Genomic DNA, 57,671 nt, shown 5'->3' with positions numbered 1-57,671 from the left:
AAGACTGGCTCTTCCCGACATACCGCGATCACGGGGCCGCGATGACGTTCGGTCATTCCCTGTTGAACATCCTCCTCTTCTGGAAAGGGAGGAATGAAGGATGCGTCCCTCCGGAAGGGAAGAACATTTTCACACCGGGCATCCCGATTGCCACACAGCTCCCGCATGCGGTGGGTGCGGCTTATGCCGAGAAAAGGAAAGGGACGAGGAATGCTGCGATTGCATACTTCGGCGACGGTGCGACGTCTGAAGGGGATTTTCATGAAGGCTTGAATATCGCAAGCGTATGGGAGGCTCCGGTTGTCTTTTTTAACCAGAACAATCATTATGCGATATCAGTCCCGATGCATAAACAAATGAAAACGAAAACCATTGCCCAGAAAGCACTGGCTTATGATATTCCGGGAGTCAGGATAGACGGCAATGATATTTTTGCTGTGTATTTTGAAACGAAAAAAGCCCTGGAACGGGCACGAAGCGGAGAGGGACCGACCCTGATCGAATCGGTCACCTGGAGATACGGTGCGCATACGACTGCCGATGACCCGACAAAATACCGCGACCAGCAAGAGAGCGATGCGAGAAGGCATGACAACGACCCGGTAGACAGGCTCGTGAAGTTCATGGAGAAAAAGGGCTGGATCGACGAGGATTGGATGGAATCAGTCGGGAATGAATGTACGAAGGAAGTGGACCTCGCAGTTGATGAATTGGAAGCCTATCCTGCTGCAGATCCAAGTGTCATATTCGATTATGTTTTTGAAAAACCGACATGGACGATCCAGGAACAAAAAGAAAAGCTCCTGAAAAGTATGGGAGGAGTGAGCCGATGAGCACATTAACCAAGACAAAGATGCTGACGATGGTCGGGGCGGTCACGGATGGAATGAGAGTGATGCTGGCTGAACACGATGACGTGCTGCTTATGGGGGAAGATATCGGCACCAACGGAGGCGTTTTCAGGGCGACCGACGGACTGCAGGCAGAGTTCGGTGAAGACAGGGTCATGGATACCCCGCTCAGTGAAGCCGGGTTCATCGGTGCTGCGATCGGTATGGCCGTGAACGGCTTCAGACCGGTGGCAGAGGTTCAGTTCATGGGATTCATCTATCCTGCCTATGAGCAGATCATGACACATGCTTCCCGTCTGCGCTCAAGGACCCTTGGGCATTTCACATGTCCGCTCGTGATCAGGGCTCCTTACGGGGCGGGGGTCAGGGCGCCTGAAATCCATTCCGACAGCACTGAAGCGATCTTTACTCATATGCCGGGCATCAAGGTGGTCTGCCCTTCAAGCCCTTATGATGCGAAAGGGCTCATGATTGCGGCCATCGAAGACCCAGATCCGGTCCTTTTCCTCGAACCGATGAGATGCTACCGTTCCTCACGCGAAGAAGTGCCGGAAGAGAAGTACACGGTTGAAATCGGGAAAGGGAAGGTAGTGAAAGAAGGGGAGGACGTCACAGTCATCGCCTGGGGGGCCATGGTCAAGGTGGCGGAAGAAGCCGCAGAAGAAGCTGCGAAGAAAGGGATTTCATGTGAAGTGCTGGATCTGCGCACCCTTTATCCGCTGGATAAGGACTTGATATCTGACTCCGTCCAGAAAACGGGAAGGACAGTCGTGGTGCACGAGGCACACGCGACTGGCGGAGTGGGGAATGACGTACTCGCCATCATCAATGATACGTCCTTTTTATATCAAAAAGCACCGGTGGAGCGTGTGACGGGCTTTGACACACCCGTTCCGTATTTCGGTTTTGAAGATTTTTATCTGCCTGACAAGAAACGCGTACTGGAGGCAGTCAAGAAAGTGGCAGAATACTAGATTGATAAGAGGGGGGAGAGTATGGAGGTCAAGCTTCACGATATCGGGGAAGGCATGACGGAAGCGAACGTGAATCATTTCCTTGTCAAGGCAGGGGACACGGTCAAAGCGGATCAGCCGCTGGTGGAAGTACAGACGGACAAGATGACCGCTGAAATACCTGCGCCTTTTTCAGGCAGGATAAAAGAATTGAAAGTCGGGGAAGGGGAAACGATCCCGGTCGGTACGACTGTGCTGCTGATGGAAAAGGAAGATGGGATGCCGGAAGCAGTCACACAGCCGAAAAAGCCCCAGGGCATCAGGGCGAGGAGAGTACTGGCTTCACCTTACACAAGGAAAATCGCCAGGGAAAACGGTGTGGACCTGGATGAGGTCACCGGCAGCGGGGCAGGCGGACGGATCCTTGATGAAGACGTGTACACTTTTCTCCAAAAAGACACCGGCTCACAGCCTGAAGAGCCTATACGCGCTGAAGAGGCACTGGAAGTACAGGAAGTCCAGCCGGACGCTGCCGCCAAGGATACAAGCACGATCCCGTTCAGGGGAAGAAGGAAACAAATCGCTTCAAAGATGACACATTCCCTTCGCACGATCGCGCACTGCACCCACTTTGAAGAAATCGACATGACCAATCTGCTGGAATGGAAAGAAACGATGAAGAGCCGGGGGCAGTCCATTTCGATGGGAGCCTATTTTATCAAAGTCATTTCGATCTGTTTAAAAGAGTTCCCTCTATTCAATGCGGAACTTGATGAAAAAAATGAGTGTGTCCATCTTAAACGGGAGCATCATATCGGTTTGGCAACAGACACAGAAGAGGGGCTGATCGTTCCGGTCATCCGCAATGTGGAAGCGAAATCGATGAAAATCATCCATCAGGAAATGAAAGAACTGACGCGCAAAGCGCAGGAAAATAGATTGACGGTCAAAGAAATGACTGGCGGGACATTCACGGTCAGCAATGTCGGTCCGCTGAATGGATCGATCGGAGCCACGCCGATCATCAATGAACCTGAAACCGGACTGCTTGCCTTCCATAAAACGAAGAAGCGGCCGATGGTGAATGAAAACGATGAAATCGTCATCCGTTCGATGATGAATGTGTCGATGTCTTTCGATCACCGGGTAGCAGACGGCGGCACGGCGGTACGATTCACCAACCGTTTGCGTGATCTCATAGAGGAACCCCAAACCTTGCTTCTGGAGTTGATATAAATGGTAGTGGGAGAAATCACGGAAGATAAAGATGTTGTCGTCATCGGCGGCGGACCGGGCGGATATCATGCCGCCATCAGGGCTGCAGGCCTTGGGCGGCGGGTGACCCTCATCGAAAAGGAAGAACTGGGGGGCACATGCCTCAATAAAGGGTGCATACCGTCCAAGATCTTCACCCATTTTGCACAAGAATATAAGAAACTCGGCCATCTAACGGAAATGGGAATGGAATTCATGCAGACAGATCTGAACATGTCCCTCCTTCAACAGTACAGGGAGAAAAAGGTCACCCAGCTCCGCAAAGGGGTGGAAGCACTCTGTAAAGCGAATGAAATCGAAATCGTGAAAGGGACGGCTTCTTTCCTCTCGGATTCGAGGATCGGAGTGGAAAACGGGCACGAGTTCTCACTGTTTAATTTTAAACAGGCGATCATAGCGGCCGGGGGAGAATTCCATTATGAAGCAGGCATTCAGTTTGACTCAGAAAGAATTCTGAAAGAACGCGACATCTTTACGCTGGAAGAAATTCCGAATGAACTGGCTGTCTGCGGATCGGATTATATTTCACTCGAAATCGCCTCGTCCTTTGCGGCGCTCGGGTGCAGTGTCACACTGATCCTGCCGGAGGAACTGCCATTCGATTCCAGTATTACAAAAGAACTCCTGAGACTTTTTAAAAAGCAGAAGATAACCGTGCTGAAAGACTGTGAGCTTCAGGAGGTATCGAGGAACGAATCCGGGGTTCGCACGATTCTGAAGAAAGAAAATGGCGAAACCATCTCGATCGAAAGCAGTCATTTCGCTGTAAGCGGAAGTGTAAGGCCGAATGTAGGAAATCTGGGCCTTGACCGCCTGGGAATCGAATTGACAGGGGACGGGTTCATTAAAACCGACAACCTGGGAAGGACGTCGATTGATAACCTATGGGCTATAGGCGATGTGACGGAAGGCCCGTCCCTTGCAGTAAAAGCGATCAAGCAGGGGAAGGCGGCGGCAGAGGCCATCGCGGGAAGGCACCCTGAAGTTGACCTCCGGCATATACCGACAGTCATCCAGCTTACTCCGCCAGTGGCTTTTACGGGGTTGAGTGAAAGCCAGGCGGAAGAGGAGGGGTATGCGGTTTCCGTGAGCGAATTCCCTGTGAGGGCGAATGGCTATGCGGGTGTGACAGGTGCATCGGACGGCCTGGTGAAGATTGTCTCTGATAAAGAAACCGATCTTATACTCGGAATCCATATGATCGGGGCAGGCGCCGTCGAGTTGATCCAAACCGGGGTCCTCGGACTTGAAATGGCAGCCAGGGATGAAGATTTCAGTTTTCCCCTGTATGCTCATCCGGGGTTCGGAGAGAGCCTTTTGGAAGCAGTGGAAGCAATAAAGGGAGCGTCGGTCCATCTGCCTCCCCGCAAAAAAGAGCCGGCTGGAAGATAGTGCGCTTCATTGCAGAAAAGCGTTCAAGCTTCACCGGCCGCTCTTGAGAAGATGCGTGTAATTATTTACGATATATTCAGAAAATATAAAAAGTTATCTGGAGGGATCAGTATGCAAGAGAATGCGGCGAAGAAAAAAGAAAAAGTGGAAGAACTATTTCCGGTAAGGGATGTTGACTATCTGGAGTATTATGCGGGAAATGCAAAGCAGACCGCCCACTTCTTCTGTACGGCATATGGATTTAAGACTGTGGCTTACTCGGGCCTTGAAACAGGCAACCGGGACACGGTCTCCTATGTTCTGCAGCAGAATAAGGTGCGCCTGGTGATCACAGGCAGTCTGCACGAAGGAAGCCGTGTCTCACAGTTCATCCATAAGCATGGGGATGGAATCAAGGATATCGCTCTTATGGTGGATGATGTTGAAAAGGCTTACACCGGGGCTGTGGAACGCGGGGCGATCGAAATCATGCCGCCGTCCACACTTGAAGATGATGAAGGAACATTGAAAAAAGCCGTGATCGGTACATATGGTGACACGGTCCACACGCTGATCGAGCGCAAGGATTACAAAGGGATCTTCATGCCGGGCTTTGAAAAATATGATTCGGCACTGAACAATGAAGATACCGGCATCATCGCGGTCGACCACGTTGTCGGCAACGTCGAAAGAATGGAAGAATGGGTCGAGTACTATGAGAAAGTGATGGGCTTCAAGGAAATGCGTCACTTCACGAATGAAGATATCACGACCGAGTATTCCGCCCTCATGTCCAAGGTCATGCATAACGGGGGAAGAATCAAGTTCCCAATCAACGAACCGGCGGAAGGGAAACGTAAATCCCAGATTGAGGAATATCTCGAGTTCTACGGCGGACCTGGTGTCCAGCACATTGCGATACTCACAGAAGATATCGTGAAAACAGTCGGTAAATTAAAAGAAAACGGAGTAGAATTCCTGAACACTCCGGACTCTTATTATGAAATGCTTTCAGAGCGTGTAGGCGAAATCGATGAAGAAATTTCAAAGATCAAAGAACTAAATATTCTGGTTGACCGCGATGATGAAGGGTATCTCCTTCAAATCTTCACCAAGCCGATCGTCGACCGTCCGACACTGTTCATCGAAGTCATCCAGCGTAAAGGAGCAAGGGGCTTCGGGGAAGGAAACTTCAAGGCACTTTTCGAATCCATCGAACGCGAGCAGGAACGCCGCGGAAATTTATAAACCATATTAATAGATACAGATAAATAAAGAAAGATAGAGAGATATTGGGGTCAAAGGGACCGGTCAAGGGGGGTTAACCCGTAAAGAGGGGAGCTGATTCCGGCTGAATAGGTGCTTATTCAGTGCGGGGGAAGCTTTTTACTTGAAACGGGTCGGCCCCCTTCATCCATGAGGAAAGCGGGGGACATGCATGGCACTTAAATTTAAAACAAGAGAAGCGGTAACGCATATCGCTCCCTATGTGCTGGGAAAGACATTGGCAGATCTGCAGAAAGAGCATGGATTGAGCAAAATCAGGAAGCTCTCGGAAAATGAGAATATTTATGGCTGCTCACCGAATGTGAAGAAATGGTTCAAGGAACAGGACGGGGATCTTTTTCTCTACCCGGACGGGGCAGCCATTGAACTATCAAATAAAGTTGCAGCGTTCCTTGGTGTGGAGAAAGAAAAGCTGGTGTTCGGGAATGGGTCGGATGAAGTAATCCGGCTGCTGACAAGGGCATATATGTCCTGCGGGGACGAAGCCGTCATGGCCGATGTGACCTTTCCGAGGTATCAGACGAATGTATTCCTTGAAGGAGGCTCACCTGTCATCGTCCCTTTGGTTGATGGCACGCATGACCTGAAAGCCATGGCCCGGGCGGTCACTCCAAAGACAAAGCTCATCTTTGTATGCAATCCCAACAATCCCACAGGAACCATCGTCGGAAAAAAAGAGCTGCTGGCATTTCTCGAAAGCATCCCGTCGCACATTTTGGTGGTCGTGGACGAAGCATACATGGAGTACGTGACGACCGATGACTACCTCGAAACATTACCATTATTGTCTCAGTTTGATAATTTGATTGTCCTGAGGACCTTTTCAAAAATTTACGGCCTTGCCGGGCTGCGGGTCGGGTTCGGCGTGATGAACGAGGAAATTGCCGAACAGCTGAGAAAAGTAAAGGATGTATTCAACGTGAACATGATCGCCCAGAGATCTGCGGTCATCGCGCTCGAGGATCAATCTTTCATACGTGAATGCACCCACAAAAATCAAGTTGGCCGTGAATACTTAGAAAAAGAGTTTCACCGTTTGGGAGTAAGCTATTTTCCATCACAGGCAAACTTCATCATGGTGGACACCGGACTGAACGGTGATCATGTTTCCTCTGAACTTGTGAAAAGAGGGATCGTCGTCCGCTCCGGGACCCTGCTCGGATATCCTACGACCGTGCGCGTCACGATCGGCACCGAGGAAGACAATAGACTGTTTGTTTCTTCACTGGAACAAATTTTAAATGCGAAAGGAGGAGAGTGAATGGATCTCAAACCACACACCCTTCCCTGGCAGGACGCGTATAAATTAATGATCGGCAGTATTTTGCCGCGGCCGATTGCTTTCGTCTCCACCCTCGACGCTGACGGGAGGGCGAATCTTGCTCCTTTCAGTTTCTTCACGGCCATTTCCGCGGAGCCGATGCTCGTCTGCTTTTCCCCGATGAGAAAGGGGAAAGACGGGGCCAAAAAAGATACGCTCTGGAATATCGAAGAGACGAATGAATTTGTCATCAATATCGTAAGTGAAGAGTTCGTCGAGGAAATGAATAACTGTGCGATTGAATTCGACCGCGGAATCGACGAGTTTGAACAAACAGGCTTAACAAAGAAGGAGTCGGTCACCGTGAGGCCGCCAGGAGTTGCAGAAAGCAAGGTGCAGCTTGAATGCACCCTGCATCAGGTCCTTCACTTCGGGGATCAGCCCGGTGCAGGGAGCCTTGTGATCGGCAAGGTGGAATGCGTGAGGATCGACGATGACCTTTATTATGACGGGAAGATCGATTCACAGAAATTAAAGCCTGTCGGCAGGCTTGCCGGCCAATCGTATACGAAACCGCTGGCGGATTCGTTTGAAATGATCAGGAAAAGGTGATCCTCAATGAAACTAGTAAGTTTTCAAAAGGAAAATGAAGTCAGGACCGGCCTTATTCAACATGACCTTGTGATAGATTTGTACGAAGCAACTGACGGGAAGCTGCCGAAGGACATCCTTGCCTTGATGGGACGCGGGGGCGGGGCTCTGGAAACGATCGCTGACCTCGGACCTTTTTCCGAAGGCGGCAAAGGGGTTATTTTATTGGAGGATGCCACGCTGAAAGCTCCGATCCCAATACCGGTCAGCATCCGCGATTTTTATGCATTCGAGGAGCATGTCAGAACCGCCCGCAGGAAAAGGGGGCTCGATGTCGTGCCCGAGTGGTATGACGTCCCAGTATTCTACTTTACGAATCATCTGGCGGTGAAAGGACCGGACGAAGCGGTCGCAGGGCCGGCAGAGAGTGAATGGCTCGATTATGAACTGGAGATCGCATGCGTCATCGGGAAAGAAGGCAGGAATATTGCAAAGGAAGATGCCGAAGACCATATATTCGGCTACTTTATCATGAACGATTGGAGTGCCAGGGACATCCAGAAGCATGAAATGAAAGTCGGACTAGGGCCGGCCAAAGGGAAGGATTTCGCCACATCCTTCGGTCCTTATCTTGTGACAAAGGATGAATTGGAAACCCGCAGGTTGGGGGACCGGTTTGATATGAAAATGACGGCGAAAGTAAACGGGAAGCTCCTTTCCGAGGGGAATTTCAAAGATATTCACTACACGTTTGCCGACATGATCGAAAGGGCGTCAAAAGATGTCACGCTTTATCCAGGTGAAGTCATCGGCTCGGGGACGGTCGGGACCGGCTGCATCCTTGAACTCGGGACGGAAACCCACCGCTGGCTGAGAGCGGGGGATGAAGTCGAATTGGAAATTGAAGGACTCGGCGTGCTGCGAAACACTGTCGCAGGCACGAGAGAGGAGGAAAAAGATGTATTACCGCAAAATGGGGAAAATACCACACAAACGTCACACCATGTTTAAAAAGGACGACGGCATGCTTTTCAGGGAGCAGGTCATGGGGACAAAAGGATTCTCCGGCACGCAGTCGATCCTGTATCATCATCACCTGCCGACTTCCGTCACAAAGACGGAATTTCTCGGCAGCTATAGACCTGAGTTTGAAGAAGACGGTGCAGTGCGCCACCGCCACTTCATGACGGACGGGGTGGAGAAGAAAGGTGATGCGCTAAAAAGCAGGGAATACCTGCTTGGAAATTCGGATCTCCTGATCGGGACGGCGTATGTCACAGAAGGAATGAAGAACTTTTACCGTAATGGAGACGGCGATGAGGTTTTGTATATCCATTTCGGAACAGGGAAAGTCGAAACGATGTTCGGGACAATCACGTACGGAGAAGGAGATTATGTCGTGATCCCGATCGGCACGATTTACCGGGTGGTCCCTGATGAAGACACAAAAATGCTGATTGTCGAATCCTTCAGCCAAATCACCACGCCGCGGCGCTACCGGAATGAATACGGCCAGCTCCTCGAACACAGCCCGTTCTGCGAAAGGGATCTGCGCGGACCGGAGAAACTCGAAACCTTTGAGGAAAAGGGCGAATTCGAAGTCATCCTGAAATCACGCGGCGCCCTTCATTCACACATTCTGGATCACCATCCGTTCGATGTGGTCGGCTGGGACGGCTACTTATATCCGTGGGTCTTCAACATCGGGGACTTCGAACCGATCACCGGGCGCGTCCATCAGCCGCCTCCGGTCCACCAGACATTCGAAGGCCATAATTTCGTCGTGTGCTCCTTTGTGCCGAGATTATATGACTATCATCCGGAAGCGATCCCTGCCCCGTACAACCACAGCAACGTAAATAGCGATGAACTGCTGTACTACGTGGAAGGGAACTTCATGAGCCGTAAAGGAATCAAGAAAGGATCGATCACCCTCCACCCAAGCGGAATCCCGCACGGCCCGCATCCCGGAACAACCGAAGCAAGCATCGGCAAAAAAGAAACACTAGAACTCGCCGTCATGATCGACACCTTCAAACCACTAAAAATCGTCAAAAAAGCAAAAGATGTCGAAGATGAGAAGTATATGTTTACTTGGACATAACCAAAAACCAATTTAAAGTGCCTGACGCACTTTAAATTGGTTTTTTATTTGTAGAAATTTTAATTTAAGTTAGGAGAGTGGTGGGATTTTATTGAAATGTCTCCCCTAATTCAGACTTATTGTGTTCAAGGACAAATATAAGTTTTGGATGAATCCAGCAGTTGATTGGAGTGAAAGACGAAGACTCCTGCGGGAAGAGTAGCTAATAGAAAAGCGGAAGGGCTTTGCTAAGAGGCGGGTGGCATAAGACGAATCGGCCACGAAGGCGTTCTTTGCCTTCTTGGTCGGTTTGGCTTATGACATGTGCCTCTAAGCCCTGCAGCTGTACAAGTGAGACCCCGGAGGCGCAGCCGAGGAGGCTCACGGGCTACCCGCGGAAAGCGAAGTCTTTCACGGAAATCAACTGCGTATTAAAGTCCGATACTCATTCGCTATTATCAATTATTCTTTGAAACTGAGAATCACCTAAATCCTTATTCATAGGCCCATCCTCCTTCTACAAAAAAATGACCATCAAACCTTGTCGAATTCCCCCAAACCCGCGCCAAACAAATGAATCACCACTCATTAAAAAAATTCCAAAAAAATTTAAACCAAACAAACATGATTAGGACAAAGATGTAAGCGGTTACCATAAATCAGATAAATCTAAATAGTCTAAAAATTTATAAAAATACTGTTGACCTTCCCGGGAAACGGGCGTAATATTGTCCTCAATATAAAAATTCGAGCCGCAGCAAACCGGTCATCGGCCGCTCCATGAACGCAGTCGAGACCACTGGAAAATGGCTCATAAGCAGCACCGGATTTAAGCTGCAAAACATACAAATCTATCAACCTATACAAAAACAAATACTCCCGCGAAAGGAATGATGAACATGAACGAACAATGGATCTACTTAGACGGTCAATACGTTAAAAAAGAAGACGCAGTCGTATCAGTTTACGACCATGGTTTTCTTTATGGAGATGGAGTGTTCGAAGGGATTCGGATGTACGATGGTAACGTATTCCGCCTTGAAGAACATGTTGACCGCCTCTATGACTCAGCAAAAGCCATCATGCTCGACATTGAAGTGTCGAAAGAAGAGATGTGCGACATTATCGTAGATACATTGAAGAAAAACCAACTGGAGAATGCATACATCAGAGTAGTCATTTCCCGCGGAGTAGGAAATCTTGGTCTTGATCCATTTTCCTGCAAGCGGCCGCAGCTGATCGTCATCGCAGAACAGCTGGCCCTTTTCCCGAAAGAATTATATGAATCAGGCATCGAAATCGTATCCGTCGCAAGCCGCCGGAATCGTGCCGATGTGCTTTCACCGAAAGTAAAATCACTGAACTACTTAAATAATATCCTGGTTAAGATCGAAGCAAACCTTGCTGGTGTGAGCGAAGCGCTCATGATGAACGACCAGGGGTACGTAGCTGAGGGATCTGCCGACAACATCTTCATCGTGAAAAAAGGAAAGATCCTTACGCCGCCGGGATACGTTGGCGCACTGGAAGGGATCACACGGAACGCGATCATCGAACTCGCTGAAAAATCAGGTTTCGATATCAAGGAAGATGTATTTACCCGTCATGATGTCTATACAGCGGATGAAGTATTCCTGACCGGAACAGCGGCGGAAGTCATCGCAGTAGTGAAAGTGGACGGCCGCGTCATCGGAGACGGTAAACCGGGATCCTATACAAAGCAATTATTGCAGGAATTCAGAAACACTGTCACGCAGGATGGAAGAAAAGTTTACAAACAAAATGCTCAAGTCGGATAAGTTGGAGGTGATGACGTGCGAAGTGACATGATCAAAAAAGGAATCGACCGTGCCCCTCACCGCAGTTTGCTATATGCAACAGGGGTCAAACTTGAAGATATGGAAAAACCATTCATCGGGGTGTGCAACTCCTACATCGATATCATTCCGGGGCATATGCACCTGAACGGTTTTGCCCAGGTGGTGAAAGAAGCCATTCGTGAAGCAGGCGGAATTCCATTCGAGTTCAATACAATCGGAGTAGACGATGGGATCGCGATGGGACATATCGGGATGAGGTATTCACTTCCAAGCCGTGAACTCATCGCGGATTCAGCGGAGACCGTCATCAACGCCCACTGGTTCGACGGAGTCTTCTACATCCCGAACTGTGACAAAATCACTCCCGGGATGCTGATGGCATCAGTCAGGACGAATGTACCTTCCGTGTTTGTATCGGGAGGACCGATGGAAGCGGGAGTATCGAGTGATGGAGATCCTTTATCACTTGTATCTGTCTTTGAAGGCGTCGGTGCCCACCAGTCAGGCAGAATGACAGCCGAACAGCTCCTCGACATCGAACAGAATGCCTGTCCTACATGCGGTTCCTGCTCGGGGATGTTCACAGCGAATTCGATGAACTCCCTGATGGAAATGCTCGGCATGGCGCCTCCAGGGAACGGGACGATCGTCGCCACTTCCGCAGACCGTCACAGGCTGATCAAGGATGCAGCCAAACATCTGGTGGAAATGGTCAAGAAAGACATCAAGCCGCGTGACATCATCACGGAAGAAACGATCGACGATGCATTCGCACTCGATATGGCGATGGGCGGATCAACCAATACCGTCCTTCATACCCTGGCGATCGCAAATGAAGCGGAAATCGATTACGACATCAACCGTATCAATAAGGTGGCCGAACGCGTCCCTTATTTATCTAAAATAAGCCCGGCATCCGACTACTCCATGCAGGATGTCCACAATGCCGGCGGAGTCAGCGCCATCATCAAGGAACTATGCGAAATGGGTGCTGTACATAAAGAGAGGATCACGGTCACAGGAAAATCTCTTTATGAAAATGTAAAAGAAGCGCACATTCAAAACGACGATGTGATCAGGAGCAAGGAAAACGCCCACAGCCCGGTCGGGGGATTATCGGTCCTCTTCGGAAACATCGCCCCTGATGGAGGGGTCATTAAAGTCGGAGCGGTCGATCCTTCGATCAAGACATTCATGGGAGAAGCAATCGTTTATGAATCCCAGGATGAAGCACTCGCTGGAATCGAAAGCGGGGAAGTGAAGGAAGGCCATGTCGTCGTCATCCGGTACGAAGGACCAAAAGGCGGTCCGGGGATGCCTGAGATGCTCGCCCCGACAGCAGCGATTGCCGGCAGGGGACTCGAAAAGAAAGTGGCGCTCATGACAGACGGAAGGTTTTCCGGGGCATCGCGGGGAATTTCCATCGGCCATGTTTCTCCGGAAGCGGCTGAAGGCGGCCCAATCGGCGTCATTGAAAACGGGGACGCCATCCTTATCGACTTAACGAACCGGACCATCTCACTCATGGTCTCCGAAGAAGAACTGAAATTCAGGCAGCAGGAATGGGTCCAGCCGCCTCCGAAAATCAGAAAAGGTTATCTCGCAAGATACGCAAAGCTGGTTACATCCGCAAGCACAGGCGGCATCTTGAAAACCGAATAGATTGAAAGCGTTGAAGAGGTTAAAGGATCGGGACTTGTATTTCCAGAGAGCTGGTGGTGCTGCAAACCAGTAATACATCCGATACCGACATCCCCTCTGAGTATCGTTCTGAAACATCGGAGTAGGAACGATCGAGTAGCTGTTACTCGTTACAAAAACAAAGGCTGATGCCAATAAAGTCAGCCTGCTGAGGGAGACGGCCCCGTGTCGTCTCTGAACTAGGGTGGTACCGTGGAAAGGAACAAAGCCTTTTCACCCCTGCGAAAGATCAAATTCTGACGTAGTGGGTGGAAAGGCTTTTTTATATGGAAAATCAATAAACTATCGGCTGATAGAAATCCATTTTTTGAGGAGGAGATGAAAAAATGAGAGCTAAGCTAGAGGCAGAACCGGTTTCGCACACAGAGACAGAAAAAGCCAACGGTGCTGACATGCTCATGAAGGCGTTAAAAGAGGAACAAGTGAAAATTCTGTTTGGGTACCCGGGTGGAGCGGTCCTGCCAATCTATGATGCTCTATACAAAGCCCCGATTAAACACGTGCTCGCCAGGCACGAGCAGGGAGCCATCCATGCTGCAGAAGGGTATGCGAGGGTTTCGGGAAAACCAGGGGTCGTCATCGCGACTTCAGGTCCCGGTGCAACAAATCTCGTAACCGGGATCGCAGATGCCATGATGGACTCACTGCCGCTCGTCATCTTCACCGGCCAGGTTGCGTCAGGAGTGATCGGGACCGATGCCTTCCAGGAAGCGGATGTTGTCGGGATCACGATGCCGATCACGAAACATAATTACCAGGTCCGGGACATCAAGGATTTACCGAGGGTCGTAAAGGAGGCTTTCCATATTGCCTCGACAGGGCGGCCGGGTCCGGTCCTCGTCGATATTCCAAAGGATCTGACTGTTCAGGATGCCCCGCAGGTGAAAGACGTGGAAATGGATCTGCCCGGTTATCAGCCGAATTTTTATCCGAACCCGCTGCAGATCAGGAAGCTTGTGGATGCAATCAAAGTATCGAAAAGACCGGTGATCCTAGCTGGGGCGGGCGTCCTGCACGGCAAAGCGTCAGAAGAATTAAAAAACTTTGCCGAAAGTTACGACCTTCCGGTTATCCATACCCTTCTCGGGTTGGGCGGCTTTCCGGCAGATCATCCGTTATTTTTAGGGATGGCAGGGATGCACGGCTGTTACACAAGTAATATGGCACTTTATGAATGCGACCTTTTAATTAATATCGGCGCCAGATTCGATGACAGGCTGACCGGGAATCTTGCCACCTTTGCACCGAAAGCAAAAGTGGTCCATATCGATATCGACCCGGCTGAAATCGGCAAGAACGTGACAACGCATATCCCGATTGTGGCCGATTCCAAACAGGCTCTCTTGAAAATACTTGAACATCAGCCGGCAAGGGGAGATACAGAAGACTGGCACCGCCATCTTCAGGCATACAAACTTGAGAATCCTTTCTGGTATACGAAGACGAATGATGTCCTGTCCCCTCAGCTACTGATCGAGCAGGTATACGAAATGACAAACGGGGAAGCGATCGTCACCACAGATGTCGGTCAGCATCAAATGTGGGCAGCTCAGTACTACTCATTCAAAAAGCCGAATAACTGGGTCACTTCCGGAGGACTCGGAACGATGGGGTTCGGTTTCCCGGCGGCAATCGGCGCCCAGCTTGCGAATCCTTCAAGCAAGGTCGTAGCATTCGTCGGGGACGGCGGCTTCCAGATGACACTGCAGGAACTGGTCCTCTTAAAAGAACTCAATCTTCCTGTCAAAGTCGTCCTGCTGAACAACAGTACGCTGGGAATGGTGAGGCAGTGGCAGGAAACCTTCTATGAAGAAAGGTACTCACAATCACTCTTTTCCCTGCAGCCCGATTTTGTAAAACTGGCCGAATCATACGGAATCAAAGGTTATCGCGTGAAAACACAGGAAGAAGCCGAAACGGTTTTAAAAGAGGCACTGACAAGTGACGAACCGGCCCTCATCGACTGCCTGGTGAATCCGAAGGAAAACGTCTATCCGATGGTCGCCCCAGGCAAAGGAATCCACGAAATGTTAGGGGTGAAACCATGAAGCGGATTGTAACTGCGCTCGTTCATAACCGCAGCGGCGTACTGAATCGTGTGACTGGATTATTCACGAAGCGCCAGTTCAACATCGAAAGCATTTCGGTCGGCTACACCGAAGTGGAAGGCATTTCACGGATGACATTCGTCGTCAACGTGGAAGACGACCGCAAAATCGAACAGCTGATGAAACAGCTTCACAAACAAATCGACGTATTAAAGGTGACGGACATCACGGACCAGGGAGTGGTGGCCCGTGAACTCGCACTTATCAAAGTGCTGAGCACAGGCCAGACAAGGTCCGAGATCAACGGGATCGTCGAACCATTCAGGGCATCGATCATCGATGTGGCCAGGGACAGCGTCACCGTCCAGGTTACCGGTGAAACCTCAAAGATCGAAGCCATCATCGACTTATTAAGGCCTTACGGGATCAAGGAAATCGCCCGGACCGGCATCACGGCTTTTGCCAGGGGAAATGGAAAACCGGTGACGGAGCTCAAGCAGTATTCAATCGTGAACTGACGGAAACACCGCTAAACGGCGTGAATTTTATAAAAAAACTGGAGAGGATGAGCGAAATGGTAAAGGTTTATTATAACGGAGATGTGAATGAAGAGGTTTTAAAAGGGAAGAAGGTTGCGGTCGTAGGATACGGTTCCCAAGGTCATGCCCATGCACAGAATTTAAAGGAAAGCGGATTTGATGTAGTTGTCGGGCTGCGTAAAGGAAAGTCATGGGACCAGGCAGTGGAAGACGGATTGGACGTCTATTCTGTACGCGAGGCATGTGAACAGGCGGACGTGATCATGGTCCTTCTCCCGGATGAACATCAGCCTAAGGTGTATGAAGCAGAAATCAAGCCGGCCCTCACAGCCGGAAAAGCACTGGCATTCGCACACGGATTCAACATTCACTTTAGCCAGGTTGTTCCTCCTGAAGACGTCGATGTCTTCCTTGTCGCTCCTAAAGGTCCGGGGCATCTTGTACGGAGAACATTTGAAGAAGGGGCGGGTGTACCTGCACTGTTCGGTGTGTATCAGGATGTATCAGGTCAGGCCCGTGAAGTTGCACTTGCCTACGCAAAAGGAGTCGGGGCAGGACGCGCCGGGATTCTTGAAACCTCATTCCAGGAAGAAACGGAAACGGATCTATTCGGTGAACAGGCGGTACTTTGCGGAGGGCTTACTTCCCTCGTAAAGGCAGGGTTCGAAACGCTCGTCGAAGCAGGCTATCAGAAAGAAGTTGCATACTTTGAATGTCTGCACGAACTGAAATTGATCGTCGACTTAATGTACGAACAAGGACTTGAAGGCATGCGTTACTCCATCTCCGACACAGCCCAATGGGGAGATTTCGTTTCAGGACCGCGTATCGTGAACGAAGAAACGAAAGCCCGCATGAAGGAAGTCCTTTCAGACATCCAAACAGGAAAATTCGCAAAAGGCTGGATCCTCGAGAACCAGGCGAACCGTCCGGAATTCAATGCCATCAATCAGCGTGAAAGCAAACACGAACTCGAAGTGGTAGGGAAGGAGCTCCGTAAGATGATGCCATTTGTTCAGCCGAAATCCTCTAAAAAAGAGAAGGAAGTGGTAGCAAGTGCGAACCATTGATATTTTTGACACAACGCTTAGAGACGGGGAACAATCTGCCGGTGTAAACCTGAACACAGTCGAAAAAATAGAAGTGGCAAAGCAGCTCGAACGCCTCGGGGTCGACGTCATTGAAGCCGGGTTTCCTGCAGCTTCAAAGGGTGATTTCGACGCCGTGAAGAGGATCGGTGAAACGATCAAAAACAGTTCTGTGACCGGATTGGCGAGAGCGAGTATACGTGACATCGATGCTGTTTGGGAATCGTTGAAAACGACTGCCGAACCAAGGCTTCACGTCTTTATCGCGACCTCTCCGATCCATATGACCCACAAGCTGAAGATGACGCCTGATCAAGTCATTGAGAAAGCGGTCGAAACGGTGAAATACGCGAAGAAGTTCTTCCCGGTCGTCCAGTGGTCTGCTGAAGATGCCGGCAGGTCGGATTTGAATTTCCTGGTCAAAATCATGGAGAAGGTGATTGATGCAGGTGCATCGGTCATCAACCTACCTGACACGGTCGGATATATGACACCTCAGAAATACGGTGAAATGTTCCGGTTCGTACGCGAGAATGTCCCGAATATTGACGGCGTGAAATTATCCGCCCACTGCCATGACGATCTAGGGATGGCAACGGCGAATTCGCTGGCAGCCGTCGAAAATGGAGCCGATCAGATCGAAGGAACGATCAACGGAATCGGTGAACGGGCCGGGAATGCAGCTCTTGAAGAGGTGGCAGTCGCCCTCCGGATCCGCGAAGACTTTTACAGCGCGTCCACCCGTTTAAAGCTCGATGAAATCAAGAAAACGAGCGCACTCGTCAGCAAGCTGACCGGAATGAGGGTGCCGGCCAACAAGGCGGTCGTCGGCAACAATGCCTTCGCCCATGAATCCGGGATCCACCAGGACGGCATGCTGAAGGAGAAAACAACGTATGAAATCATTACGCCTGAGCTGATCGGGGTCAATTCCACAAGACTCGTCCTCGGCAAGCACTCAGGGCGTCATGCTTTTAAAAATAAGGCACTTGAACTTGGCTTCGACCTGACGGAAGAGAAGCTGAAAGAAGCATTTGATACCTTTAAAGATTTAGCAGACAAGAAGAAAGAAATCGTCGACGACGACCTGTTCAGCATCCTGACGAACAAGCAAACCGAAATCGGTGAAGACGTTGGCTTCAAGCTTGAAAGGATGCAGGTACAGTACGGTATGGATAATATCCCGACCGCAACCATCGAGCTCCGTGATGAAAATGGCGACCTGAAGCAGCTCGCATCTACCGGGTCGGGAAGCGTGGAAGCCATCTACAACACAATCGAATCGATGCTTCCATCGCCATCCAGGCTCCTTGACTACAAAATCAACTCAGTCGGCGGAGGCCGGGATGCCCTGGCAGAAGTATATGTCCGCCTTGAATATGACGGAGATAACACAAGCGGCCGCGGCACCGCACAAGATGTCCTTGAAGCATCCGCCCGCGCTTACCTTAACGCAGTGAACCGGATGCTGCAGCAGAAAGCGGCGATGAAGGAGAAAGTGGCAGTGAAGGCCGGGGTATAGATTTTTATTAGTTTTTTGATGATACCTGTCTCAAGGCAGGTACTTTATTCAAAGCAATGGTATGGGAAGATCTAGCTGTTGATTGGAGTGCAAGACGAAGGCTCCTGTGGGAGAAGTGGCTAATGTGAGACCCCGCAGGCGAAGCCGAGGAGGCTCACGGGTCACCCGCGGAAAGCGAAGTCTTGCACGGAAATCAACAGCGGTTTTGTAACAGATTTTATAAAAACAGGAGGTAGTTCTAATGAAGAAAAAAATCGCAGTGTTGCCTGGAGACGGTATCGGTCAAGAGATCATGGATGGTGCATTAGAAGTACTGAAAGCGGTGGGTGACTGGTTCGGCCATGAATTCGAGGTAGAAAAAGGCTACATCGGCGGAGCAGCGGTCGACCGTTTCGGTACCCCGTTACCTCCTGAAACAGTCAAGCTTTGCAGGGAAAGTGATGCCGTGCTCTTAGGGGCAGTCGGCGGCCCGAAGTGGGAGCACCTGCCAAAAGAACAGCGCCCTGAAAAAGGACTGCTTGCCATCCGTAAAGAATTCAATCTATTTGCGAATCTGAGACCGGTCAAAGCATTCGAAAGCCTGCTGAATTCGTCTCCTCTGAAAAAAGAAATGGTCGAAGACGTCGATCTGGTAATTGTCCGTGAGTTGACGGGCGGCCTGTATTTCGGTCAGCCATCAGGCCGCCAGGGGAAAAACAATGAGGTAGCAGTCGATACCCTGGTGTACGAACGAAGTGAAATCGAACGAATCGTCCATAAAGCATTTGCTCTTGCTCAGAAACGAAAGAAAAAGTTGACGTCCGTTGACAAGGCGAACGTTTTGGAAACGAGCCGAATGTGGCGGGAAGTCGTGAATGAAGTAGCTGTCGAATACCCGGATGTGGAAGTCGAGCACATGCTGGTGGACGTGGCTGCCATGAAACTGATGTATCAGCCGAAGCAATTCGATGTACTGGTGACGGAGAATATGTTCGGGGATATCCTCAGTGATGAGGCGTCCATGATCACAGGGTCCCTCGGAATGCTGCCTTCTGCAAGTTTAAGAGAAGACTCTTTCGGACTCTATGAACCAGTACACGGCTCCGCACCGGACATCGCCGGTAAAGGAAAAGCCAATCCGCATGCGATGATCCTGTCCGTAGCAATGATGCTCCGTCACTCATTCGGACTGAAAGAAGAAGCAGAAATGATCGAGCTGGCCGTCCAGGAAGTATTGAACGCCGGCTACCGTACCGGCGACCTGTGGACGATGGGCCGCGGCACCGTCGTCGGGACAGGGGCGATGAGCCAGCTCGTCGTGGAACGTCTGGAAGCGGATCATGCATTGAGCTCGATCTTGGCGGCTTATTTGTAAGAAGGAAAGGATAATAGACTCGCTTCAACGTGTGTGGACACTCGATGAAATTCGACATTTAGAGCAAAGATCATAGAATTCGAGCAAAAATATGATGAAAGCGAGCATACTTGCAGGATTTTCGAGCATAAATCGAAAATTCCGAGCATAAAGTAAGATTTTCATAGGGATACGAACCACAATAGAAGCTATAAAGACAAACAAACCAGGAGGGAGATCATGGCAGGGAAAAATATCATTGAAAAGATATGGGAAAAGCATATCGTGCATGAAGAGAAAGGGAAGCCGGATTTGCTGTATATCGATCTGCACCTTGTTCATGAGGTGACATCTCCCCAGGCTTTTGAAGGACTCCGTCTCAAGAGCAGAAAGGTGAGAAGGCCGGATCTGACTTATGCCACGATGGATCATAATGTTCCGACCCGTGAGCGCCATATCGTGCGGGATGAAATCGCCAGGCTGCAGATGGATACGCTGAAGAAAAATTGTGAAGAGTTCAGTGTTGAGCTTTCCGACATCCATCATCCGGATCAAGGGATCGTCCATGTCATCGGTCCCGAGCTCGGGCTTACCCAGCCGGGTAAAACGATTGTCTGCGGTGACAGCCATACTTCGACTCACGGAGCGTTCGGTGCTCTCGCATTCGGGATCGGGACGAGTGAAGTGGAGCACGTACTCGCAACCCAGACCCTCTGGCAGGCGAAACCGAAAACGCTGCAGGTGGAAGTGACCGGCGAACTTGGTTTCGGCGTGTCGGCAAAAGATGTGATCCTTCACATCATCTCCGCATACGGGGTCGGATTCGGAACCGGATATGTCATTGAGTTCACAGGCGATGTCATCCGGAATCTCACGATGGAAGAGCGGATGACGGTCTGTAATATGAGCATCGAAGCAGGTGCAAAGGCAGGATTGATCTCTCCGGATGAGGTGACATTCGAGTATCTTGAAGGCAGGGAGCATCTGCCTAACCACACTTCTTATGACGAACTGAAAAAGGAGTGGCGTTCTCTTCAAAGCGACAGTGATGCCGCATACGACGATCACATCTCGATCAAAGGGGAAGACATCGAGCCGCATGTGACATGGGGTACGAACCCCGGAATGGGTGCCGGCATCTCAAGCAATGTCCCCCATCCGGGAGATTTTCAGGATCCCTCCGATCAGGAAGGCACGGAGCGGGCGCTGCACTACATGGGGCTTGAACCCGGCATGAGGATCGAAGACATTGAGGTCGATTATGTGTTCATCGGTTCCTGTACGAATTCAAGATTGAGCGATTTGAGAGCGGCGGCGGAAGTGGTGAAAGGCCACAAGGTCAAAGAGGACGTGACCGCACTTGTCGTACCCGGTTCATTCAAGGTAAAGCAGGCCGCTGAAGCAGAAGGGCTTCATGACATTTTTAAAGAAGCAGGGTTTGAATGGAGAGAAGCCGGATGCAGCATGTGCCTTGCGATGAATGATGATATCGTTCCCCCTGGGAAACGATGTGCATCGACTTCCAACCGGAACTTTGAAGGGCGCCAGGGGAACGGGTCACGCACCCATCTCCTCAGTCCTGCAATGGCCGCGGCAGCAGCGGTAACCGGCAAACTGACAGACGTAAGAAAACTAAAAGCAGCGACAGTATCCTGAGGAGGTGGACTACTGATGGCATTCAATCATCTGGCGGGGAAGGTATTCCCTCTCAACCGCGATAATGTTGATACCGATCAAATCATACCGAAGCAGTTTTTAAAAAGAATCGAGCGCAAAGGGTTCGGACAGTTCCTGTTTTACCACTGGCGCTTCGAGGATGACGGGAAGACGCTGAAACAAGACTTTCAGCTTGATACCAGGAAGTACAGCGATTCGGAAATCCTTCTTGGCGGGAAAAATTTCGGCTGTGGATCATCGAGGGAGCATGCGCCGTGGTCCCTTCAGGATTTCGGATTCAAAGTGATCATCGCCAAGAGTTATGCAGATATTTTCTATAATAACTGCCTGAAAAACGGTATCCTGCCAATCCGGCTCCCGGAAGATACAGTGGATGCTCTGTTCAAGAATGAAAAGAAAGCCGATCTTTATAAAATTGAAGTGTCGCTGGAATCACAGATGCTGTGTGATTCCGAAGGGCTGATTGCATCGTTCGAGGTCGATCCTTACTGGAAGACGATGCTGATGAAAGGCCTCGATGAAATTGATCTCACATTGAAATACGGCGGGAAAATCGAGCAATACGAAAAACAAAACGAGGTGAGTGTCTTGGGGATTTAATGAAAAGTGCTGATGTTGTAGAAGCGATGGAAAGAATTTGCGGTCAAGTGCATCGAACGCCGTTGAAGCAGTCTTCAACATTGAATACTTTTACCGGCGGAAACATTTTTATGAAAATGGAAAACTTGCAGCGGACCGGGTCTTTTAAAGTAAGAGGGGCAATGAATAAAGTGATGTCCTTATCAGAGGAAGAAGCCGCGAGAGGAATCATCTGCGCTTCTGCAGGGAATCATGCGCAGGGAGTCGCACTTGCCACCACCCAGCGCAACGCGGACTCGAAGATATTCATGCCGAAGCGGACTCCATCTGCGAAGGTGGAGGCGACAAAGCATTACGGGGCGAACATCGTGTTGGAAGGCGAGACCTATCAAGAAGCCTATCGTGCGGCTGTCGATGAAATGAGGACAAAGGGCTCGACATTCGTTCATGCATTTGATGATCCAAAAGTGATGGCGGGGCAGGGAACCGTCGCACTTGAAATGCTTCAGCAGCTCAGCGATCTGGACACGATCCTTGTTCCGGTCGGCGGCGGGGGATTGCTTGCCGGCATGGCGCTGGCAGTGAAAACATTCAACCCCCGGGTAAACATTATTGGCGTGCAGGCACTCGGTGCCCCTGCAACCTATAATTTTTTCACAGGGAAAAATAAAGGCTCCCTGAATCACGTGCACACAATCGCCGACGGAATCCTAGTGAAGAAACCGGGTGAGCTGACCTTCCCGATCATCCGCAAATACGTGGATGACATGGTCACTGTGACCGACGAAGAAATCGCTTATGCGATGATGTTCATGCTGCAGCGTGAAAAAACACTCGTCGAAGGCGCAGGTGCCGCATCCTTAGCTGCCGCCATGTGCCATAAAGTCAAAGTACATGGGAAGAAGGTCGGATGTGTCATCTCCGGGGGCAACGCGGATCCAAGCAAAATCCCCGTCTACCGGGAACTATCAAAAATGGTCCGCCAGCTTCACTATATCGGATAAAGCAGGACGGCTCCCGATCTGAACCGAGATCAGGGGCGGTCCTCTGTTATTAAAATGGGGATTTTTCAGATCGGGTTGTTTCATTGAATGGAGAAGGTCCTTAGTACGAACGGGAATGGTTATGTTTAGATAATCGTTTATAGTAACCTATCCAGCTTTTGATTGGAGTGGAAGACGAAGACTCCTGCGGGAGAAGTGGCAAATGTGAGACCTGTCTAGCTCTGGGGCTTAGAGGCCCATGTCATAAGTCAACTCGTCCAAGAAGGCAAAAAACGCCTTCGTGGCCGATTCGCCTTATGCCACCTGCCTCTGAGCAAATCCCCTCCGCTTTTCTGACCCCACAGGAGCGCAGCGACGAGGAGGCTCACGGGTCACCCGCGGAAAGCGAAGTCTTCTACGGAAATCAAAAGCGGTATTCAACAGTACATTTTTTATTCCCAATCTACCAACAAAGAAAGCTCTTACATTCAGAAAATACGAAAAAAGGTATTGTAATAGGAAATTATTTCTACTATAATGTCCTCTATACAAATACAAATGTACACCAGAAATAAACAATTGGAGGTTTTCGACTTATGGAATCAATTTCAATCGGACTTTTGGGACTCGGAACAGTGGGAGCCGGAGTTGTGAAGATCATCGAGAATCATCAGGATAAACTGGCGCATCAAATCGGCTGTCCTGTGAAAGTGAAAAAAGCCCTTGTTCAGGACTTGGAAAAGGATAGGGGACTTGCCATCGAGGACGGGATTTTGACCTTGGATCCCGAGGACGTCCTGGCCGACCCTGAAATTGATATTGTGGTCGAAGTAATGGGAGGGATCGAAGCTACAAAGGAACATCTCCTCGAGGCTTTGAAAAATAAGAAGCACGTCGTGACGGCAAACAAGGATCTGATGGCCGTACATGGACCGGAGCTCCTGAAAGCCGCTTCCGCCAATGAATGTGATTTGTTTTACGAAGCAAGTGTAGCTGGAGGGATCCCTATTTTAAGAGGGCTCGTAGACGGGCTTGCATCCGACCGCATCACGAAAATGATGGGGATCGTCAATGGGACGACGAATTTCATCCTGACGAAGATGACGAAAGAGGGCAGGACCTTCGATGATGTATTGAAAGAAGCACAGGACCTCGGGTTTGCCGAAGCGGATCCGACTGCGGATGTCGGCGGTCTTGACGCAGCGAGGAAGATGGCGATCATGTCGACGCTTGGCTTTTCCATGAACGTGGATCTATCCGATGTAAAGGTGAAGGGGATCACAGATGTGACGGCAGAAGACATCGAATATGCAGGACAGTTCGGGTATACGATGAAGCTGATCGGATACGCACATCGCGACGGGGAAAAGGTGGAAGTGAGCGTAGAGCCGGCATTGCTGCCGAATGAACACCCGCTGTCATCGGTAAATGATGAATACAATGCCGTATATGTATACGGAGAGGCTGTAGGTGAAACGATGTTTTACGGACCGGGGGCAGGAAGCCTGCCGACGGCGACAGCGGTTGTTTCCGATATGGTCTGCACAATGAAGAACATGAGACTGGGAGTGACGGGAAAGAGCGCCGTGAACCCTCAGTTCGAGAAAAAGTTGAAGGAACGCGAAGAAATTTCCTCTCAATACTTTTTGCGCCTTCATGTTCAGGATGAAATCGGAGTGCTGGCAAAGCTGACGTCCATTTTTTCAAATCATGGTGTCAGTTTCGAGAAGATTCTTCAAAATCCATTGAATGGAGCGGGTTATTCCGAAATCGTCCTCGTTACGCATAAAGCATCACTCGATCATTATGAGGATATTCTGATGGAGCTGAAAGACTATCATGCTATTCATTCAATCGAAAGCTCTTACCGGGTGGAAGGGGGAGAGAAGGGATGAGATGGAAAGGTTTATTGGAACAATACGGTGAGCATCTTCCCCTTACGGAAGAAACTCCGCTTTTAAGCCTGAATGAAGGAAATACACCATTGATTGAATTGAAGACGCTGTCCGAGGAATGGGGAATCGAGCTTTATGCAAAAGTCGAAGGTGCCAATCCGACCGGCTCGTTCAAGGATCGCGGGATGGTCCTTGCAGTAGCAAAAGCGGTTGAAGACGGAAGTTCGACGGTGATTTGCGCGTCAACAGGGAATACATCAGCCTCGGCTGCAGCCTATGCAGCTCGTGCAGGCATCAAATGCATCGTCGTCATTCCTGAAGGGAAGATTGCTCAAGGCAAGCTTGCCCAGGCCGTCATGTACGGAGCAGAGATTGTATCAATCGAAGGAAACTTTGACGATGCGCTGGAAATCGTGAGGGAATTGAGTCATACGGAATCTATGACTCTCGTTAACTCAGTGAACCCCTACCGTCTTGAAGGGCAGAAGACTGCTGCCTTTGAAGTCATTGAAGGTCTGGGCCAGGCGCCAGACGTGCTGGCCATCCCAGTCGGCAACGCAGGGAATATCTCAGCTTACTGGAAAGGGTTCAAGGAATACAGCAGGCGCGAAGAATCAAGCCTGCCGCGAATGTTCGGGTTTGAAGCGTCGGGGGCTGCTGCACTTGTTCACAACAGGGTATTCCCAGAGCCTGAGACGATTGCTACGGCAATCAGGATCGGGAACCCGGCAAGCTGGGATTTTGCAGTGGATGCGTTGAAAGAGTCGAATGGTCATATCGATGAAGTGACTGATGAAGAAATCCTTGATGCATACAGATTGATTGCGAAAAAGGAAGGGATCTTTGCAGAACCTGCCTCCTGTGCCTCGATAGCAGGAGTCAAGAAAAGCCTTGAGAAAGGTTTGTTGAAGGAAGGAAGCAAGGTAGTTGCGGTGCTGACAGGCAACGGATTGAAGGACCCCGTCACAGCCATGGAATATAGTCCCGTTCAGCCGGTAAAGCTTCCGAATGACAAGGAAAAGGTGAAGGATTACATCAAAGGGACAATTGGAGTATGAAGAAGCGGGAGGCTCGTTCCTGGAAAATAACCGTCCCCGCGAGTACGGCCAATTTGGGGGCAGGATTTGATTCGCTCGGCCTGGCACTGGATCTGTATTTGACAGTGGAAGCCGTGGAGTCCGAAACATGGAAAGTGACGGCCCTGTCCCCGGAGCTTGAGGTATTCCCTTCTGATGAATCTCATTTTATTGTCGAGGTGGCTAAAGAAACTGCAGAAGCATGCGGAAAGAATCTCACGCCTTGTGAACTATATATTTCAAGTGATATCCCGCTGACAAGGGGGCTGGGTTCCAGTGCGGCTGCCGTCGTGGCAGGGATAGAACTTGCGGATATTTCAGGAGGATTGAACCTCTCTGCACAGGAGAAGCTCGAAATCGCGACGCAATATGAAGGTCACCCGGATAATGTCGGGGCTTCCCTTTATGGCGGGTTCGTCGTAAGCTGCCGGACGGACACGGGAGTCCAGATGCTGCATGTATCTCAGCTGCCGGTTGAAGTGGTTGCGGTGATTCCGAAGACTGAATTGAAGACCTCAGAATCGCGGAATGTCCTGCCGGATGAGATGAGTTTTCAGGAATCCGTTCAGGGCGGTGCGGTATCAAATGTGCTAGTGGCTGCTTTCATGAACGGAGATTGGGAGCTGGCGGGGAAGATGATGAAAGAGGATCGCTATCATCAGCCGTATCGCAAGAAGCTGCTTCCACACTACGAAGCAGTCGAGGAAACAGCCCGGAAGTTCGGTGCATTCGGCACAGCAATTAGCGGAGCGGGTCCAACCATTGCCTGCTTTGCCGAGAAGGGCGCTGGTCAGTGGCTGCTGAAGCAGCTCCGCCAATCATTCCCTTCCATGGACATCCGTAGACTCTCCATCGATACGACCGGAAGTATAGTTGAATGTAATGAAGCTGAACAGAAGGCCCGTCCCTCAACGCTTTAAAGCGGTGGAGGCGGGCTTTTTCTTATTGTCCAGTTGCTGCGGCTAGAGGAACGGGGGTCATAAGCTAAACGGTCCATGAAGGCAAAGACCTTCCGAATTTCTATTGTGCAGTAACGAAGGCTGGAGGCTCGAGGTCAAAAATGGTTTTTTAAGGAGGAATACTGGGGTTTTAGGCTTGTTTGACGCTGTATACGAATTGGCTGCACCCGCCCTAATAGGGGAAATCAGTGTTTTGGCTCAAAAAGCGCTTTAGTTCAGCCTTCGGAACGGGTGGAATCGGGGTAATCTTTTAATTTTGGCCGAAAATCTTTCGAAAATTGGACTTTATCTTTCAATTCCGGGCAATAATCTTCGAATTCTGCTGGATAATCTTTTAATTCCAGGATTTATTCCACCACTTACCAAAAATATCCAAACTGTACACAGGATGATTTAAGAAGGCAAAGACCGCCTTCCCGTCCGGTTCGTCTTATGCCACACGCCTCTTGGCAAAGCCCCTCCGCTTTTCTTTGTCCAGCTCCGGCGGCTAGAGGCTCGAGACATAAGCCATGCCAGCCAAAAAGGCAAAAAACGCCTTTATGGCCGCCCTGTCTTATGCTTGTCGCCTCTGAACGAGCCGCCTCCGCTTTTCTATTCGCATGTAAGGATAAAACAGCGCTGTTCTTCATTGATGTGTAAGGTGTAGGAGTCTTGAGGTGTGATGCCCATTTCATCTCGGAGTTCCTTCGGGATGTGGACGGTTCCTTTTTCAGATACATATCGTTTGTTATTGGTAGTATGTTTTCGGGCGGGTTTGATATAAATGGAATCGTTTTGATAGATGAGCTCTGCCAATCTCCCCGGGATGAGTCCGAACCGCTGCCTCCACTGTTTGGGTAATGTGATCATACCGCTGTTACTGAAGGTTTTGTTTTCGTAAACCTGGCTCAAAATATCGAAACACCTGCTTTCCTTTTTGACCTGTAAGTCTTTTTCCATATATATCGTTTAACCCTAAATTTGGAAAGGGTAAACACATTCCCGGGAAAATGGTACATATGACTGAGGATGGACGTTTAGGTCAGGAAGTGCGAAGGGAATAAATAGTGAAATGAACATCGTTAGGAGGTGATTATCATTGAACCTTTAAGCATGTTGATCCTGCTTATGATTGGTTATTTGGTGTATACAATTGATAAAAAGAAAAAAGATATCCCTGTGCCGGTGGTGCTGCTGATAATCGGGGCGCTTATTGGATTCTTTCCCGGATTTGAAGGACTTGAACTGACGAAGGACACCATCTTTTATTTGTTTCTTCCTGCGTTATTATTCATCTCGGCCTATCAGTTTCAGGTCAAGGAGCTGAGGAAGCACGGCAGCGAGATTTTCCTTTTAAGTACATTGGGAATACTGGTCACAGCACTTCTCATGAGTATACTGATCTATTATATTCTCCAGCCCGTACTCCCGATTTCATATATAGAAGCCTTGTTGATATCCACTATTTTAACCCCGACGGATCCTGTTTCGGTTGTTTCTATCTTGAAACAGTCATCCAATAAACAAGCGCTTGCGAGCGTGGTCGAAGGTGAATCGATGATTAATGACGGCACCAGCATTGTTCTATTCACACTCGCAGCGGGAATTTATTTCGGAGATGAATCTTTTTCAATTACTTCCTTTTCAATGGAGTTTCTATGGGTATCCATTGGGGGAGCGGTGATCGGGATCGTGTTTGGATGGCTGGTGACCAAAGCCATACATTTCACTTCAGATTCACGCTATCAGATTATGCTATCAGTGATTTTAGCTTATGGAAGCTTCTATATTGGTGAGGAAATAGGTGTTTCGGGAGTGCTTGCAACCGTGGCAAGCGGCATTATGCTTTCCTTTGAATATGAACGGACCATTAAAGAAGATCATTTCAGAAAACAGCTGGATGGTTTCTGGGAAGTCATTGAACCCACCATCCTCACCTTCCTGTTCTTATTGATCGGGATCAAAGCGGTCGATTATATCTCTTTTTCAATGATGGGATGGTTTTTCTTCTTATTTATCATTACCTTATTGGTCCGCTATGTTATTATTATTGGAGTTGTAAAGATAAGAAAAACATGGAGAAGCACCTACGGCTGGAAAGAAGTATTTATCCTGACATTATCAGGGATAAAGGGGACGATGTCGGTTGCCCTGCTTCTTGGTATGGAAGGAAAAGGAGCAGAATCGATTCAATCCATTTCGTTCGGCGTGATCATGTTCTCACTTATTATTCAGAGCTTGTCGATTTATCCTTTTTCCAAAATACTCTTTTCAAAAAGGAGTTAAGCAGGAAAGTGATAAAATTCAGGCATTTGTGAAAGTATAGAGGTAAGACTAAAGTGAATTTAGGTGAATCACTCAATATGAGAAAAGCCAAAGAGATTGCCCTTAAAGTAGCTCTTGCTTATGTGCTGCTCGGCATACTGTGGGTTATTCTGTCAGACTATTTTTCTGTGATCCTTGCGCATGAGAAGCTTAGTCTGTACATTTACTTTCAGCGCTTCAAGGGCTGGTTTTTTATATTTGTCACAGGAGTCATCCTGTATCTGCTGGTCTACCGCAGGACCAGGGATGTACTTCATTCAAATGAACAGCTGCGAAAGAAAGAACGGGAATTATATATTCAGAATGAACAGTATCATTCGCTGTTCAAACATAATCCTGATGGTGTATTGGAACTGGATTTGAAGGGGAAAATCATGGCTGTCAATCCTGAAGCTGAAGCGCTTCTGGAATCTTCCCAGGAAGAGTTGGAAGATATTCAATTGAGAAATTTCCTGAAGGAAGAGGACATAAAGGTCGTAACGGGTCATTTTATTGATACGCTTTCTGGAAAAGGATCGATGTTTGAAACGAATATCCATCTTGCAGGAGAAAAAGCAAAGATCCTGCGCTGTTCCTTCATCCCGATTATTGTAAGCGGTGAAGTGACGGGCGTATTCGCGATTGCCAGGGACATCACTCAATTCAGGAAAAACGAGGAAATGATGATCGTCTCTGAAAAAATGTCCGTCATCGGGCAGCTGGCTGCAGCGGTGGCCCATGAAATCAGGAATCCACTCACATCCCTTAAAGGATTCATCCAGCTGATGCAGACAACCGGCAGCGTCAACCGTGATCATCTGGATATCATGCTCTCAGAGGTCGATCGTATAGATTTGATATCAGGTGAAATGCTGATTTTAGGGAAACAGCAGGATCTGCACTATCAAATTGAAAATGTAGACTCCATCCTGAAGCAAGTGATTGTATTGATGAAAGCACAGGCGAATATTGACAATGTATCGATAGATCATAAACCTTATTCAGTTGAGCCGTTATATGTTGAAGCTGAAGCAAATCAATTGAAACAGGTCTTTATTAATATAATCAAAAATGCGGTGGAGGCGATTCCCTATGATCGAAGAGGAAGGGTGTCCATATCTCTCAACCGGAAAGACAACGAGGCGATTATCATCGTGTCGGACAACGGTACAGGGATGGATCCCGAACGAATCGAGAAGGTCGGCGAACCTTTTTACTCTACAAAAGAAAAAGGTACCGGACTGGGACTCGCAATCTGTAAAAAAATCATCGAAAAACATAAAGGGAAAATTGTCTTTCACAGTGAAAAACAAAAAGGAACGGTCGTGGAAATATGTTTGCCATTGATCCAGGGAAACAGTTTGCGTGAAACGGCCGAGAGGGAAAGGAAATCGTAAAAATGAATACAATATCTGACATGATCCAAGCATCTTTTTTAAAAAACAATTGGGAGGAATCGGGTTTCTCCGCGTTAACACCGGTCCAGGAACGTGTGCTGCCGCTCATCCTTGACGGCAAAGACGTGGTTTGTGAATCTCCGACAGGAACAGGGAAAACCCTGGCCTATTTACTGCCGATCATTCAAGGGATCGACCCGGCGCGCAAACAGGCACAGGCCGTCATTATTGCTCCTTCCCGGGAACTCGTGATGCAGATCCAGCAGGAAATCCAAAAATGGGCCAAGGGCAGTGATGTGACAAGTGCGGCTTTCATCGGAGGCGCCAATATCAAGAAGCAATTGGAGAAATTAAAGAAGAAGCCTCATATCGTGGTCGGGACGACAGGACGCCTTCTGGAACTGATGAAACTGAAAAAATTGAAAATGCATGAAGTCAAAACGATCGTCGTCGATGAGTTTGATTTAATGGTAGGTCATGAGCATAAACGCGAAGTGGAGGATATCATCAAGTCGACGCTTAAAGAGAGGCAGGTCCTCTTCTTCTCGGCGACTCTTTCCGACCGGACGGAGGAAGTGGCGGAAGAACTTCTCCAAAATCATGAAATCGTCAAGATGGATGCCAATCTCGACAACCCGAAAGTCGACCATATCTACGTATATACCGAGCTTCGCGACAAAATCGAAGCGCTCAGGAGCCTGGCCTATTTCAAAGACATCAAGGCGCTTGTATTCTTCAATCAGCTGGATAAACTGTCCGAAGCCGAAGAAAAATTGAAGTATAAAGGCGTTGAGCTCGAAGTTCTCGCAGGGGAATCGAAGAAAACGGAACGAAAACAATCCCTTGACCGCTTCCGGGCAGGGAAGGTGCCGCTTCTTCTTACGACTGATGTAGCGGCGCGGGGCCTCGACATCACCGACGTAACCCACGTCATTCATTTTGACTTTCCGACGGACACCAAGCAGTACATCCACCGTTCTGGAAGGACAGGCCGTATGGGAGCGGAAGGAACCGTCATTTCCCTCGTTTCCAAGCGCGAGCAAAGTTTCCTGGAGAAACTGAGCAGGGAACTGGACCTTCCATTCCAGGAAAAAACCATTCACGGCGGAGGATTGAAAGAACCCCGCAAATAAGTGGAAGGCCCGTCCCCCAATGCTTTAAAGCATTGGGGGACGGGCCTTATTTATGCACTTCGTTCAGCCTTCAAAAATAATCTCCCCATCCATTATCGTCATAACTGTTTTCACCTCAAGGATTTCTTCGGGATGTACTTCAAATAAATTGCGGTCGAGCACAACAAGGTCCGCTTTCTTGCCGGCTTCAATCGTCCCGAGGTCGTTCTCGCGGAAATTCCCGTATGCCGCGCTTTTTGTATAATGGATGAGCGCCTCGCCCAATGTTATTTTTTCCTCAGGGTTCCAGCCTCCCTCAGGTGTGCCATCCTCATGTTTTCTTGTGACCGCCCTGTATATGCCGAGCATCGGGTTTAGGTCGACGATTGGAAAATCCGTCCCGAATGCAATCGGGGCACCATGCTGATTCAGGGAACCGATCGGCCAAGTGTATCTTGAACGCTCCAAACCGAGGCGGTCTATGTATGCATGGGTGTCCATCGAGCCCGAGGTCAGATGTTCAGGTTGAATCGATGCGATGACACCAAGCTCTTTGAAGCGGTTGAAGTCACTTGGATGGCATACTTCGATATGCTCGATTGTATGGCGCGAATCGCGCTTCCCGTTCACGCTTTCTGCATGCTCGAATAAATCGAGCCCCATGCGGACAGCCCCGTCCCCGCATGCATGGAGCCTGACCCTGAAGCCTTCCCGGTCTGCATCCTCGATCCATTTTTTGTACTGCTCCACTTCATAGATCGTTCCGCCTCTTTCATCCGGCCGGTCGGCGTAAGGCTCGAGCAGATAGCCGGTGTACGTAAGGGGGACGCCGTCCAGGAATTGCTTCAACCCGGAGAACTGGAGGCGGTCCGACTGAAACTCTTCTTTCAAGGCGCGGCTTCTGGCAAGATCCCCGTCCATCACGTCAAGGAAGTGGATCCGCGTCGTCAATCTCCCGCGTTCTTCAAACCTGCGGTAAAAAGAAGGGTCACCAAGCGTATAGCCTGGAAGCGGGAGCATATCCCCTACTGAAGTGATGCCGAATGAAGCGGTTTTTTTCAGCATATTCTCCATTAACTTTGCCTTCACGGACTCACTAAATTGAAATGCCCTCGTGACGTATTTTACTGCAGTCTCATATAAGAACCCGGTTGGATCGCCATTCTCATCTTTTTCAATCCGGCCGAAAGGAGGCTCCGGTGTGTACTGGTCGATTCCAAGCTTCTTGAGTGCGGCTGTATTCAGCCACGCACTGTGTGCTTCCTCGTTCAACAGGATGGCGGGACGGTCGGGGAGGAAGCGGTCCAGTGAATGGCGGCTCGGAAGCTTCTGGCCCGGCCAGCGGACGTGATGCCACCCTAAGCCGAGAACCCATTCATCCTCGGGATGGGCTAAGGCATAGTCCGCTGCCATCTTAGCCGTCTCATCTTCCGTTCCTCCATATGTCAACTGACAGAAGCTTTCAAACATCGACCCTAGAAAAAAGTGAACATGAAAATCATGAAACCCGGGCATGATCAGCCGGTTCCCCATGTCGTATACTTTCGTCGAAGCATCAAGATAGCTTTCCAGTTCAGAAGGAGCACCCGTACCAATGATTTTATCTCTATTCAGCGCAACAAACCCGGGTGCAGGGAAGAGGGAGGTACCGGTAAATAAAGCCGCACTCTTAATGATTTTCTGTGCTTTCATTCTGTTCATCCTTTGCAATGATCGTTTCTTTTCATTATACAGAATGCTGAACATTGAAAAACACCATTATTTTCAAAAAAGAGGTGATTGAAGGCGGGGTATTGAATAAAGTTAACAGACAAGAAACAAAGGAGTTAATAAGATGGATCACACACAGAAATTCCCGGTTCTGACAACCGGAAGATATATGTTGAGGCAGATGGAAGAAAGAGATGCGCCGGACGTATTTGCTTATTTTTCAAAAGATGAAGTGACGAAGTACTATGATCTTGAAACATTTACCGAAAGAGGCCAGGCAGTTGAGATTATTGACCAGTGGAATACGAGATTTCAAAAGGGAGAAGGAATCAGATGGGGAATCGCAGATAAAGAATCCGGCAGAATCATCGGAAGCTGCGGATACCACTGCTGGGAGAAGGAACATTTCAAAGCGGAAATCGGTTTCGAAGTGCACCCGGATTACTGGAGGAAGGGTGTCATGTCGGAAGTATTGAAGCCGATTATCCAATATGGATTCGAAATGATGTCCCTGAATCGGATCGAGGCTTTCTATGACCCGGAAAATACGGCTTCGAGGGATTGTCTTTTTAAAGCGGGCTTCATCTTTGAAGGGGTATTAAGGAAATCAGCATTTGAAAAAGGGGTATTCTGTGATGCGGCAGTCTGCTCTATTTTGAAAGGGGAGTATGTATAAACAATAGACGCTGTCTATGTATCTTTCACATAAACAGCGCCTTAATGTAAGTAAATCTTTTTCAATTACACGTTCTATCCTTTCTTACTAATACACATACCAAACATTCAATTAATTTAAATTAATGGTGTTGCATGTTATTTAGTTTATTTTTTTCTTTCGCTGCATCCCCACATGCCCACATGGTGCGAAGATAGTTTTCACGGGCTATCTTCTATATGCAACATGATCCTAGCATGCTTCGCTTACACTCTTCATTGGAATCATCTCCTGAAATAAGATTTGCGCGTCCCCGCATATCCACACATCTTGAAATCAGTTTTCACGGGCCGATTTCAGTTGCAAGATGTGATGTTGACATGCTTTGCTTTCACTGCGTCATTGGAATCACGCCTTCCTTAAAGATTGTGTAAATCTTTTGTTAAATATATAGTAGCAAATCCCACCGGTTATTTAAATGTTCAGAAAAGTCCATATTTTCCGATTTCAGACGAATTTCAAATCGTAATAGGCATTTATCTTTCTTTATCGCATTCTATCTCATTTTTTGAAACTACACTTGCCTGCGCGAAAGGTAATAGTGTTCAAACCCCATTTCCCTATTGACGAGCAGCTCCATTTCTTCCAGGTGATGTGTTTCAACCACCGGATCACGGGAGGACCAGTGCACCTTATTGACAAAATAAAACGATCTGATTTTCCTGAGTATCACCAAAGAATGAGGGAACAGATCAAACTCTGCCTTTATCGAATTGTGCCGGGTAAAACCCCATTTTGTTATTTTCACGTTCATCACCTATTTGTTACTTACCTTTTTTTGGCTTGGTTTAATCCTGGGAAGGAGAGTTGTGGAGCCAGTTTTTGAATTTAAGCCCGTCCCTTTTCGCTGCAGGCACAAGAAAGGAGGGACGCTGTCCGCCCGCGGAAAGCGAAGTCTTCCACGGAAATCGGGCAGTGGTATATAAAACCCGATTTAAACAAACGTTTGATTAACATACGCAAACTTTGCAGCAGCAGGCTTAAACGATTTAAACAGTTGTTTAACTCCAATCCCATGAAATCAACGTTTTGATCGAAAAATTTAAACAAACGTTTGATTAACTTCCGGAAACCTAATGATAACGGCATGTAGAGGATTTAAACAGTTGTTTAAGAGAATTGGCAGAAATTGATTTTCACGAGAATCGATTGCGGGATGCCGGCGGCGCTTGTTATGATAAAAAGGTTACCTATTTCGGAAATGAACTTTTGCTATAGAGCAAGGAGAATGTGCGTTGAATAAAGTACAAGCGAACTACTCGATTTATCCATTTGAGGCAGAGAAGACGGACATCCCCTCAGCCTCATTACATAAAGGACAAACGTCAAGGGAATTGGTTGCTTCAGAAGAGGGGGATGCATTCTTTTTCAGGAAAATAGAAGAGGCGGGCATTCTTTTGAATGAAGCGCAGATAGCAGCGGTGCGTCACGGGAGCGGTCCGTGCCTGACACTTGCGGGTGCCGGGACAGGGAAGACGACGGTCCTTGTATGCCGCGCAGGATATCTGATGAATGTGAAGGACATCATGCCGCAGAACATCCTCCTCGTCACGTTCACGAAAAAAGCAGCCGAGGAAATGAAGCAGCGCATCAACTCGCTTCCGGGCATAGAAGGAAGGGGACGCAGTATCCAGGCCAGCACCTTTCATGCACTGTTCCTCTACTTGCTGCGTTCGAGGCATTATACCCAGGAGATTATTGGGAATGACCGCTACAAGCAAATCATCCTGAAGCAGCTCCAGCGTGAAATGAATATCTACGACCCATATGATGCCGAAACACTGCTTGCGAAGCTTTCGCACTATAAATTAAATAAAATAAACATAAAAGAAATGCCGCACTCTTCAAAGTCAGACAAGGAAATCCGGGACATCCTGATTCGTTACGAAGAATGGAAGCGAAGGAATCACAAGATGGATTTCGATGATATCCTGACCGAAGCATACGATCTGCTCGACATGAACCCGAATCTCCTGCAAAGTCTGCAGCACCGTTTTCAGTATGTCATGGTCGATGAGTTCCAGGATACAAACCTCATACAATATGAATTGATCAAGATGATCGCGGCCCATGGAAACCTGTTCGTGGTAGGTGATGACGACCAGACGATCTATTCCTTCAACGGGGCACGGAACGAGTTCATACTCGACTTTGATGAGGAGTTCCCCGAAGCCAGGATCGTCACCTTGAAAGAAAACTACCGTTCCGATGCCTGTATCATCGGGCTGGGGAATGAGGTCATCGACCGTAATGTCCACAGGCGGAATAAGAGATTGATAGCCACGAAAGAAGAAAAAGAGAAGCCTCTTTACGCAAGGCCGGCGACTGCCGATGAAGAAGCGGTCTGGGTGACAGAAGAGATTGAAAGACTGGTAGAAGGGGGCTATTCTTATCGAGACATCACCATCCTGCACAGGACAATGAGCAGCGGACGTGCGGTCTTTGAGCAGCTGTTGATGAAGGAAATCCCTTTCCAGCCATACAATCAGAAAGACTCTCTATTTTATGAAAACTGGACGGTCAAACCTGTCGTCGATTACTTGAGATTATGTATCGTGCCGCGAAACTTTGACGCGATCGGAAACATCCTCCCGACCATGTTCATCAGAAGGGAACAGGGGATGGCCCATATTTTACAGGAAGACAGCAAGGCAAGAAAAAAATATCCGCTCATCCACCTGACCACCATGAACGGGCTGAAGCCTTTTCAGGTGAAAAATATAAAATCTAGGATGAAATTCATTAAATCCCTTCAGGAGGATTCGCCCGAGACGGCCATCAAGAAAATCCGCAAAGAATTCTACCATCAATACCTTGATGCCCAGGAATCACATGTCGTGACGGAGCAGAAGGAACTGATCAAAGAAATGCTGTCGGAACTCGAAGGCTCGGCAAAGAGATTTGAAACGATATCGAGCTTCATCACCTTCATAGATGAAATGAAAGCAAAGTACGAAGACGTGAATCAGAATAAGAACCGCGACACAGACAGCGTGTCCCTTATGACGATTCACCGTTCGAAAGGTCTCGAGTTCCCGGTTGTCTTTCTGATCGGAGCGATCGAAGGCAATCTTCCGCACAGCTCCGCTTTGAATGCCGGGAAACTGGAAGACAAGATCTATAAAGAATCTGCCCATAAAGAGAAAGGGGCGCTCGAAGAAGAAAGAAGGCTCGCCTATGTGGCGATCACCCGTGCCAAAGAGAAGCTCTATATCTCATCCCCTGCCTATTATCAGGGGGAGACAAGGAAGTGTTCGCGCTTCATCAGTGATATCTTCAGCAAAGCACCCCACAAGGACGAGGTGAAAAGCGGCGGCTCCCGTGAGAAACGGACAGGCAGGCTGCACCGCGTCAAAGCCTGGCTCTGTACGAAAGGGAACTGCATCGCCTGGCAAAGGCGGGAAGCTGGTGAAACGGCTGCGGATAAAAAGAAATGCCCGATGTGCTCGAGCCCGATGGAGCTTGGGGAGAAAGAAGTATACAGCTAAAGATAAGATGAGCCCCTGCCTTGGATGGAGGGGCTTTTTTGTGAATTGAAAATAAGTTTGCGGAAGTTGAAAATAAACCCATCCAACTTGAAGATAAAAGTATTAAAGTTGAAAACAAAAGTCTGTAACTTGAAAATAAATGAGCCGGGGACATCAAGGAGGCAATGCCGGATACGAAAAAACGTTTCCACCGGAAGGATAACTCTCTTCCAATGAAAACGCCGCTGTTATTGTGAAAAATGGTCATGATCCTTGTGCTGGTCAATCCGCTTTGAATCATTCGAGTCCAGGGCTTGTCTTAAGAAATAGATGAGGACGCCTAAAATCATACCAAGGAACACAATGAATCCCACTGTCGTCAATATACCCATTCATCTTCCTCCTTCCGCCTTATCAGTTATGACAAACTTTCCAGGATTTTAAACCTTTATACGTTAAGTCTATGAACATTGTGAGGAATTTATATCTGTTGGCGGGGAATTAAGTGAGGCAGAGGTTTTTTCAGGGAATGGGAGCTGAGTGCGGGAGGTGGGGGTGTACCAGGCACATTTGGGGCGGATTGTACCTGGTACAGGGGAGAAGTTGAGCCTGGCTCAAATCCGCGGTCACGAGCCTGGCTCATAACAATAGAATTGAGCCAGGCACCCCAGCCAGGCACCACCCCTAAAATCGAAGGTGCCAGGCACAGAAAGGCCAAATTGTACCAGGCACAAAACCACTCGATTGTTCCCGGCCCAGTCCTCAATCCAAACCCCCCCTACAAAAAAGAAGCAGCCATAAAGCTGCTTCCAACAAACAAAATTATTTTCCTTCCCGGTCAATCAATACCGCACGGACCGGTGAACCGTCACCGTCCCTGAGGGCGAGCGGCATGGCATACAGGTCATAATAACCGGGTTCTACATCGTTCAACACGATGCCTTCCAGGATCAATATATCATTCTCGGTCAGTGCATGGTGGGCTTCCATCTCCTTGCTGTCCAGTTCATCCACCGAAGGGAGATCCACCCCGATCAGGTGGATGCCTTTCTCTTTTAGCAACGGTGCCAGTTCCGGCTGGATCGGGGGGATGGACTCAGGGAAAGCATTAAGATCTTTCCACGCACCTGTTTTGAAAAGTACTTTTTCAACCCCGCTTAAGTCTATGCCTGAAAGGTGTTCGGGGCCGAGGCTCTCAGCGTTTTCAGCCGAAACGACGACGGCAGGTCCGATATAGCGGTCCAGCGGCAGATCCAATATTCGCCTGCCGTCATTTCTGAAATGAAACGGGGCATCCACGTGGGTTCCGGTATGGGCGCTCATGTTGAGCTGTCCCACATTGACCGAGCCCGTATCTTCCATTGCCCAATTGAGAGAAAAGGAAAAAGGGGTATCGCCCGGCCATACTGGTATATCATTGTGCAATGGCTGTGTAATATCGATGATTTTCATAATGACCTCCTCAGGCTACAACGTCACGGACGTTTTCAAATTGTTTATACTCTTCGTTCTCCATGATTTTCTTCAAAATCTGGACGGTGTTCCAAACGTCTTCATAAGACGAATACAGGGCCACGGGAGCAAGGCGGATATTATTGGGCGCCCGAAAGTCAGGCGTCACTTTATTGACTTTCAAGGCCTTGCAAATCCTGGCGGCTTCGTCGTGCTGAAGGCTGATATGACCGCCGCGCCTTTCATCTTCAATCGGGTTGCAGATTTTGAACCCGTATCCATTAAGTTCTTGATTCACAAGGTCCATCAAGAATCTTGTCAGGGAGAGGGATTTTTTTCGAAGTTCCCCGATTCCCGCTTCCTCAAAAAGTTCAAGGGATCCCAGTAAAGGCGCACTGCTCAAAATATGCGGCGTCCCGATCTGGAATGCCCCGGCGGATTCCGCTGGGGTGAGCACATGCTCCATATCGAACTGTTTGTCTTTTTTTGAACCGAACCAGCCTGCGAGACCAGGTTTCTTCCCAAAGTGGCGTTCGTGGACATATAATCCGCCGACTCCGCCTGGTCCGCTGTTCAGGTATTTATAATTGCACCATACCGCAAAATCCACACCGTCTTCATGAAGCTGATGGGGAAGGGCGCCGATTGAATGGGCCAGGTCGAAGCCGATGATGATCCCGCGCTTATGGGCTTCCGCCGTCAACCGTTTCATGTCCAGGAGCTGACCGCTCCGGTATAAGACGGAAGGAAGGAGAATCAGGGCGATATCGTCTGTCATGGCCTCGATGATATCCTCTTCCTTCAGAGTATATCCGTCCCGGCTTTTCACCTGCACGAGATGCTCCTCATGGCTGTACCCTTTTAACTCCAGCTGGCTTTGGATTGCGTAAATGTCTGAAGGGAACGTCAATTCATCGGCCAAGATCTTTGTCCTGGTTCCCTCAGGCTCATAGAATGTCGCAATCAGTTGATGAAGGTTTGTCGTGATCGATCCCGTCACGATGACTTCTTCCGGTTTGGCCCCGGCTAAGGGAGCTGTTTTAGCACCTAGTTTTTCAGAATAATAGTACCAGGGCTCTTCGCCGTTCATCCAGCCGTCGATGCCGTGATCCTTCCAATCCTGGAGTGAAGTATTAAGCGCTTTCTCCGCACGTTTCGATAATAGGCCGAGAGAGTTGCCGTCCATATAGTAATGGTCTTCTTTTATGTAAAATTCGTCTTTAAAACGAGCGAGAGAGTCGCTCTTATCAAGTTCCTTTGCATGTTCGAGTGTATGCTTCTGTGACATCTTGATCCCGCCTTTTATTAGTTTCTTCTTTACATAGAATGATAATCCAAATGGTCTGAATAGTAAAACATTTCAAAAGCACCTTCCAAAACAAAAAAACAGCGCGGACCAAAAATGGCCCGCGCACCTATAGTTTAAATCCTCTTCAAAGATATTGCCTTCCGCATCTTCTTCAACGCATCCTGTCCGGTGGCTTCACGCTTCATCATGATGTTCACGTACAGGGTATCAATCAGCGTAAGCTGCGCGATCCGCGATGAAAGGGCTTCTGATCGGTAATCCGTTTCTTCTGATACGGTATATAAGGGAATGTCGACCCCTTGGCTCAACGGGGATTTTGCGAAGTTTGTGATGCAAATGGTCTTCGCTCCCGTTTCCTTTACAACTTCCAATGTTTGAAGGATATCCTTCGTCGAACCGCTGTGAGAGATGAAAACGGCACAATCTGTATCAGTCATCTGTGAAGCGGTCATCAGCTGGATGTGGCTGTCCGAAGTTGCCCGAACGCGAAGTCCTGTCCGGATCAGCTTGTGATAGGCATCCAGTGCAACCACGCCCGAGCCTCCGCTTCCGAAAAACTCGATAGATTCAGCTCCGGTTAACGCATCGACTGCTTCCTGAAGCCTGCTTTCATCGACGACCATCAGGGTGTCTTCGATCGTTTTGATGTTTGAACGGAATACTTTTGAGGCGATTGTTTGAGGGGTGTCGCCCTCATCGACCCGTTCATGGATGTCTTTCAGCCCTGTCACGATTTCGGAGGCGAGTGCTATTTTCATAGCCTGGTAGCCTTTGAAACCGATTCGTTTGCAGAATCGGAAGACAGTTGAATCAGCTACACCAAGATCTTCAGCCAGGCTGTTGATGGTGGAATGAATGATCTGGGTGGGATTTTCCAATATATAATCGGCAATCTTTTTTTCCGTCTCACTGAATTGCGGGTAATGTGAGCGGATGCTTGCCAGACAATGCTGATGTTCTTTCATCATGGGCAACACTCCTGTAAGGGTTTTCATGATTTTATTATACTAGAATAAAAGAAAAAGAAAAATATTTTTTGTAAACGGTTGCAATTCGAAAAATATTTTTTATAATAGAGATATCAAGAAAAAATAATTTTTCCGACTCGCGCGCTTCTCAAGAAAATATTTTCCTAGATAAACAGGTTGAGAGGCTCACTTACATAATGTGTTTTGTAAACGCTTAAATGTATTGGTTGGAATAAGAAATAAGTATATTCAAAAAAAGAAGGGCAGGGGTTCAAGATGTCAGATCAAATGCTGATATTGGTTGCGTTAGCAGGAATTTTTCTTCTATTATTTTTAGTTATTAAAACGAAGCTTCATGCTTTTGTTTCGCTGCTTCTGGTAAGTTTAATCGTCGGGATTGCAGCGGGTATGCCTCTTGGTGATGTTGTCACCTCGATCCAGAACGGAATGGGAGGGACACTCGGATTCGTCGCTGTCGTCGTTGGTTTAGGTGCGATGTTTGGGCGCATGCTTGAAGTTTCAGGAGGGGCAGAACGTCTTGCCCAGACATTGATCAACAAATTCGGGGAAGATAAAGCACAGTGGTCACTAGGAATTACAGGGTTCCTTGTAGCGATTCCCGTATTCTTCGATGTCGGTTTCATCATCCTTGTGCCGATCGTATACGGACTGGCAAGAAAAACAGGAAAATCATTATTGTACTATGGTATTCCGCTGCTTGCGGGTCTTGCCGTAACACACAGTTTCATTCCGCCGACACCTGGACCGATTGCGGTTGCCGACTTGCTCGGTGCAGATCTTGGCTGGGTCATTCTTTTCGGGGTGATTGCAGGGATTCCGTCCATGATTATTGCTGGACCGCTTTTTGCAAAATTCATCTCGAAAAAAATTCATGCAGTTGTGCCTGATTATATGCAGGTAGAAGAAATGGAATATGATAAGGAGCTTCCAAGCTTCGGTCTGATTGCATCATTGATTTCGATTCCACTCGTATTGATTCTTTTGAATACGCTGTCAGGAGTATTGCTGGATGAAGGGAATACACTGCGTTCGATCTTGACATTCCTTGGTCATCCGTTCGTTGCGCTCACTATCGCGACGATCCTTACATTCATCCTTCTTGGGACGAAGCGCGGCTACACAAGGGATGAAGTGCAGGAAATTGCAACAAAAGCACTTGAACCTGCAGGGATCATCATCCTTGTAACAGGTGCCGGAGGAGTCTTCAAGCAAGTCTTGATCGACTCAGGAGTTGGTGAGGTCCTTGGTGAAATGATGGCGGGATCGAGTCTTCCTCCAATCGCCCTGGCCTTCCTGATTGCGATGGTCGTGCGTGTTGCACAAGGTTCTGCGACCGTGTCGATGGTTACCGCGGCAGGTCTGATGAGCCCGCTGATTTCAACACTGGGCTTGGAAGGTCCTGTACTGGGATTGATGGTAATCGCCATCGCATCCGGCGCGACAGTATTCTCGCATGTCAATGACAGCGGGTTCTGGCTGGTCAACCGTTACTTCGGGCTGGACGTTAAAGACACGTTGAAATCATGGACCGTGATGGAAACCCTCATTGGTTTCGTCGGATTCGCGGTTGCGTTCATCCTGGGTATTTTTATCTCTTAAAGGTTTCATACTAAAGTCAAAGAAAGAAAAGGAAGGGCTCCCGGGGCTTCTTCCTTTTCTCTGTTTTCTATCATAACGGGTGACTTTTAACAAACCCCGTCTTATACTTGTCACAGCAATGGTTACAGGAGGAATGAACATGGCACAGATGATTGGCGTAGATATCGGAACAACAAGTACGAAAGCGGTACTTTTTAATGAAAAAGGAGAAGCACTCTGCCGTCATGGAGTGGAATATCCATTGCATACACCTGCACCGGGAACGGCTGAACAGGACCCTGAAGAAATTTTCCAGGCGGTCATAAAAGCAATCAGGGAAGTGACGGTGCAAGCGGAGGAAGAGATTTCGTTTGTTTCGTTCAGTTCAGCGATGCATAGCTTGATCCTTGTCGATGAGAACGGCCAGCCGCTCACGGGATCGATTACGTGGGCAGATAACCGCAGCGCCGGATGGGCTGAGAAAATCAAGAAGGAATACAATGGGATGGACATTTACCGCAGGACGGGCACACCGATCCATCCAATGTCGCCCCTTGTGAAACTGGCCTGGCTCAATGCGGAGCATAATGATTTATTTTCAAAAGCAGCGAAATTTATATCTATAAAAGAATTTGTCTTCCACCGTTTCTTCGGTGAATATGTAGTCGATTATTCCATTGCGTCTGCCACTGGGATGTTCAACCTGGAAAATCTCGCCTGGGATGAAGAAGCATTAAACACAGCAGGTGTAACGGGCGTTCAATTATCAAAACCTGTTCCTACAACCGAAAGTCTGACAGGCTTGAAAGAGGAATATACAGAAATGCTCGGGCTGCCGGCGGACACACCTTTTGTAGTCGGCGCAAGCGACGGCGTCCTGTCGAATCTCGGGGTGAACGCCATCGAACCGGGTGTCGTGGCAGTGACCATAGGTACGAGCGGAGCCATACGGGCCGTCACCGACCGGCCTGTGACCGATCCCAAAGGACGGATCTTCTGCTACGCATTGACGGACAAGCACTGGGTCATCGGAGGGCCGGTGAATAACGGCGGAATGATTTTTAGATGGGTGCGTGACGAACTCGCCTCAGCCGAAGTGGAAGTCGCCAAGCGGATAGGGAAAGATCCTTATGAAGTACTCACGGACATCGCAGAAAAAGTCGAACCGGGATCTGAAGGGCTCCTCTTCCACCCGTATATGGCAGGGGAAAGGGCGCCATTATGGAACGCAAAAGCCCGCGGATCATTCTTCGGGCTCGGGATGCATCACAAAAAAGAGCATATGATCCGTGCGGTGCTTGAAGGGATCGTCATGAATCTGTACAGCGTGCTGCTCGCCCTTGAGGAACTGATCGGTTCCCCAACCCGCGTACAGGCAACGGGAGGATTCGCACGCTCAGAGCTGTGGCGCCAGATGCTCGCGGATATTTTCGACCAGGAAGTCGAAGTGCCGGAAAGCTTTGAAAGCTCCTGTCTTGGAGCGGTCGTCCTCGGCATGTACGGGCAGGGAACGCTGGACTCGCTTGAAGAAGTCAAATCGATGGTCGGCTCCGTCCACTCCCATCAGCCTGACGAAAAAGCAACCGAAGCCTACCGCAGACTGATGCCGATCTTCATCCGCCTGCCGCGTCTTTTGGAAAGCGAATACGAAGAAATCAGTGCATACCAGGAACAAAGCCGGCTGTAGAGCCGGCTTTTTCTTTTGAAGTTTTTAATAGGAATAATATAGATGTCAATTTACTTTTTAGCAGACCACTTATTTAGAATGATTCTTAAAAGATCATATTTTCCTGAAATGGATCATAAATTCCCAGAATGGAACGTATTTTTTCAGAATGGATCATAAATTTCTAAAATGGAACATAAATCGCCAAAATGGATCATAACCCCGTCCCGACCACCAAATTTCCGCCGTTCAAAATTCTCATAAAGTCGAATGAGGATTTTATTTGCACAAATATCCATTTTCTTTACTCACCAAAGACGATTTTGCACAAAAAAGAGCAACCTTAAGGCTCACCAACCGCCGACGGAAAGCGAAGCATTGCACGGAAATCAACTGCGTATTTTAGCCTCACTCCAACACATTAGCCAACTTTCGCCCTTTTCATGTATAATGAAATGGACAAACAAACATTCATTATCGATTAATTTTATAGACTGAAAGAGAGTGAAACAGAATGGGACGTAAGTGGAATAATATTAAAGAAAAGAAAGCGTCAAAGGACGCAAATACAAGCCGTATTTATGCGAAGTTCGGACGTGAAATCTATGTAGCGGCGAAATCCGGCGAGCCTGATCCAGACCTGAATCAGAATTTGAAATTCGTGCTGGAGCGTGCGAAAACGTACAACGTTCCTAAACATATCATCGACCGTGCCATTGAAAAGGCTAAGGGCGGTTCCGAGGAGAATTATGATGAGCTGCGCTATGAAGGCTTCGGCCCGAATGGATCAATGGTCATCGTTGATGCACTTACAAACAATGTGAACCGCACAGCTTCGGAAGTACGGGCAGCGTTCGGTAAAAACGGCGGTAACATGGGTGTGAGCGGCTCGGTTGCGTATATGTTTGATGCAACTGCAGTCATTGGAGTTGAAGGGAAATCTGAAGAGGAAGTCCTTGAGATTTTGATGGAAGCAGATGTAGATGCACGCGATATTCTTGAAGAAGATGAAGCAGTCATCGTTTATGCCGAGCCGGATCAGTTCCATGCCGTGCAGGAAGCGTTCAAAGGTGCAGGCGTGGACGAGTTCACGGTTGCTGAATTGACGATGCTTGCCCAAAATGATGTGGAGCTTCCTGAAGATGCTCAGGCACAATTCGAAAAAATGATCGATGCCATTGAAGACCTGGAAGATGTCCAGCAGGTCTATCATAATGTGGATTTGGGAGAGTAAATAACCTGTAGCGTATTCCTTAATGGGATACGCTTTTTCTTTTGCTTTTTTAGACGATGCTGTTTTTTAAAAGTTTGTTGCTTTTCGTAAATTGGCTGGCAGTCTGAATATTGCTCGTGGACGTGCTCTTTTCGAATTCAAGTTTAAACTACAGGTGGACGGACATCAGTAAATACCCAAGTTCAAAAGCAACAAAGTATGCGAAAAGAGCTAGACGAAAAACAACCCTGCATGTTTTGAATCCGCACAACTCATACTAAAACATGGAGGTGGTACAGGTGGAAAGAGATAAAAAAGAAACCGAACTGAACTTTGACACACCCATCAATCCGGAATATCAAAGCTTCATGCCGGAGAAGGATGGGCGCTATACTTCTGTGGAATTTAAGGAAGCATTCCACGGGGAATCAGTTGATGAACTGAGGGCGATCGAGGAAGGGAATATTTATTTTGCCGGGAAAGAAATCGGCCAGCAAAATGAAAATGGATAAGGAGGAGTCGTAATGAACACAGAACATTATCCGGTGGCAAAGCTTTCAGATGAAACGCTGGACAAATTACAGCATATTGAAAGCGAATTGCGCAGCCAAACCGATGAAGATATTGTGCTTATTGCCTATAAAAAAGAGAAGGAAGCTCATTAAAATGGAGGCAGGGGAAATGGATAAAGGAAAAAAAGAACTGCCTGACTTCAAGCAGCTTGATGATCGGCTGATTGCGGAGCCTTCACAAGGCCCCTTTTTTGAAATCAAAACCAATCTTGATACGCCGGTCACCGAAGACAATCCGTACATCTCATCAGAAACGAGCAATGAAGAGATCGAAAAGATCAAACGATTTTTCGATGATGACGTTTACTGATGTAAGACCTGGTCTTATAGGGATCAGGTCTTTTATATTTGTCTGTTTCGGGCCGATTCAGTCAGAGGGTCGAACGAACAATTTTTTTCAAAAGCCCTCCTTATTGTTACAATTGATAACTAAGAGGTGATATTTTGAAAGTATTGATCATTATTTCACATCCCAGAACAAATTCATTGACGTTCTCGATTGCCAAGCATTTTCAGGAAGGTTTGCAGGAAAAGGGGCACAAAGCGACAGTATTGGATCTCTACAGGGAAGAATTCGATCCAGTGCTAAAGGAAAAAGATGAGCCCGGATGGGGGAACCCCGTTAAAACGCGGGCGACACATGTGGTGGAAAGTGAAAGGAAAAGGCTAAAACGTTATGATGCTTACGTCTTTATCTTTCCGATATGGTGGGGAGGTTTACCGGCCATATTAAAAGGGTATATAGATAGAGTATTCTTCTACCCTTCTCCTTCTAAATTCCGTGCGGACAAAGTGCTCTGGCTGGGACTTGCCGGCGACACCGAGCAGGAATTTACTTCAAGCGGACATGATAACGCTTTAAAACACCAACTTATTCATGGTATTTCAAAAAAAATGGGCATAATGAGTTCAGAAACAAAATTCTTTTTCGACACGAGTGATGAGGATAAAAAATTCGATTATGAAAAAACTATGGAAGAAGCCTATCAAATCGGTCTTTCTTTCTAAAAAACAGGAAAAATGTCATGGTCTCTTTAAAATAAATTTAAATAATTTTTGATGAATAAATATCGAGTAATACTTTATATTTGTGTTTAAAATGGATATTTAATGTATATTTATTCATTAACATCCTCGTTTTTTGAATACCGGACTTTTATTTTTTCTGTGTTATGTTATGATAATTCCTGTGTCTACATCGGAGAAGGTTATTGCAGAAGAGATTTATTGTGTATAAAAAATACAAAAATATGTATAAGGAGGTTGTTGCTGCGTGGGAGAACAATTGACTATGGCAACGTGGTTATGGCTGACCATACCAATGCCGCTATTGATTCTTTTATCGATCATTACATTCTTTACAGAAAAAACAAAGGAGTAGATAACAGACTATGGATATCAATATAGAAACGTTAACGTCGATTATCATTTATTTAGTAGGTATGTTAATCATCGGTTATTTGGCCGCTAAATTGACAAGTAATTTATCTGATTATGTATTGGGAGGAAGACGACTGGGCGCGGGAGTTGCAGCGCTGAGTGCGGGATCCTCGGACATGAGTGGATGGTTGATGCTTGGACTGCCGGGTGCGGTATACGCAAGCGGTATGGGTTCCATCTGGCTGGCAATCGGGCTGGCTGTGGGTGCATACTTGAACTGGCAATTCGTTGCGAAACCATTCAGGGTTTATACGGAAGTAGCGAACGATTCAATCACCGTTCCTGATTTCTTTGAAAATCGTTTCCACGATAAAAGCAAAATACTTCGAGTGTTTTCTGCAATAATCATTCTCATTTTCTTCACCTTTTACACTTCATCAAGCTTAGTAGGTGGAGCAATCTTATTAGAACAATCATTTAATATGGATTACCGTTTGGCATTATGGGTAGGTGCTGCAGTCATCTTGTCTTACACATTCTTCGGCGGATTCCTCGCAGCGAGCTGGACGGACTTTATCCAGGGGATCCTGATGTTCCTTGCATTGATCATCATCCCGATTGTTGCAATCAATGAGCTCGGCGGCTGGAGTGAAACAGTAAGTGCTGTCGGAGCCATCGATACGTCTTATCTTAATATCTACACCGGCGCTACATTTGTAGGTGTCGTTTCACTATTGGCATGGGGTCTTGGATACTTTGGACAGCCTCATATCATCGTCCGTTTTATGGGGATTAAATCAACAAGGGAAATTCCAAAAGCACGCCTGATCGGTATGGTGTGGATGATTGTTTCCCTATTCGGAGCAATCTTCGTCGGATTCTCAGGTATCGCTTACTTTGCAGATTCACCGCTTGAGAACTCAGAAACAGTATTCATCATGTTCTCCCAAGTTCTGTTCAACCCTTGGGTAGCAGGATTCTTACTGGCGGCAATCCTTTCTGCGATCATGAGCACAGTGGATTCACAGCTGCTTGTTTCTTCAAGTGCACTGGCTCAGGATTTCTATTCTGCAATCTTCCGAAAAGATGCAAGTCAGAAAGAAGAAGTTCTCGTCGGCCGTATTTCAGTTGTGGTCATCGCGATCATCGCCATCTTCCTTGGATATGACCGTGACAGTAAAGTATTGGAGCTTGTAAGTTATGCATGGGCAGGATTCGGTGCCGCATTCGGACCGGTTGTCATCTTCAGCTTGTTCTGGAAACGCATGACGCGTAATGGTGCGCTTGCAGGTATGCTGACAGGTGCAGCAACCGTCATCATCTGGAAACAGCTGAGCGGCGGACTGTTCGACGTCTATGAATTACTTCCGGGATTCATCTTTGCATCGATTGCAATCATGATCTTCAGTTTTGTCGGCAATGGCCCTTCAAAAGAAGTACAGGAAGAATTCGATACAGTGAAAGCTCGTTTAAGAGATTAATCAGTATAAAAGAAAGGCCCGATACTCCGGTATCGGGCCTTTCTGTTTTAGAAATAAAGTACATAAATGACCAATACCAGCAAAATGCGGTAGAGCGCAAACGGAATCAATTTCACTTTGTTGATCAGCTTTAAAAAGAATTTAATCGAAACAAGCGCGAAAATAAACGCAGAGATGAACCCTGCAGCCATGAAAGGAAAGGCATCGATCGTAAAGTACTGCCAGTTCTTTGCGAGAGACAGCACGCTTGCCCCGAGCATGATCGGAACGGCCATGATGAAGGTGAAATCTGCTGCCGTCCTGTGATTCATGCCAAGCAGGACCCCGCCCGATATCGTAGAACCCGACCGTGAAAAGCCCGGCCAAAGTGCGAGACATTGGATGAGTCCGACGATCAACGCCTGCTTGTGAGTGATCATGTCCACCGATTCAACCTTCACAGAGTTGTATTTCGAACTGATCATATCGGCAATGATCATGAATACCGCGCCGACGAATAAACCGATCAGGACTGTCTCTATTGAAAATAAATATTCATCGATTACGTCTTCGAATAAGACACCTAACACACCTGCCGGAAGCAGGCCGACAATAATGTGTGACAATTTTAGTTTATCGCCTGAAGATTTAACCGCTGTTCTCCGGGACTTGAAGTCCAGCATATCCATGAACCGTTCCCGGAAGATGACGATCACGGCCAATATCGAGCCGAGCTGGATGACTACCTTGAATGTATTCGCCGGGTACTTACCCAGAAATTCCTTTGACTGCAGCCACAGGTCATCCACAATGATCATATGTCCTGTCGATGAGATTGGCGCAAATTCAGTCAGACCTTCGACCAGTCCTAAGATGACTGCTTTAATTAATGTGTATAGATCCATTGTTGTTCTCCATTCTGTAAAAAATAATGTGGGGCGATAAAACTCTGTACCCGCGGCGGTCAGAGGCCGAATATCTTTGCAATCTTATCCCAGTTCATCAACTGCGACGCAGGAATATCGGGGAAAATGGAATCCAGGCTTTCTCCCATTAAGATGGAAGAAAAATAAATTGCCGCTAAGAAAGCCGCCAGACCTGCAAGGCAGGTGATGATACAAATAATCGACTCTTTACTATAATTGTTCTCTCTCAATTAAATTCTCTCCTATCCTCGGAATTTAATTTTCTAAGGCAATACAAACAAACCTCAGAAATGACTGAAGTTGAAAATAAATCATCTATTCATTTGAGTATGAGATTTAGATAGAGAGGTAATTCGAACAGTGCATGACCATATGGAGGAATCCGCCGGAATCAGGCGAAATGACCATGGCAAATAAGTTCACATTGGAAAGTGAAGTGAGGATGGCTTGTTTGAAATGTAAAGAAGGCTTTTTGGGCAGCAAAATGTCAGGAAGCTGCGGCAAAGATGACACCGATGAAAGTATGACATCGACTCCTGTAATATAGGAGTTGTCGGTTATGCTCTGCTCATCGTCTGTAATCAATACATAGCGGTCTGTATTCTGCATAGGAAAGAAAAACACGATAGTGCTTAACAGAAATAATAGAGCAAACTTCTTCACCTTCAAAACCTCCTTCTCAAACAAGACTAAATCTATTATAACTGCTTTTACCGGAGTGTCTAGAAAATGATGGGGATTTCTTTTAGTATTAGAATAAGGAACTCTATTAAAATATGAAAGGAGGCGCTGCATGGATGAATAGGAAGCTGAGGGGCCACCATCTCCTATGTACCCACGGATTCAGGGGGATGGGGTACAGTGAGGGATTTGTTAAAGTCATGTCAGATATCACTGATGATATCCGTGATGAATATTCGGATTTTCAGGTGCAGGTGCTGCAGGGATTCGATGATGCCTGCCAGGCCTGTCCGCACAGGGGCCGGACAGCATGCGAGAAGAGTGAGGACTCAAACGGGCACGTCCTGTCGATGGATGGGAAAGTAATCAGCCATTTAGGATTAACAGCCGGGGAGACCTATATGAAATCAGACCTTGTCCAGCTGACAGTTGAAAAGGTGAACCCGGATGATCTCGATTACTTATGTGAAGGATGTTCCTGGCTTGAATATGGGGTCTGCAAGGAAGGGATCAGGGAGTTGAAAGAGAAGTATGGGGGTTAGAGGGTAAGTGAGTTGGATTGGTGATGAATTTGGCAGGTTTTTTAGATGGATTCAGCTGGGATTTAGTCAAGTCCGGTTAATGTATTGAGGGATATACCTGGATAATGGTTGTTTTTATTAGCAGGAAGGAAGATATGCTCCCATCCAGGGGTTTATGCTCCTAATTCAAATTTTATGCTCCAAACTGGAAATTTATGCTCCTAACCCGGATTTTATGCTCCAATCTGAAAATATATGCTCTAAATCAAGATTTTATGCTCTTATAATAATGATTCTAATATGGCGGTTTCCAATCCAACCTCAGGGCCCAAACCATCAAAAAACCGGGTATCCCTACCCGGCCCATGCCTGAAGCTCTTAAAGTTCGTAATACTCCCTGATTTTCTCCACCAATCCGCGCAGCGAAGGGTCACCTTCTATGTTAACGATCATTCCCTTGATCACAACCGTCCGTGTTTCTTCTTTTAATATTTCTTCTTTAATCACTTCAAGCGAGACCAATCCTGTTTCGTCTTCAACACTTTCAAGATGTTCATCGATCATGTTGACCAGCATATCTTCATTTACCGGCCCGGCTTCTGCCGACTGCAGCAGGGGAGCCAGTTTCTCGGTGGACAGGACAGGTTCTTCTCTGCTTCCGAGGAGGCCGTGAACCAGGTCATCCACACGTTTCATTATAAATTCTGACAAGTAGCGGAAATCCATTTCGACCTTATCGAGCATCACGACTTCAAGGTACGATTTGAGGATTCCCTGGATAATCAGTGACAGGTCCCAGAAATATGGTTCGATTTCTTTTCCGTAAATGGCGGTCAGCCTGCGTTTATAAAATTCATACGTGTGTACCTTCATTTGGTGAAGCAGGGCGTGGATGTCTTCGTTGAACGGCATCGCGTTTTCCCTGATCTGCATGATGATGAATTCTTTATGTTTCCAGACTTCCACGAGCTGGAACTCGAGCTGCTTGCGGAATTTTTCGTATGGCGCCAGGTCTTCGTGCTCGATAAGATCCACCTGATCTCTGATCATTTCGAAATAATATTTCATGATGGCCAGCAGGAGGGCTTCCTTCGATTTAAAATATAAGTAAAAGGCCCCTTTGGAAATGTCACATTCATTGACGATTTCCTGGACTGAGGTGGCATTGAATCCCTTGCTGGCAAATAACTTTATGGATGTTTCGATGATTAACTTTTCTTTTTCCTTCATGCTTTTCTCTCCCCGGTAAACTCCTTATTTACATTATGACCGATTGGTCAGTAAAAATAAACCTTTATTTTCTAACAAGTATTGACTATTGACTGTACGGTCAGTTATATTAGTCTATGTTATGACTAGTCAGTCAGAAAGAGAAGGGATGAATAAAGAGTGAACAGTATAATCAATTTTGTGCTTAAGAATAAGTTTGCTGTTTGGCTGATGACCATCATCGTCATCGTGGCAGGCTTATATTCAGGGTTTAATATGAAGCTTGAAACACTTCCAAATATCAATGTACCGGTTGTCAGTGTGACGACTGTCTACCCGGGCGCAGCGCCTGAAGATGTGGCAGATAAAGTCTCTGAACCGATTGAAAAACGTCTGGAAAACCTGGACGGTGTGAATGTGGTGAGTTCCTCATCTTTTCAAAACGCATCTTCCGTCCAAATTGAATACAAATTTTCAAAAGATATGGATGAAGCAAAGACAGAAGTAGAAGAAGCTTTATCCGAAGTTTCATTTCCTGAAGGCGTCCAGGATCCTGATGTGACAAGAATCAGTATGAACGCTTTTCCGGTCATCGCGTTGAGTGTCGCAAACGAGGATCAGTCACTTGCCCAGTTGACTTCTACAGTTGAAGAGACCATTATTCCGGGACTTGAAGGTCTTGACGGTGTAGCTTCTGTTCAGGTTTCCGGACAGGAAATCCAAGAAGCCAATCTGGTATTTGACCAGGAAAAACTGACGAAATACGGCCTTGATGAAGAAACGGTCAAAAATATGATCAAGGGCTCCGATGTAACGGCGCCGCTCGGTCTTTATACGTTTGGTGATACCCAGAAGTCGGTTCTCGTTGACGGGAATATCTCCACTTTGGAAGATTTAAAAGAAATCAAAATTCCTGTGACGCCGTCCGGCGGAGAGGGCATGGCACCGTCCCAGGGTACACAGGACCAACAGGCACCAACTCAGCAGGCGGCTCCGCAGCAGAACATGCCTGCCGATGTGAAGATCCCTACGGTTGAACTGGGAGAGATCGCCAACATCGAGGTGACCGGTAAAGCCGAATCGGTTTCAAGAACGAACGGGAAAGAATCCATCGGCGTACAAATCGTAAAGGCGGCTGATGCCAATACCGTCGATGTTGTAAATGCGGTTAAGGACGAAGTGAAGAAATTCGAGGGAGATATCGATAATATCGAGATCATCTCTACCTTTGACCAGGGTGAACCGATTGAACAGTCCGTCAGTACGATGCTGAATAAAGCATTGTTCGGGGCAGTATTCGCGGTCATCATCATCCTTCTGTTCCTGCGTGACATAAAATCGACGATCATTTCGGTCATCTCGATTCCTTTATCGCTTTTAATTGCGATTTTAGTGTTGAATCAAATGGACATCACGCTGAATATCATGACGCTTGGTGCGATGACGGTAGCCATCGGACGCGTCATCGATGACTCCATTGTCGTAGTGGAGAACATCTACCGAAGAATGTCCCTGAAAGGTGAAATGCTGAAAGGGAAAGAATTGATCCGTGAAGCAACGAAAGAAATGTTCGTGCCGATCATGTCTTCAACGATCGTTACGATCGCGGTATTCCTTCCGCTTGCACTGGTTTCCGGCATGGTAGGGGAGCTCTTCCTTCCATTTGCATTGACGATTGTGTTTGCCCTGCTGGCATCACTTCTCGTTGCCGTGACCATCGTGCCGATGCTTGCGCATTCCATGTTCAAAAAAGGTGCAGGCAAGAAGCATAAAGAGAAGCCCAGCCGCCTGGCGAACTGGTACAAAGGAGTACTGAATTGGACGCTGAATCACAAAATCATCACATCACTCCTTGCAGTGGCGATGCTTGTGGGAAGCTTGTTCCTCGTTCCCCTCATCGGAGTCAGCTTCATCCCTTCCGATGAAGAAAAAATGATGATGGCTACGTATAAGCCGGATCCTGGTCAGACGAAAGAAGATGTAATGGAAATCGCAGGTAAAGCGGAAGAATATCTGCAGGATCGTAAAGGTGCAGAAACGATCCAGTATTCAGTCGGAGGGGAAAACCCGATGAATCCCGGCAGCACAAGCGATGCCATCTTCTTTGTGGAATACAATGACGACACAGAAAATTTTGCAGATGAAAAAGAAAAAGTCATCCAGGACCTTCAGAAACAGACAGATAAAGGCGAGTGGGCACAGCAGGATTTCTCCGCGAGTGCAGGCAGCAATGAAATCGTCGTATTTGTGTACGGTGACACGCTCGAAGAAATCGAACCTGTTGTAAATGATGTCCAGGATAAGATGAAAGACATCAAGGATGTTAAAAAAGTGGATTCAAGCATCTCCGAGTCTTATGAAGAATACTCGCTTGTTGCAGATCAGGAAAAACTGAGCCAGTATGGCCTGACTGCGGGCCAGATTGCCATGGAACTTGGCCAGACCCGCGAACGGCCTGTCCTGACAACAATCGAGAAAGACGGGGAAGACGTAAATGTCTATCTTGATGTTGAAAAAGAAGAATATGAAAACATTGAAGATCTGACCGGCAAAACGATTCAATCTCCGCTGGGTATGGAAGTGCCGATCGAAGAGGTCGTGAAGGTCGAAGAAGGAGAAACATCCGATACTGTCTCAAGACGTGACGGCAAGGTGTACGCGAAAGTCAGCGGAGAACTGAGCTCAAGCGATGTTTCCAAAGCTTCTGCTGCCATCCAGAAAGGAATTAAAGATCTTGACCTTCCATCGGGTGTTGAAGTAAACATGGGCGGAGTGACAGAGGATATCCAGGAATCATTCACGCAACTGGGTCTTGCGATGCTAGCGGCGATCGCGATTGTCTATCTGATCCTGGTCATTACATTCGGCGGCGGCCTTGCGCCATTTGCCATCCTGTTCTCGCTTCCATTCGCGGTCACAGGTGCCCTTGTCGCACTGCTGATCTCCGGGGAAACCATTAGTATTTCTTCCATGATCGGAGCACTGATGCTGATCGGTATCGTCGTAACAAATGCCATTGTGTTGATCGACCGGGTCATTCATAAGGAAAAAGAAGGGTTATCAACACGCGAAGCCCTCCTTGAAGCAGGCGCGACCCGTCTGCGTCCGATCCTGATGACGGCGATCGCAACAATAGGGGCATTGTTCCCGCTCGCTCTTGGTCTTGAAGGCGGCGGACTTATCTCGAAAGGCCTCGGTGTGACGGTTATCGGCGGACTGACAAGCTCGACGCTGCTGACGCTTATCGTCGTACCGATCGTGTATGAGATTTTAATGAAATTGAAACGGAAATTGTCCCGTAAAAAGAACGTGACAGAAGAAGTATAAGATATAAAGGTAAGATGGACAGCTCCCGCTTGGTGCGGGGGCTGTTTTTTTATGGGGGAGGGGATGGATTTTTATGTGTGGAGGGTGAATTTGGACGAATGTGAGGGAGGAATTGCTCCAATTATATGAGTGGGGGGTGTGCCTGGCACAATAATGGGTGATTGTGCCAGGCACCACGGATGGCGAAATGTGAGTTATCAGCGTTTTTTGAGTGGTTATCGAGAAAGTGAGGGTTTATCGACCAAAATTCATTTTTATCGACAATTTTTCCGTGATACCGACGATTCTTCAAAAATCGACAAATTTCACCAGACTCCCAGCGAGCCGCCGCGCAGCTGCTTCTAAGCCGAGCGTTCAAATCCGAACTCACGAGGTTGAGGCTACGAAGTTGAGTCAGGCTCAATCCAGGCATCCTGAGCCTGGCTCATATCATCCCAATAGAGCCAGGCTCAAAACAGCAGTTCTCAGCCTGGCTCAAAACCTCCACTCTGAGCCAGGCTCAATTCACCATATCTGAGCCAGGCTCAATCACCCCTATCCGAGCCAGGCACCACTCTCCCAAGGCACCGCTCACCCAATCCAATCCCCAAATAACCCGCCAACCCGCAAACACATAATCACCGGACAACCCTCATACAATGAATTATCATATTCGAAGGTGGTCCGGATCTATGAGTTTGTTTTTAAAAGGCACGCTGGTGCTTGTGATAACGGCTTTTTTTGGAGAATTGGTCGAGTTCATGATCAATATGATTTTAGCACGTGAACTCGGGGAGGCGGGACTTGGTACATATATGTCGATTTTGCCGACGGTTTTTTTGGTGGTGATTCTCTCAAGTATGGAGCTGCCGATCAGCTTGTCGAAGTTCATTGCGGAAAAGGATGAGAAGTATCATCGCGGCATGCTTCAGTATGTGTTCAGGTTTGCCGTGCTGACGACGATTTTCCTTTTAATCGGAATGGTTCTTGTCTATATGTGGACCCCTCTGTTCCAAGGGATTCATGCGGGTATCCGCTGGCTGATCCTGGCTGTTATTCCTATTGTGGCGTTTACCTCGATCACAAGGGGGTATTTTATGGGGGTCCAGCAGATGCGGAAGATCGCGGTCGCCAATTTTCTGCGTAAAGGGATACAGCTGATCCTCCTGGTTTCCATTTATCAATTTTTATCCTTCACAAGCGATACATCCATCTTTATTGCATTATGTACGCTGGTCGCCAGTGAAGCGGTCGTATTTATTTATTTGATACAGGCTTACATTCTTAACCGGAGGGGTAAAGGGAAGGAAGGTATCCCGCATGTTCGTTTATCGAAGGGGGAGATGAGGAGGTCGATATTATCCGTCTCTGTCCCGACCACTGTCCTGAGGATTTTTCATGCTTTTACCCATGCCGTTCAGCCTTTTCTTATAAAATTGGCACTCGTCCACGCAGGGATGGGGGCGGTAGAAGCGAATGAACATTTTGGCATGATGGCCGGGATTGCATTGACTATCGGCTTTTTCCCTTCATTTATCGCTTTTTCGCTGTTGATCGTCCTGATACCGACGATTTCCGAGAAAGCTTCGGCGAATGATGGGGAGGGGATCCTCCAGCACTTGAAGCAGGTGATGTGGATCACGCTTGGGTACGGGGTGCCGGCAGTTGCCATCTATTATTTGCTGGGTGACTATATCACTGTGACGTTTTTCCACTCGACTACCTCTGCGTTTTACCTCAAGCTGCTGTGGCCGTATTTTTTCTTTCATTTTCTAGTGCTTCCACTCCAGGCTTTTCTCATCGGTCTCGGTCTGGTAAAGGATGCACTGATCC

The 57,671-nt window shown here is 47.9% G+C and carries 49 protein-coding genes and 1 other annotated feature (2 of these 50 cut by a window edge); of the genes, 38 read left to right on the top strand and 11 right to left on the bottom strand.

Features of this window, described 5'->3' with window-relative positions; all coding sequences use genetic code 11:
* From pdhA to thrB, 22 genes are all read left to right on the top strand, one after another.
* On the top strand, positions 1–833 hold the 3' portion of the coding sequence (pdhA, locus tag AS034_RS14575; protein WP_058299048.1) for a pyruvate dehydrogenase (acetyl-transferring) E1 component subunit alpha. 238 nt of this gene lie to the left of the window's left edge; only the last 833 of its 1,071 coding nucleotides appear in the window; its start codon lies beyond the left edge, outside the window; its stop codon occupies positions 831–833.
* Positions 830–1,825 carry an alpha-ketoacid dehydrogenase subunit beta gene (locus tag AS034_RS14570; protein WP_058299047.1) on the top strand — a complete coding sequence of 332 codons (996 nt, stop codon included), beginning with the start codon at positions 830–832 and terminating at the stop codon, positions 1,823–1,825. The genes pdhA and AS034_RS14570 overlap by 4 nt, the downstream gene beginning before the upstream one ends.
* A gap of 21 nt (positions 1,826–1,846) precedes the next feature.
* Positions 1,847–3,040, top strand: coding sequence for a dihydrolipoamide acetyltransferase family protein (locus AS034_RS14565; protein ID WP_058299046.1), 1,194 nt, complete (start codon positions 1,847–1,849; stop codon positions 3,038–3,040).
* Positions 3,041–4,471 carry a dihydrolipoyl dehydrogenase family protein gene (locus AS034_RS14560; RefSeq protein WP_058299045.1) on the top strand — a complete coding sequence of 477 codons (1,431 nt, stop codon included), beginning with the start codon at positions 3,041–3,043 and terminating at the stop codon, positions 4,469–4,471.
* A 111-nt stretch (positions 4,472–4,582) separates the two neighbouring features.
* A complete protein-coding gene (gene hppD / locus AS034_RS14555) occupies positions 4,583–5,698 on the top strand; it encodes a 4-hydroxyphenylpyruvate dioxygenase (RefSeq protein WP_032085540.1) in 1,116 nt (371 codons plus the stop codon).
* A gap of 190 nt (positions 5,699–5,888) precedes the next feature.
* A complete protein-coding gene (gene hisC, locus AS034_RS14550) occupies positions 5,889–6,998 on the top strand; it encodes a histidinol-phosphate transaminase (RefSeq protein ID WP_058299044.1) in 1,110 nt (369 codons plus the stop codon).
* Positions 6,999–7,610 carry a flavin reductase family protein gene (locus AS034_RS14545; RefSeq protein WP_058299043.1) on the top strand — a complete coding sequence of 204 codons (612 nt, stop codon included), beginning with the start codon at positions 6,999–7,001 and terminating at the stop codon, positions 7,608–7,610.
* 6 nt (positions 7,611–7,616) lie between these two features.
* Positions 7,617–8,600: a fumarylacetoacetate hydrolase family protein gene (locus AS034_RS14540; RefSeq protein ID WP_058299042.1), complete on the top strand. Its 984-nt coding sequence runs from the start codon at positions 7,617–7,619 to the stop codon at positions 8,598–8,600.
* Positions 8,548–9,693 carry a homogentisate 1,2-dioxygenase gene (locus tag AS034_RS14535; RefSeq protein WP_058299041.1) on the top strand — a complete coding sequence of 382 codons (1,146 nt, stop codon included), beginning with the start codon at positions 8,548–8,550 and terminating at the stop codon, positions 9,691–9,693. Before AS034_RS14540 ends, AS034_RS14535 begins: the two co-directional genes overlap by 53 nt.
* Positions 9,694–10,571: 878 nt before the next feature.
* Positions 10,572–11,471: a branched-chain-amino-acid transaminase gene (gene ilvE, locus AS034_RS14530; protein WP_032085546.1), complete on the top strand. Its 900-nt coding sequence runs from the start codon at positions 10,572–10,574 to the stop codon at positions 11,469–11,471.
* 15 nt (positions 11,472–11,486) lie between these two features.
* The gene (gene ilvD, locus AS034_RS14525) at positions 11,487–13,154 is read left to right on the top strand and encodes a dihydroxy-acid dehydratase (protein ID WP_058299040.1); all 1,668 of its coding nucleotides are present in this window, start codon (positions 11,487–11,489) and stop codon (positions 13,152–13,154) included.
* A 1-nt stretch (position 13,155) separates the two neighbouring features.
* Positions 13,156–13,417 (top strand) — a binding site (T-box leader).
* 102 nt (positions 13,418–13,519) lie between these two features.
* Positions 13,520–15,241, top strand: a complete 1,722-nt coding sequence (gene ilvB / locus AS034_RS14520) for an acetolactate synthase large subunit (RefSeq protein ID WP_058299039.1) — start codon at positions 13,520–13,522, stop codon at positions 15,239–15,241.
* On the top strand, positions 15,238–15,759 hold the full coding sequence (gene ilvN, locus AS034_RS14515; protein WP_032085549.1) for an acetolactate synthase small subunit: 522 nt from the start codon (positions 15,238–15,240) through the stop codon (positions 15,757–15,759). Before ilvB ends, ilvN begins: the two co-directional genes overlap by 4 nt.
* 56 nt (positions 15,760–15,815) lie before the next feature.
* Positions 15,816–16,850: a ketol-acid reductoisomerase gene (gene ilvC / locus AS034_RS14510; RefSeq protein ID WP_058299038.1), complete on the top strand. Its 1,035-nt coding sequence runs from the start codon at positions 15,816–15,818 to the stop codon at positions 16,848–16,850.
* Entirely contained in the window at positions 16,837–18,390 is a 1,554-nt protein-coding gene (locus AS034_RS14505; protein WP_058299037.1) for a 2-isopropylmalate synthase, read from the top strand. The genes ilvC and AS034_RS14505 overlap by 14 nt, the downstream gene beginning before the upstream one ends.
* 241 nt (positions 18,391–18,631) lie before the next feature.
* Positions 18,632–19,744: a 3-isopropylmalate dehydrogenase gene (gene leuB, locus AS034_RS14500; protein ID WP_058299036.1), complete on the top strand. Its 1,113-nt coding sequence runs from the start codon at positions 18,632–18,634 to the stop codon at positions 19,742–19,744.
* A gap of 219 nt (positions 19,745–19,963) precedes the next feature.
* Complete coding sequence (gene leuC / locus AS034_RS14495) at positions 19,964–21,379, top strand: 3-isopropylmalate dehydratase large subunit (RefSeq protein WP_058299035.1); 1,416 nt, start codon at positions 19,964–19,966, stop codon at positions 21,377–21,379.
* Between the two features lie 15 nt (positions 21,380–21,394).
* Complete coding sequence (leuD, locus tag AS034_RS14490; protein ID WP_058299034.1) at positions 21,395–22,000, top strand: 3-isopropylmalate dehydratase small subunit; 606 nt, start codon at positions 21,395–21,397, stop codon at positions 21,998–22,000.
* Entirely contained in the window at positions 22,000–22,983 is a 984-nt protein-coding gene (ilvA, locus tag AS034_RS14485; RefSeq protein ID WP_244888167.1) for a threonine ammonia-lyase, read from the top strand. The genes leuD and ilvA overlap by 1 nt, the downstream gene beginning before the upstream one ends.
* Positions 22,984–23,558: 575 nt before the next feature.
* Positions 23,559–24,857: a homoserine dehydrogenase gene (locus AS034_RS14475; RefSeq protein ID WP_058299032.1), complete on the top strand. Its 1,299-nt coding sequence runs from the start codon at positions 23,559–23,561 to the stop codon at positions 24,855–24,857.
* Entirely contained in the window at positions 24,854–25,915 is a 1,062-nt protein-coding gene (thrC, locus tag AS034_RS14470; RefSeq protein ID WP_058299031.1) for a threonine synthase, read from the top strand. The genes AS034_RS14475 and thrC overlap by 4 nt, the downstream gene beginning before the upstream one ends.
* Positions 25,912–26,853: a homoserine kinase gene (thrB, locus tag AS034_RS14465; RefSeq protein ID WP_058299030.1), complete on the top strand. Its 942-nt coding sequence runs from the start codon at positions 25,912–25,914 to the stop codon at positions 26,851–26,853. The genes thrC and thrB overlap by 4 nt, the downstream gene beginning before the upstream one ends.
* Before the next feature lie 630 nt (positions 26,854–27,483).
* On the opposite strand, the gene AS034_RS14460 is transcribed toward thrB, so the two are convergent.
* Entirely contained in the window at positions 27,484–27,783 is a 300-nt protein-coding gene (locus AS034_RS14460) for an AbrB/MazE/SpoVT family DNA-binding domain-containing protein (RefSeq protein ID WP_032085827.1), read from the bottom strand.
* Positions 27,784–27,999: 216 nt separating this feature from the next.
* Here AS034_RS14460 and AS034_RS14455 point away from each other — a divergent pair, with 216 nt between their 5' ends.
* The 3 genes from AS034_RS14455 to AS034_RS14445 all read left to right on the top strand — a co-directional run bounded on the left by AS034_RS14455 (position 28,000) and on the right by AS034_RS14445 (position 31,705).
* Positions 28,000–29,157, top strand: coding sequence for a cation:proton antiporter (locus AS034_RS14455; protein WP_244888166.1), 1,158 nt, complete (start codon positions 28,000–28,002; stop codon positions 29,155–29,157).
* Positions 29,158–29,234: 77 nt separating this feature from the next.
* Positions 29,235–30,572, top strand: a complete 1,338-nt coding sequence (locus tag AS034_RS14450) for an ATP-binding protein (protein ID WP_058299028.1) — start codon at positions 29,235–29,237, stop codon at positions 30,570–30,572.
* 2 nt (positions 30,573–30,574) lie between these two features.
* On the top strand, positions 30,575–31,705 hold the full coding sequence (locus AS034_RS14445) for a DEAD/DEAH box helicase (protein ID WP_058299027.1): 1,131 nt from the start codon (positions 30,575–30,577) through the stop codon (positions 31,703–31,705).
* A 63-nt stretch (positions 31,706–31,768) separates the two neighbouring features.
* On the opposite strand, the gene AS034_RS14440 is transcribed toward AS034_RS14445, so the two are convergent.
* Complete coding sequence (locus AS034_RS14440) at positions 31,769–33,376, bottom strand: amidohydrolase (protein ID WP_244888165.1); 1,608 nt, start codon at positions 33,374–33,376, stop codon at positions 31,769–31,771.
* Positions 33,377–33,518: 142 nt separating this feature from the next.
* On the opposite strand from AS034_RS14440, the gene AS034_RS14435 reads away from it, so the two are divergent.
* Positions 33,519–34,070 carry a GNAT family N-acetyltransferase gene (locus AS034_RS14435; RefSeq protein ID WP_058299026.1) on the top strand — a complete coding sequence of 184 codons (552 nt, stop codon included), beginning with the start codon at positions 33,519–33,521 and terminating at the stop codon, positions 34,068–34,070.
* 553 nt (positions 34,071–34,623) lie between these two features.
* On the opposite strand, the gene AS034_RS14430 is transcribed toward AS034_RS14435, so the two are convergent.
* Complete coding sequence (locus AS034_RS14430) at positions 34,624–34,857, bottom strand: hypothetical protein (protein WP_058299025.1); 234 nt, start codon at positions 34,855–34,857, stop codon at positions 34,624–34,626.
* A gap of 487 nt (positions 34,858–35,344) precedes the next feature.
* On the opposite strand from AS034_RS14430, the gene AS034_RS14425 reads away from it, so the two are divergent.
* Positions 35,345–37,597: a UvrD-helicase domain-containing protein gene (locus AS034_RS14425; RefSeq protein ID WP_244888164.1), complete on the top strand. Its 2,253-nt coding sequence runs from the start codon at positions 35,345–35,347 to the stop codon at positions 37,595–37,597.
* Between the two features lie 227 nt (positions 37,598–37,824).
* On the opposite strand, the gene AS034_RS23015 is transcribed toward AS034_RS14425, so the two are convergent.
* The 4 genes from AS034_RS23015 to AS034_RS14410 all read right to left on the bottom strand — a co-directional run bounded on the left by AS034_RS23015 (position 37,825) and on the right by AS034_RS14410 (position 41,305).
* On the bottom strand, positions 37,825–37,968 hold the full coding sequence (locus tag AS034_RS23015) for a hypothetical protein (RefSeq protein ID WP_169792816.1): 144 nt from the start codon (positions 37,966–37,968) through the stop codon (positions 37,825–37,827).
* Between the two features lie 430 nt (positions 37,969–38,398).
* Positions 38,399–39,028 (bottom strand): arylformamidase, encoded by a 630-nt coding sequence (gene kynB / locus AS034_RS14420; RefSeq protein ID WP_058299024.1) that lies wholly within the window; start codon positions 39,026–39,028, stop codon positions 38,399–38,401.
* A 10-nt stretch (positions 39,029–39,038) separates the two neighbouring features.
* Positions 39,039–40,316 (bottom strand): kynureninase, encoded by a 1,278-nt coding sequence (kynU, locus tag AS034_RS14415; RefSeq protein ID WP_058299023.1) that lies wholly within the window; start codon positions 40,314–40,316, stop codon positions 39,039–39,041.
* A 134-nt stretch (positions 40,317–40,450) separates the two neighbouring features.
* Entirely contained in the window at positions 40,451–41,305 is an 855-nt protein-coding gene (locus tag AS034_RS14410) for a MurR/RpiR family transcriptional regulator (RefSeq protein ID WP_058299022.1), read from the bottom strand.
* Positions 41,306–41,581: 276 nt separating this feature from the next.
* On the opposite strand from AS034_RS14410, the gene AS034_RS14405 reads away from it, so the two are divergent.
* The 8 genes from AS034_RS14405 (at position 41,582) to putP (ending at position 49,216) form a co-directional block, all read left to right on the top strand.
* A complete protein-coding gene (locus tag AS034_RS14405) occupies positions 41,582–42,925 on the top strand; it encodes a GntP family permease (protein ID WP_032085566.1) in 1,344 nt (447 codons plus the stop codon).
* Between the two features lie 148 nt (positions 42,926–43,073).
* Positions 43,074–44,591, top strand: coding sequence for a gluconokinase (gntK, locus tag AS034_RS14400; protein WP_058299152.1), 1,518 nt, complete (start codon positions 43,074–43,076; stop codon positions 44,589–44,591).
* 493 nt (positions 44,592–45,084) lie between these two features.
* Positions 45,085–45,804, top strand: coding sequence for a YebC/PmpR family DNA-binding transcriptional regulator (locus AS034_RS14395; RefSeq protein WP_032085567.1), 720 nt, complete (start codon positions 45,085–45,087; stop codon positions 45,802–45,804).
* Between the two features lie 278 nt (positions 45,805–46,082).
* Positions 46,083–46,295, top strand: a complete 213-nt coding sequence (locus tag AS034_RS14390; protein WP_032085568.1) for a hypothetical protein — start codon at positions 46,083–46,085, stop codon at positions 46,293–46,295.
* Between the two features lie 12 nt (positions 46,296–46,307).
* A complete protein-coding gene (locus AS034_RS23010) occupies positions 46,308–46,448 on the top strand; it encodes a hypothetical protein (protein WP_169792815.1) in 141 nt (46 codons plus the stop codon).
* A 16-nt stretch (positions 46,449–46,464) separates the two neighbouring features.
* Positions 46,465–46,665 (top strand): hypothetical protein, encoded by a 201-nt coding sequence (locus AS034_RS14385; protein WP_032085832.1) that lies wholly within the window; start codon positions 46,465–46,467, stop codon positions 46,663–46,665.
* A 134-nt stretch (positions 46,666–46,799) separates the two neighbouring features.
* Positions 46,800–47,363: an NAD(P)H oxidoreductase gene (locus AS034_RS14380; protein ID WP_058299021.1), complete on the top strand. Its 564-nt coding sequence runs from the start codon at positions 46,800–46,802 to the stop codon at positions 47,361–47,363.
* A gap of 383 nt (positions 47,364–47,746) precedes the next feature.
* Positions 47,747–49,216, top strand: a complete 1,470-nt coding sequence (gene putP, locus AS034_RS14375; protein ID WP_058299020.1) for a sodium/proline symporter PutP — start codon at positions 47,747–47,749, stop codon at positions 49,214–49,216.
* A 47-nt stretch (positions 49,217–49,263) separates the two neighbouring features.
* Here putP and AS034_RS14370 read toward each other — a convergent pair whose 3' ends face one another.
* The 3 genes from AS034_RS14370 to AS034_RS14360 form a co-directional block, all read right to left on the bottom strand.
* A complete protein-coding gene (locus AS034_RS14370; protein ID WP_058299019.1) occupies positions 49,264–50,100 on the bottom strand; it encodes an undecaprenyl-diphosphate phosphatase in 837 nt (278 codons plus the stop codon).
* Positions 50,101–50,159: 59 nt separating this feature from the next.
* Positions 50,160–50,351 carry a hypothetical protein gene (locus AS034_RS14365; protein WP_058299018.1) on the bottom strand — a complete coding sequence of 64 codons (192 nt, stop codon included), beginning with the start codon at positions 50,349–50,351 and terminating at the stop codon, positions 50,160–50,162.
* 106 nt (positions 50,352–50,457) lie between these two features.
* Positions 50,458–50,784, bottom strand: coding sequence for a hypothetical protein (locus AS034_RS14360; protein ID WP_032085573.1), 327 nt, complete (start codon positions 50,782–50,784; stop codon positions 50,458–50,460).
* A gap of 134 nt (positions 50,785–50,918) precedes the next feature.
* Between AS034_RS14360 and AS034_RS14355 the strand changes: the two genes are divergently transcribed.
* A complete protein-coding gene (locus tag AS034_RS14355) occupies positions 50,919–51,344 on the top strand; it encodes a DUF1284 domain-containing protein (protein WP_058299017.1) in 426 nt (141 codons plus the stop codon).
* A 357-nt stretch (positions 51,345–51,701) separates the two neighbouring features.
* Here AS034_RS14355 and AS034_RS14350 read toward each other — a convergent pair whose 3' ends face one another.
* On the bottom strand, positions 51,702–52,553 hold the full coding sequence (locus AS034_RS14350; RefSeq protein ID WP_058299016.1) for a TetR/AcrR family transcriptional regulator: 852 nt from the start codon (positions 52,551–52,553) through the stop codon (positions 51,702–51,704).
* Positions 52,554–52,712: 159 nt separating this feature from the next.
* Between AS034_RS14350 and AS034_RS14345 the strand changes: the two genes are divergently transcribed.
* Positions 52,713–55,859, top strand: coding sequence for an efflux RND transporter permease subunit (locus tag AS034_RS14345; protein WP_058299015.1), 3,147 nt, complete (start codon positions 52,713–52,715; stop codon positions 55,857–55,859).
* A gap of 671 nt (positions 55,860–56,530) precedes the next feature.
* On the top strand, positions 56,531–57,671 hold the 5' portion of the coding sequence (locus AS034_RS14340) for an oligosaccharide flippase family protein (protein ID WP_058299014.1). Its footprint extends 188 nt past the window's final position; 1,141 of the gene's 1,329 nt are visible here — the first part of the coding sequence; it begins with the start codon at positions 56,531–56,533; the stop codon falls past the right edge of the window.

The sequence above is a fragment of the [Bacillus] enclensis genome (genome assembly GCF_001456935.1).
Taxonomy (GTDB): Bacteria; Bacillota; Bacilli; order Bacillales; family Bacillaceae_B; genus Rossellomorea; species Rossellomorea enclensis.
This window is presented reverse-complemented; position numbering and strand designations above follow the sequence as displayed.

What these genes read in the sequence shown, in the direction of transcription:
- ilvN (WP_032085549.1), top strand. Translation starts at nt 15,238, where the DNA reads ATGAAGCGGATTGTAACTGCGCTCGTTCATAACCGCAGCGGCGTACTG.
- AS034_RS14475 (WP_058299032.1), top strand. Translation starts at nt 23,559, where the DNA reads ATGGAATCAATTTCAATCGGACTTTTGGGACTCGGAACAGTGGGAGCC.
- putP (WP_058299020.1), top strand. Translation starts at nt 47,747, where the DNA reads ATGGATATCAATATAGAAACGTTAACGTCGATTATCATTTATTTAGTA.
- AS034_RS14450 (WP_058299028.1), top strand. Translation starts at nt 29,235, where the DNA reads ATGAGAAAAGCCAAAGAGATTGCCCTTAAAGTAGCTCTTGCTTATGTG.
- thrC (WP_058299031.1), top strand. Translation starts at nt 24,854, where the DNA reads ATGAGATGGAAAGGTTTATTGGAACAATACGGTGAGCATCTTCCCCTT.
- thrB (WP_058299030.1), top strand. Translation starts at nt 25,912, where the DNA reads ATGAAGAAGCGGGAGGCTCGTTCCTGGAAAATAACCGTCCCCGCGAGT.
- AS034_RS14535 (WP_058299041.1), top strand. Translation starts at nt 8,548, where the DNA reads ATGTATTACCGCAAAATGGGGAAAATACCACACAAACGTCACACCATG.
- AS034_RS14440 (WP_244888165.1), bottom strand. Translation starts at nt 33,376, where the DNA reads ATGAAAGCACAGAAAATCATTAAGAGTGCGGCTTTATTTACCGGTACC.
- kynU (WP_058299023.1), bottom strand. Translation starts at nt 40,316, where the DNA reads ATGTCACAGAAGCATACACTCGAACATGCAAAGGAACTTGATAAGAGC.
- AS034_RS23015 (WP_169792816.1), bottom strand. Translation starts at nt 37,968, where the DNA reads ATGGGTATATTGACGACAGTGGGATTCATTGTGTTCCTTGGTATGATT.
- AS034_RS14455 (WP_244888166.1), top strand. Translation starts at nt 28,000, where the DNA reads ATGATTGGTTATTTGGTGTATACAATTGATAAAAAGAAAAAAGATATC.
- leuB (WP_058299036.1), top strand. Translation starts at nt 18,632, where the DNA reads ATGAAGAAAAAAATCGCAGTGTTGCCTGGAGACGGTATCGGTCAAGAG.
- AS034_RS14355 (WP_058299017.1), top strand. Translation starts at nt 50,919, where the DNA reads ATGAATAGGAAGCTGAGGGGCCACCATCTCCTATGTACCCACGGATTC.
- leuD (WP_058299034.1), top strand. Translation starts at nt 21,395, where the DNA reads ATGGCATTCAATCATCTGGCGGGGAAGGTATTCCCTCTCAACCGCGAT.
- hppD (WP_032085540.1), top strand. Translation starts at nt 4,583, where the DNA reads ATGCAAGAGAATGCGGCGAAGAAAAAAGAAAAAGTGGAAGAACTATTT.
- ilvB (WP_058299039.1), top strand. Translation starts at nt 13,520, where the DNA reads ATGAGAGCTAAGCTAGAGGCAGAACCGGTTTCGCACACAGAGACAGAA.
- AS034_RS23010 (WP_169792815.1), top strand. Translation starts at nt 46,308, where the DNA reads ATGAACACAGAACATTATCCGGTGGCAAAGCTTTCAGATGAAACGCTG.
- AS034_RS14445 (WP_058299027.1), top strand. Translation starts at nt 30,575, where the DNA reads ATGAATACAATATCTGACATGATCCAAGCATCTTTTTTAAAAAACAAT.
- AS034_RS14565 (WP_058299046.1), top strand. Translation starts at nt 1,847, where the DNA reads ATGGAGGTCAAGCTTCACGATATCGGGGAAGGCATGACGGAAGCGAAC.
- gntK (WP_058299152.1), top strand. Translation starts at nt 43,074, where the DNA reads ATGATTGGCGTAGATATCGGAACAACAAGTACGAAAGCGGTACTTTTT.
- ilvE (WP_032085546.1), top strand. Translation starts at nt 10,572, where the DNA reads ATGAACGAACAATGGATCTACTTAGACGGTCAATACGTTAAAAAAGAA.
- AS034_RS14570 (WP_058299047.1), top strand. Translation starts at nt 830, where the DNA reads ATGAGCACATTAACCAAGACAAAGATGCTGACGATGGTCGGGGCGGTC.
- AS034_RS14540 (WP_058299042.1), top strand. Translation starts at nt 7,617, where the DNA reads ATGAAACTAGTAAGTTTTCAAAAGGAAAATGAAGTCAGGACCGGCCTT.
- ilvC (WP_058299038.1), top strand. Translation starts at nt 15,816, where the DNA reads ATGGTAAAGGTTTATTATAACGGAGATGTGAATGAAGAGGTTTTAAAA.
- kynB (WP_058299024.1), bottom strand. Translation starts at nt 39,028, where the DNA reads ATGAAAATCATCGATATTACACAGCCATTGCACAATGATATACCAGTA.
- AS034_RS14395 (WP_032085567.1), top strand. Translation starts at nt 45,085, where the DNA reads ATGGGACGTAAGTGGAATAATATTAAAGAAAAGAAAGCGTCAAAGGAC.
- AS034_RS14370 (WP_058299019.1), bottom strand. Translation starts at nt 50,100, where the DNA reads ATGGATCTATACACATTAATTAAAGCAGTCATCTTAGGACTGGTCGAA.
- AS034_RS14545 (WP_058299043.1), top strand. Translation starts at nt 6,999, where the DNA reads ATGGATCTCAAACCACACACCCTTCCCTGGCAGGACGCGTATAAATTA.
- AS034_RS14350 (WP_058299016.1), bottom strand. Translation starts at nt 52,553, where the DNA reads ATGAAGGAAAAAGAAAAGTTAATCATCGAAACATCCATAAAGTTATTT.
- AS034_RS14385 (WP_032085832.1), top strand. Translation starts at nt 46,465, where the DNA reads ATGGATAAAGGAAAAAAAGAACTGCCTGACTTCAAGCAGCTTGATGAT.
- ilvA (WP_244888167.1), top strand. Translation starts at nt 22,000, where the DNA reads ATGAAAAGTGCTGATGTTGTAGAAGCGATGGAAAGAATTTGCGGTCAA.
- hisC (WP_058299044.1), top strand. Translation starts at nt 5,889, where the DNA reads ATGGCACTTAAATTTAAAACAAGAGAAGCGGTAACGCATATCGCTCCC.
- AS034_RS14405 (WP_032085566.1), top strand. Translation starts at nt 41,582, where the DNA reads ATGTCAGATCAAATGCTGATATTGGTTGCGTTAGCAGGAATTTTTCTT.
- leuC (WP_058299035.1), top strand. Translation starts at nt 19,964, where the DNA reads ATGGCAGGGAAAAATATCATTGAAAAGATATGGGAAAAGCATATCGTG.
- AS034_RS14435 (WP_058299026.1), top strand. Translation starts at nt 33,519, where the DNA reads ATGGATCACACACAGAAATTCCCGGTTCTGACAACCGGAAGATATATG.
- AS034_RS14560 (WP_058299045.1), top strand. Translation starts at nt 3,041, where the DNA reads ATGGTAGTGGGAGAAATCACGGAAGATAAAGATGTTGTCGTCATCGGC.
- AS034_RS14410 (WP_058299022.1), bottom strand. Translation starts at nt 41,305, where the DNA reads ATGATGAAAGAACATCAGCATTGTCTGGCAAGCATCCGCTCACATTAC.